The following is a 56,577-nucleotide window of genomic DNA, read 5'->3' as shown; positions in this document are numbered from 1 at the left end:
TATAGCAGCTTCCTCGACCCCAACAGCGGGCTCACCTGGGCGCTGACCATCATCACCCTGACCGTGCTGATGCGACTGCTCATCTTCCCTCTCTTCCTCAAGCAGATGCGCTCGTCGAAGAAGATGCAGGAGCTGGCACCCAAGGTCCAGGAACTGCGGAAGCGTTACAAGAACGACAAGCAGCGCATGAACCAGGAGGTCATGGCGCTGTACCAGGGGCAGGGGGCCAACCCGCTCGGCGGCTGCCTGCCGGTCGTGGCCCAGTTCCCGATCTTCATCTCGATGTTCACCGTGCTGAACGCGATGGCCCACGGTCAGCTCAAGTTCGGCATGTCGCAGCACCTCGTCGACAGCGCCCGGGCCGCGCACATTCTCGGTGCCCCTCTTCCGGCGACGTTCTGGGGCGCCGACGAGATCCAGACCAAGGTCGTCCTTGCGGTCTTCGTGGCGATCAGCTCGCTGACCACGTTCCTCACCGTCCGGCAGAGCGTGGGCCGTTCCATGGCTCAGATGCCGGACAACCCGATGGCGCAGCAGCAGAAGATCCTGATGTACGTCTCGCCGCTGTTTGCGATCTTCTCGCTGAACTTCCCCCTCGGTCTGATCCTCTACTGGGTCACCACCAACCTGTGGACCCTGAGCCAGCAGCACTGGTTCTACAGCCGTAACCCCTCCCCGGTGGCCGACGCCAAGGGCAACATGGTGACCCCCGAGCCCAAGCCGAGCCTGCTGAGCAAGGTGAGGAAATCCGCTGCCGAGCCCGAGGCGCCCCCCGCGGCGCCGGAGCCCAAGCCGGTCCGCCAGCAGCCGACCCGTCAGCCCCGCAGCAAGCGGACGGGTAGCAAGAAGTCCTGACGACATCCCCGACAGCACGAAGGAGTGGCTGGACGTGACCGAGGCCGAGGCCGAAAAGGAGACCGTGAAAGCGGCTCCGGATCTCGCTGCGCTGGAGCAGGAAGGCGAGATCGCGGCGGACTACGTTGAGGGTCTGCTCGACATCGCCGACATCGACGGTGACATCGACATGGACGTCGAGGGTGATCGTGCCGTGGTGTCGGTTGTGGACATCAAGGGCGGTGACCTCGTCGGCCCCAACGGTGAGGTGCTGGAGGCGATCCAGGAACTGACCCGGCTCGCGGTCCACCGTCAGACGGGGGAGCGTTCGCGGCTCATGCTCGACATCGGCGGATACCGTGAGCGTCGCCGGGCGGAGCTGCGTGAGCTCGGCACCAAGATCGCTGCGGACGTCAAGCGCAACGGCGAGCCCACGTCGTTGCAGCCGATGACCCCGTTCGAGCGCAAGATCGTGCACGATGCGGTCGCGGCTGCGGGTCTGCGGAGCGAGTCCGAGGGCGAGGAGCCCCGGCGTTTCGTGGTGGTCCTGCCCGCATAACGGCATGACGGACGGACAACGGCCGTCGTCTCCGGTCTTCCGGGGACGGCGGCTTTTTTAACGGCCTGCCCTTGTGCGCCGTACGGAAGCGGGCCGTTAGCCTTAGAAAACCCTGATACAGACAGTTCCGAGGAAGAGTGAGCGTCGAGTGAGCGAGCAGATTCCCGAGCCGCCCGAGGTTGCGCGCGAGGTGTTCACCGGCGAGGCCTGGTTCAGAGCGGAGGCGTTCGCAGAGCTGCTGGCCGGCCCGGGGGTGGTACGCGGGCTGCTCGGACCCCGGGAGGTGCCCCGTATCTGGGACCGCCACCTGCTCAACTGTGCCGTGGTGGCCGAGGCCGTTCCCGCCGATGTGCGGCTGGTGGACATCGGCTCGGGAGCCGGTCTTCCGGGTCTGGTCCTGGCGATCGTACGGCCGGACATCAAGGTCACGCTCCTGGAGCCGCTCCTCCGCCGGACAGTGTTCCTTCAGGAGTGCGTGGAGGCGTTGAAACTCGACAACGTCGAGGTGCTGCGTGGCCGGGCCGAGGAGTTCGTGGGAAAGCGTGAGTTCGACGTGGCCTCCGCACGCGCGGTGGCGCCGCTCGACCGGTTGCTGAAGTGGTCGCTGCCGCTGCTGCGCGAAGGGGGCGAACTTCTCGCGATGAAGGGTGAGCGGGCAGCGGAGGAGCTGGCGGAGGCCGAGGAGCAGTTGCGCTCCAGCGGGGTGCAGACCGCCGAGCTTGTATCGGTCGGGCACGGTAAGGTCGAGCCGCCTGCAACTCTCATCCGAGTGGTCGTCGGCCGGGCTCCCGAAGGAGTACGGCAGGTCTCTCGCCGGAGGGATCGTGAACCGCGTTCGAAGCGGCCACGACGCCAATGACAGACCGAGTAAAGCGAGTACGAGGCCAGTGAATGACCGTGAAGGTGCGATCGTCAGAGCAGCGGACGGTCTCGGCTGGCCAGAGAATCCTGTCGCCATATCCCACGGACGTTCCTCCGGCCTGGGTTGGCCGGCATCGGCTCCCGCTCCCGTAGCCCGGCCGGTTGAAAGGACGACGATCGTGACCCAGACCCCCCTTAATCCCGGCGACTCGCCGCTGGTACGAGAGGCACTCAGTTCAGTGGTTTCACGTGAAACACCGGCCCAGACGACTACAGCCGCTCCCGGAGGTATCGGGGGGACCCGGGAAGGGGGTTGGCCTCGCCCTCCGAAGACCCGCATCTTCACGGTCGCCAACCAGAAGGGGGGCGTGGGCAAGACCACGACCTCCGTGAACCTGGCGGCCGCGCTCTCCATGCATGGCCAGCGGGTGCTCGTGGTCGACCTCGACCCGCAGGGCAATGCCTCGACGGCGCTGTCCATCGAGCACCGTGGCGACGTGCCGGACATGTACAAGGTCCTGGTGGAGGACCTGCCTCTTGAGGAGGTCGTGAAGGAAGTTCCGGAGATGCCCGGACTCTACTGTGCCCCCGCCACGATCGACCTTGCCGGCGCCGAGATCGAACTGGTCTCCATGGTCGCGCGCGAGGCTCGGTTGCAGCGCGCGCTGACCGCGTACAAGGCGATCGATCTTGACTACGTTTTCATCGACTGCCCCCCGTCGCTCGGCCTGCTGACCGTCAACGCGCTGATGGCCGCGAACGAGCTGCTGGTCCCCATCCAGTGCGAGTACTACGCGCTGGAAGGTCTCGGCCAGTTGCTCCGGAACGTGGACCTCGTCCGTGCCCATCTGAATCCGGCGCTTGATATGTCCACGATCCTGCTGACGATGTACGACGGGCGGACCCGGCTGGCCTCCCAGGTCGCCGAGGAGGTCCGGTCCCACTTCGGTGACACGGTGCTGACCACCCTGATCCCCCGTAGCGTGCGCGTCTCCGAGGCCCCGAGTTACGGTCAGTCGGTGATGACCTACGACCCGGGCTCCAGCGGTGCGATGGCCTACATGGACGCCGCTCGTGAGATGGCTTATCGTGGCGCGGCCGTGTGAACGCCGAAAGATCCGTGGCCGTCATCGTCGCGGGAACCGCCGAGGGTGGAAACTTGAGCCGCAGGAGGGGCAGTGAGTAAGCAGCCGAGAGGGATGGGCGGCAGGGGACTGGCGGCGCTCATCCCAACGGGTCCGCCCGTGGCGCAGAGTCCCGCACCGGCGGCAACCGCGACCCTGGTCGCGCCGGAGTCCGTGGTGGAGCAGCGCCAGCCGGCTCTGAAGCCGGTGGCGGGTGCGTATTTCCTTGAGATCCCGATCGAGAAGATCGAGCCCAATCCGCGTCAGCCCAGAGACATCTTCGACGATGAGACCCTGCAGGAACTCGCCACCTCGATCACTGAGGTCGGCCTGCTCCAACCCATCGTCGTCCGTGCTGTGGGCAAGGACGGCTATGAGCTCATCATGGGAGAGCGCCGCTGGCGCGCCTCCAAGCTCGCGGGACTCTCGGAGATTCCCGCGATCGTACGGAGCACCCAGGAGGACAAGCTCCTCCTGGACGCTCTCATCGAGAACCTCCAGCGCGAACAGCTCAACGCCCTGGAGGAGGCCGCGGCCTACCGGCAGCTGCTCGACGACTTCGGTGCGACCCACGAGCAGCTCGCCGCCCGCGTCGGCCGTTCCCGCTCCCATGTGACGAACACCCTGCGTCTCCTCAATCTGCCGCCCAAGGTCCAGCGTCGCGTCTCGGCGGGATTGATCAGTGCCGGACACGCCCGGGCCCTGCTGACGCTGGACGACCCCGGCGCGCAGGAGCGCCTCGCCGACCGGATCGTGGCCGAGTTGCTGTCGGTCCGCGCGGTCGAGGAGATCGTGGCAGCGGGAGACGTCAAAGCCGCCCCTGCACCCACCTCGAAGGCACCGAAGGCGAAGGCTGCCGAGGAGCCCGTCCTGCGTCAGCTGGCCGACCGTCTCTCCGACCACTTCGAGACCCGGGTGAAGGTGGACTTCGGCCGCCGTAAGGGCCGCATCGTGGTGGAGTTCGCGACCATTGACGATCTGGAGCGCATCATCGGAACGATGGCTCCGGGGTCCATGCAGATAGCGGAGGAGTAGCCTCCGCGCCCGCGGGCCGACTTCGCGACGGTCCCCCTGTTTCACGTGAAACAGGGGGACCGTCGCCGTCTGTGCCCGGTGTGTTCCGCCCGGCCGGGGGTGACGGGCCTACGCCTCGGGAGAGGGCGGGTGGCGGGGGAGCGGCGACTGTTTCACGTGAAACGCGCCATGCCGGGCTCTCCCGTGGAGGAGCTAGTACTCCAGCCGTAGTTCGTGATCTTCATGCCTGAGTGGCTTGTCGTCGGTAGTGGCTGGTCTGGGATCGGGCCTGGTGGCGGCGTCGCCAGTCGGACCAGCCGAGCCGGTGGATGGCGTCGTGGACGGGTTGGACGACGAGCGTGATGAACAGTCGTTGGATCTCGTTGCAGGTGAGCGGTATGAGGGCGTCGGGTGCGGGGTGGCGGGCGTGTTCGTCGGCTCGGACGACGGCGAGGAAGGCGTGGGCGAGCATGGCGAGGGTGACCCAGCGGGACCAGGACGGGTAGCGGCGGACCTGGTGTTCGTCCAGGGCGGCCAGGCCCTTGCCGGATTGAAAGAACTCCTCAACCCGCCACCTTGATCCAGCAATTCGCACCAGGGTGGTCAGCGGCACCGGTGCGGGCGAGTAGCAGCGGTAGTAGGCGAGTTCGCCGGTGCTGTGGTTGTGGCGGATGAGCAACTGGCGACTCCCGGGCCGGGGATCAACGAGGTCGATGGCGGCCCAGTCGTAGAAGCGGTGGCCCTTGGCTCCATCCCCTGCGGACAGCTTCTGCCATGCCCGCTTGGGCACCTTCTTGGCCAAGGCATCCGCGCGGAACCGCCCAGCGCCGGTGGTGACTTCGTGTGAGCAGGCCACCGCGAGGACGTAGCCGGTGCCGCGTTCCTCCAGCGCGGTTCGCAGCGTCGGGTTGCCTCCGTAGACCTCGTCACCCGCAACCCATGCCGCCCGGTGGCCGGCGTCCAGGAACCGGGCGACCATGCGAGCGGCCAACTCCGGCTTGGTCGCGAACCCTGTCTCCTCGCCGAGCCCGGCGGCCCGGCAGCGGTCGGAGTCGGAAGTCCAGGAGCGCGGAACGTACAGTTCCCGGTCCACTGCAGCGTGCCCGCGCCGCCCCGCGTAGACCAGGTAGACGGCAACCTGGGCGTTCTCGATCCTGCCCGCGGTGCCGGTGTACTGGCGCTGCACGCCGACTGTGCCGGTGCCCTTCTTCACGTCGCCGGTCTCGTCGACTACCAGAACCGCCTGGTCGTCGTGCAGGTGCTCCACCACGTAGCCACGCACGTCGTCGCGGACCTGGCCGGCGTCCCACTTGGCCCGCCCGAGCAGGTGCTGCATGCCGTCTGGGGTTCTCTCTCCGGCCCACTCGGCGATGGTCCAGCAGTTCTTGCGCGGCAGGTCCGACAGCAGGCCGAGTACCAACTGCCGGACCCGACGCCGGGGTTCGACCCGCGCGAACCGGCCTGCGATCCGGCCCATCAGGCCCTCGAACGCCTCCTGCCAGCGGGCAGGGTCTACGCTGTGACCTGCGGCCACCGCGTGATCGTTTGTCTTCACACACCGATGATCAACGGTGGCCGCACCCGTCTCCACAGCGTGTCAGGGTCGCGCAGCGTTCGCCTGCCGTCCTGTGTCAGGAGGACATGTGCAACGCGGCGAAGTCTGGTGGGTCGAGTTCGACGAGCGGCGTCTGGTCGTACTGCTGTCGATAGACGACGCGTCCGGGATCCGAGCGATGCAGGTCGTCGCTCCGGCGGGCGTCGACATCAGCGGTCTGGGTGTCGAAGTGCGAGTTGGCGCCATGGAAGGACTGCCCTTTGAAGGCGTGCTGCGGTTCGCGTTTCCGCGTCCAGGCTTTACCCCTTGCACGTGGCTGACCACCGTGTCCCGGGACGACCTGATTGAGCGGGCGGGCGTCCTGTCCTCCGCGAAGCTCAGCGAGATTGAGGATGCCCTCCGTCTCGGCGGCCTCGGGTAGGCGGAGAAGGAACCGACGCCCCCGATGGCGTGGCCGATCTCGTCCAGACGATCGACGCTGGCCACCTGTCTCCTCGGCACCCCTCACCATCGAGATCACGAACTACGGCTGGAGTACTAGGCGTCGATCGCTCCGCAGACGGCGAGACGGATGTCGGAGACGAATGTGTCGACGTGCTCGACGGTGGTGTCGAACGATGTCACCCACCGGGCCACGTTCTCGTCCGCGTCCCAGATGTGGAAAAGGTAGCGCTGCTGGAGCTCCGCGATCACCTTCTCGGGGAGGACCGGGAAGACGGCGTTGGACTGGACGGGATAGCGGAGCGAGACGCCTGGAAGGCCGGCGACACCGTCGGCCAGCCGGTGGGCCATCGCGTTGGCGTGAGCGGCGTTCTCGCGCCAGAGGCCACCGGTGAGGAGCGCCGTCAACTGGGCGGAGACGTAGCGCATCTTGGAGGCGAGTTGCATGCCCTGCTTGCGTAGGAACAGCGCCGGAGCGTCCAGCTCGGGATTGAGGATGACGAGTGCCTCCGCACCCATGGCGCCGTTCTTGGTGCCGCCGAAGCTGAACAGGTCCACCCCGGCGTCCGTGGTGAGGGCGCGCATCGAGCAGCCGAGTTCGGCTGCCGCGTTGGCCAGACGGGCGCCGTCCATGTGGAGGAAGAGGCCGCGGGCGTGAGCGAACTCCGCGAGCTCGGAGATCTCGTCGGCGGTGTAGCAGGTGCCGCACTCGGTCACTTGGGAGATGGAGATGACACGGGGCTGGGAGTGCTGCACGTTGCCGAGCGCGGAGAGCTGACCCTGGATCTCGCCCACCGTGAGTTTGCCGTCGTCCGTGGGGAGAGGGATCAGCTTGGTGCCGAGCACGCGTTCCGCGGCGCCGCATTCGCTGCCGTTGATGTGGGCGGTGGCCGGGCAGAGTACGGCGTCGTAGGCCCGCAGCGCGAGGCCCAGCCCCACGACGTTGGCGCCGGTCCCGTTGAACATGGGGTAGACGGTCGCCTGGGCGCCGAACTCGGCGCGGAAGGCGTTCTCCATCGTGTGGGTCCAGGCGTCTCCGCCGTAGGCGGGGGCGTCTCCGGTGTTGGCCTCGACGATGGCGGCCAGCACCGCGGGGTGGACGCCCGCGTGGTTGTCGCTGGCGAAGCTCTTGGGGAAGGGAGGTGGAGTCAGCACACGGCCAAGCCTAGGCGAGCGGCTCCGGGAGCCGGGCGAGTCCGACCTGGGTGCCGTGGAGCGGCCTGAAAGTCAGGGGGTGCCACGGATGACGGCTTGCTCCAGGAGGACCTGGCAGAGGGTGCCGAGGTCGTCGCCGGCCGCTTCGACGGCCATGGGGAAGAGTGAGGTCTCGGTCATGCCGGGGGCGACGTTGACTTCGAGGAAGTAAGGGAGGCCGTCGGTGTCGACGATGAGGTCGGTGCGGGAGATGTCACGGAGGCCGAGAGCGGTGTGGGCGGTCACGGCCATCTCGGCGCAGGCCGCGGCGGTCTCCGGGGACAGGCGAGCCGGAGCGAAGAACTCGGTGTGGCCGGCGGTGTAACGGGCTGCGTAGTCGTAGACGCCATTGTCGGGAACGATCTCCACGGCGGGCAGGGCCACCGGTCCCTCGCCGAGATCGACCACGGAGACGGCGATCTCGACGCCCTCGATGCAGCGCTCGATCAGTGCGGTGTCGCCGTAGGCGAAGCAGCCGACCATGGCGGCAGGGAGGTCCTCGGCGGTACGGACGATCGACGCACCGAGCGCGGAGCCCCCACGAGAGGGCTTGACGAACAGGGGGAGACCAAGCCGTTCCACGATGCGGCTCAGCACCGTCGCGGCACCGAGATCGTGGAAGGTCTCCTTGGGAAGCGTCACCGATTCGGGGGTGCGCAGGCCGACGGAGCGGATGACGGTCTTGGCGGTGGGCTTGTCGAAGGCCACCCGGCAGGCGTCGGGGCCGGCACCGACATAGGGGACCGAGAGAAGCTCAAGGACCGAGCGGATGGCGCCGTCCTCACCGGCCCCGCCGTGGAGGGTGACGAAGACCGCGTCCGGTGGATCGGCGAGGATGGAGGGCACCAGCGAGGCGTCGGTGTCACGGGTCTCCACCGAGATTCCGGCCGCGCGCAGCACCTCGCTCACCCGGCGCCCCGAGCGGAGGGACACCTCCCGCTCGTAGGACAGGCCTCCTGCCAGGACGAGCACGTAGCCCAGATCACTCACCCGAAATACCTCTCTTCGCGGCCCGCGCAGAGCCAGTGGGGCGGTTCTCACCATGACCGGGGTGATCACCGCACGGCGGCGCCGGGAAACACCGTGGCGCCGGAAATCACCGTACGGCAACTCGCCGCGTCGGCGTGCACCCGAGAGGCCCCATGTCGGCGGGCGCCTGCCGGAAGGCCGGGAGGCGCCCGCCGACGGAGATCAGGCGAGATCGGGTCCCGGGGTGTCCACTCCGATGTGGTCGGGAGACGCGCCGGTGCCGAACGTGTCGCGCAGCCGGAGCTCCTGCTCGATCACCCCGGCCAGGCGGCGGACGCCCTCGCGGATGCGGTCGGGCTCCGGATAGCAGTAGGACAGCCGCATGTGCCGGGCGCCGCCGCCGTCGGCGTAGAAGCCCGTGCCGGGGACGAAGGCCACCCGATCGGAGACCGCCCGTGGCAGGAGTGCCTTGGAGTCGAGCCCTTCGGGGAGGGTGGCCCAGACGAAGAAGCCGCCACTGGGGCGGGTCCAGGTCATGCCGGCGGGCATCAGGGCCTCAAGCGAGCTGAGCATGGTGTCCCGGCGCTCGCGGTAGAGCTCCCGGAAGGTCTTGATCTGCTCACGCCACGGCTGGGTGGCGAGATACTGCCCGACGGCGAGCTGGGTGAAGGAGGAGTGGGACAGGACCGCGGACTCCATCGCCAGCACCAGCTTGTCGCGGATGGCGTGCGGGGCGAGGGCCCAGCCGACCCGGAAGCCGGGGGCCAGGGTCTTGGAGAACGAGCCGAGATAGACGACGCCGTCGGCGTTGTCGGCGCGCAGCGCCCGCATGGGCTCGCCGTCGAAGCCGAGCAGGCCGTACGGGTTGTCCTCGACGATCAGCACGTCCGCCCGCTGGCAGATGTCCAGCACCTGTTGTCTGCGCGCCGCGTTGAGCGTCACCCCGGCGGGGTTCTGGAAGGTGGGGATCGTGTACAGGAACTTGATCGGGCTGCCCGCGGTCTTCAGCGCGTAGATGGTCTGGGCGAGCGACTCGGGGATGATCCCCTCGTCGTCCATGGCGATGTGGATCACCTTGGCCTGGTAGGCGGAGAAGGTGCCCAGCGCGCCCACGTAGGAGGGGCCCTCGGCGAGGATGACGTCGCCGGGATCGATGAAGATGCGGGTGATCAGGTCGAGGGCCTGCTGTGAGCCGACGGTCACGACGACGTCGTTGGAGTTGGCCTCGATCCCCTCCAGGCGCATGACGTCGCAGATCTGCTCGCGCAGGTGCGGGTCCCCCTGGCCGGAGCCGTACTGGAGCGCGACCGGGCCGCGGCGGGCCACCAGGTCGGCGACGAGCTCTCCCACGATGTCGAGGGGGAGCGCGGTGACATACGGCATGCCGCCGGCCAGCGAGACCACTTCGGGCCGCGACGCGACGGCGAAAAGGGCGCGAACCTCGGAGGCGACCATCCCGGTAGCTCGTGCGGCGTACCGATCGATGTAGGCGTCGATCCGCGAGCCCTGGGCCGCGACGGTCTGACCGTGATCTGACTCTTGGGGCACGGTCCACCTCCTCGATTATGCGGAGCACGTGTGCTCATGCTAGAGAAACCAGGGTACGTCAGTGGTGGTTGTCGTCTGCGTGGGGGGACGGGACACCCTGAAACCAGAGCCCTCACTGAGCTACGATGCCAGCTGGAGACGCCGTTTTCGCGCGTTTTTCGCCATGGCTTGCACTCGTCTCGCCAGGATTGGGGCCAACAGGTGTCGCGTCGGCTGGCAAACGTCACACTCGACAATCTCGACGACCTGCCGCGCCGTTGCCGCCGGTGCGTCTTCTGGGAGCTCGATCCCGTGAGCGGGAACCGGGCGGTCGAGGTGGGTGACCCGGGGCTGGAGAAGGAGGCCTGGATCTCCTCCACCCTGCTGGAGTGGGGGAGCTGCGGCAAGATCGCCTACGTGGACGGTGTGGCGGCCGGCTTCGTGCTCTACGCGCCGCCGCACTACGTGCCCCGTTCGGTGGCCTTCCCGACCTCACCGGTCAGCGCCGACGCGGTGCTGCTGATGACCGCGCACATCATTCCCGAGTTCTCCGGTGGCGGCCTGGGCCGGATGCTGGTCCAGGGCGTCGCCAAGGACCTGACCCGGCGCGGGGTGCGGGCGATCGAGGCGTTCGGCGATCTGAAGTGGGAGCAGCCGGGGGCGTGCCTGATGCCCGCCGACTACCTGCTCTCGGTGGGATTCAAGACGGTCCGGCCGCATCTGCGCTTCCCCCGGCTCCGCCTTGAGCTCAAGACCGCCGTGTCGTGGCGTGAGGACGTCGAGGTGGCGTTGGAGAGGCTGCTGGGCTCCATGAGCCCTGAGCGGGCGCTACGGCCCGTCTGAGGGCCTTGCCCGACCCGTGGGTGCCCTTCCGGCGCCACGGATGCTTCTGACGGTCCTCACGCACCCGGGAGGGGCCGGACCGTTCCCCGGCGTGTGAAAGGCACCCCGCCTGGCAGGCGGGGTGCCTTTCACCGGGTGGGCCGCTCGGAAGCGGGTGGTACGGCATGCGCTGTGGGGTGCGACCAGCCGCAGGGGGCACCAGGGCCGGCCCCGCGGATCCTACCTAAGCCGCGGGACAGGGCCTAGATGATGCCCTCGAGCTCGCGGAGCAGCATGGCCTTCGGCTTGGCGCCGATGATCTGCTTCACGACCTCTCCGTTCTTGTAGACGTTCAGGGTCGGAATCTGGAGTACGCCGTAGTTGCCGGCGGTCGACGGGTTCTCGTCGACGTTCAGCTTGACGATGGTCAGCTTCTCGGCCTGCTCGTTCGCGATCTCTTCCAGGATCGGCGCGACCTGGCGGCAGGGGCCGCACCACTCCGCCCAGAAGTCGACGATGACGGGCTTGTCACTCTTGAGGACGTCCGCGTCGAAGCTGGCGTCGGTCACGTTCTTGATGGCGCCCAAGGTTCCTGCTCTCCCTATCCGATGTGCCGGTTGGTATCAGTTCTCGTCGTGGTCGCTCAGCCAGCGCTCGGCGTCCAGCGAGGCCGCAGTGCCGGTGCCGGCGGCGGTGATCGCCTGGCGGTAGGTGTGGTCGACGACGTCGCCGGCGGCGAAGACACCGTCCAGGTTGGTCCGGGTGGAGGGGGAGGCGACCTTGATGTAGCCCTCGTCGTCGAGCTCCACCTGGCCCTTGACGAGTTCGGTGCGGGGGTCGTGGCCGATCGCGACGAACAGGCCGGTGGCCGGGAGCTCGCTCTCCTCACCGGTCTTGAGGTTGCGCAGACGCACCCCGCTGACCTTGGGCTCACCGAGGACGTCGACGACCTCGCTGTCCCACACGAAACGGATCTTCTCGTTCGCGAACGCGCGGTCCTGCATGATCTTGCTGGCGCGCAGCTCGTCGCGGCGGTGCACCACGGTTACCGAGCTGGCGAACCGGGTGAGGAAGGTGGCCTCCTCCATGGCCGTGTCGCCGCCGCCGACGACCACGATGTCCTGCCCGCGGAAGAAGAAGCCGTCACACGTGGCGCACCAGGAGACTCCGTGCCCGGACAGGCGCTTCTCGTTGGGCACACCCAGCTCGCGGTAGCCGGAGCCCATGGCCAGGATGACGGCCTTGGCGTAGTAGGTGTCGGTGGCGGTCTTGACGACCTTGGGGCTGGAGGTGAGGTCGACCTCGACCACGTCGTCGGTGACCAGCTCGGCGCCGAACCGCTCGGCCTGCTTGCGCAGGTTGTCCATGAGGTCGGGGCCCATGATGCCGTCGGGGAAGCCGGGGAAGTTCTCCACCTCGGTGGTGTTCATCAGCGCGCCGCCGGCGGTGACCGAGCCCTCGAAGACCAGTGGCTTGAGGTCGGCACGTGCGGAGTACACAGCCGAGGTGTAACCGGCGGGACCCGATCCGATGATGATCACATTCCGGACGTCCATCACTGCTGCGCCTCTCCTTTGTCATTGCCAGTGGCGTCAACAGATCCTAGGCGTCGCTGATTCCCCGTTGAGACGAGAAGGCCCGGCATGGACGAAACCATGCCGGGCCTCTTCTTGGATGGGGTAATACCAGCGGGCTAATTCCAGCTCGCGAGAGCCGGCTTGCGCAGGTCCTCGCACTGCAGGCCCACGACGTGGACGCGCACCGAGTTCTTGGCCTGGTTCTGCCAGAAGACCATGATGTTGGCCTCCTGACCGTTGTAGAAGCCCTGGTCCACGGCGAACGGAGACTTCCCGACCTTGCCGGAGACCTGCTGGACGCACTGCCGGAGCCTGGAGCCCCCGCTCATGTCCTGGGCGTCCACGATCTGCGCCGGGCCGATGTAGGCCAGCAGCGAGCCCTTGAGCTCCTGCTCGCTGTAGTTCCAGTTGCTGTCGGTCAGCTGGTAACCCCTTCCTGCGGAAGGCGCAGGAAGGGCGATCGGAGAACTCTGGCTCGGGCCGGGTGCGGAGAGCACGTCGCTCGTCACCACGGCCCCGCCGATCACCGCCGCGACCACTCCCGCCGCCGCGACGGGCATGGCCCATCGGCGTGGCCGGGTGGCCCTGCGCCGCCTGACCGGAGTGATGGTGCCGTCGTCGCCGACGACCCCGAGCCGTGTCACCGGCTCCGGCTCCGGCTCGGGGAGAGGCGTCGTCTCCCATGGCGCGTCGCGCATTATGTCGTCCCAGGCCGGTGCTTCCACCAGGCCCACTCCACCTCCACGGAAGCTTTCGGCCTCAGCAGCCAGCGCGCGGTCGATCCTGAGCGCGACTCCCATCGGCATCGCCGGGGTGGGCGTCGCCGAAAGCACCTCACGGACCGCTGCCAGGTCGGCAAGGTTCTCGCCACAGGGATCGCAGACCGCGAGATGTTCGCGTACCTGCAGGGCCGTGGCGGCGTCGAGAAGACCTTCGGCCAGTTCGGCCAAGATCTCCAGGTCGTAGTGCGTATCACCCGTCACGAAGTTCTGCTCCCTTCGCGGATGAGACGCGAGACAGATCGGATCGGTTCCGTAGATGGGAAAGAATCGGGGCCAGTTTCGCGCGTCCACGCGCGCACCTGCTCTTGACGGTGCCGCTCGGCACCTCCAGGACCTGGGCGGCGTCTTCGACGGAGTAACCCATCATGTCCACAAGGACCAGCGCGGCACGCTGGTCTGCGGGCAGCAGCTTGAGCGCGGCCGAGACCTCCATGGAGACCTCGCGCTCGGCCGTCTGGTCGAGCACGGGGGCGTCGCGTTCGGCGGCCTCGACGAGCTCGTCGTCGGCGACCGGGCGGATGGCCTTCCTGCGCATGCGGTCCAGGCAGGCGTTGACCACGATGCGGTGCAGCCACGTGGTGACGGCTGCCTCGCCACGGAAGCTGTCGGCCTTGCGATAGGCGGACACAAAGGCGTCCTGTACGGCGTCGGCCGCCTCGTCGGGATCGCCCAGCGTGCGCAGGGCGACCGCCCACATGCGGTCTCGATGTCGCTTGACTATTTCACTGAAGGCGTGCGGATCCCCGGCGATGTGCCGGGTCAGCAGATCGGCGTCGGACACTGCGGCCCGCGCCATCTGCTGTTCCGCCGCTGGCGGGGTCTCGGGTGGGGAATTCACAAGGAGAGTCCTGCTGCCGGTCCGGGGAGAACACCACTACGTGATAGATGGTGCCACGAAATCTCCCATGATCGTCAACAGGACGGGTAAAACCGATCAAATCGCCCCAATATCACTTCGTGGCGAAGATCTTGACGTCGACCACGGTTCCACGGAACTTGCCCTGGTAGGTCGGCATTTTGGTGAACCAGATCAGGACGTAGCGGCCCTTCTGCGGAGAATCGGTGGTGAAGGTCTTCTTGCCCGCCGCGTCGGTGAACTTCTGGACCACCGCCATACTGCCCAGATCCTGCGAGTCGCCGACCCGCAGCTCCGCGGCGCCGCCGGAGGCGGCGCCGAAGTCGACCGAGACCTGTTTCACCGGCACGCTCTGCCCCATGTCGAGTATGAGGCCGACGCCGTCCTTCAGCCGGCCGAAGTCCTCCGAGTCGTACGACTCGGAGTGCCAGTCGGTGGAGGGCTTGCCGTCCACCGCGTAGAGGGCGAGCTCGCCCCGCTCCTCGTGGTCGCCCAGCGGGTCGAAACCGGTGACGGAGGCGGGCTTCACCTCGCGGGTGGCGGTGGAGGTGGTCACGGTGGGTGTGACGGTCTGCTCCGCGGTCGGGGTCCCGGCATTGCCGATGCTGCGGCCGAGCGTCCAGGCCCCCAGGCCGACGGCCACCATCACCAGCAGCACGACCAGGGTCATGGCCACCTTGCCGAGCATCCCGCCGCCCGCCGGGCGCGGCTGGTGGTGGTACTGCATGGGGGGCGGCGTGCTGGGGCGCTGGGGTGCCGCGGTGTTCAGGCCATCCGAGCGCGAGGCCGTCACAGGGGGCAGGGGCGACGACGCCGCGGGCATGGGCGTGGGCGTCGGCATGGGCCGGGGCACCGAGGCGAGGGCTTCGGCGACCTCCACCGGTGTCGTCAGCGGTTCGAGCCCGCGCCTGCTCTCCGGCAGCAGCGCCCGGCAGGTGATGGTGTCGAGGTAGCCGGGAACGCCCGCGGTGACCTGGCGCGGCGTACAGAAGTGACCGTCGTCCATGGGGGCGGCGGGCAGGCCGCCCTCCTGCTCATCGCCCGGCCAGTGGCCCGTCAGCCCGGCGTACAGCAGGCGGCCGAGACCCTCGGCGTCGGCCCGGGCCGCGTCCTCGCTCGTCACGTCGGCCAGGACGGCGTCGACTCCCACGCCGAGCAGCTTGACCGTGCCGCCCGCCGTCCACACCAGGTGCTCGGGGGTCAGGCACAGGTGGGCCTGGTCCGCCTCGTGCGCGTGGGCGAGCGCCTCGGCGGCCTCCGCGACCAGTGCGGCGGCCCGCTCGGGATCCAGCGGCCCAGAGGTGATCATGTCGGTGAGGGTCTCCCCGCTGACCCATTCGCTGACGACGTAGGAGTGACCGTCGTCCTCGGTGGCGTCGAAGACCTGGGTCAGCCGCGGGTCGGTCAGCCTGCTGGCCGCGCGGGCGGCTGTGACGACCTCGTTGAGGCGGGGGAAGTCGGGGTCGAAGGTGTGCACGGCGACCGGCCGGGCGAGCACCTCGTCGATGGCCTTCCACAGAGTGGCCCCGCCGGACTCGTGGACACGATCCTCAAGCCGGAAACGCTCTGCCAGCTTCGTGCCTGGCTCGACGGCCGGGGAACTCATGAACTCTCCGCAACTGAGAACACGACAGCGCCATGCCGGGTTGACACATCAGGACACATCACGTGATGCCGGGTCGATCCGCCCACGCCCTCCTGCTTCCATTAGCCGCATGTCGTCACACGCGTCGCACCATGGTAGTCCCGCGCCGGTTCTGCCCGTGTTCTGCTTGTCAGACGCTTGGGACAAGTCTTTGGGTTACCGGCCTACCCGGCCCGCGACCATTCCAACGACCGAACTCACTTCCGGGATACGCATCCGGTGTGCGATGACCAAGTAGAGCACCATACCGAGGCCGCCGCCCCCGACGAGCATGATGGCCGCGCTGAGCGCGTTCAGGTCGGTCGTCTCCCGAGTGATCCACAATACGGCCAGCGCGGCCAGCGCGGCCGGCAGGGCGGCGATGTACATCCGTGACAGCCCGGCGGCCACCTCCCGCCCGTTCAGCCCTTGTACGCGGCGGCTGGCCAGAGCCCAGGCGACCCCGGTGCCCACCACATAGGTGATCGTGAACGCGAAGGCCAGGCCCATCACCACGTATTTCGCCGGGAGGGCGTAGGCGGCGAGAACGCTGAGCGCGATACTCGCCGCCGTGTTGCCCGCCCCGATGAAGACCGGGGTGCGGGTGTCGCCGAAGGAGTAGAAGACCCGCAGCAGGAGCTGGAAGAGCGAGAACGGCACCAGCGCCAGGCCGAAGATCTGGAGCACGTTGCCCATGTAGATCGCGGCGTCCAGGGTGTTGTTGCCCCACGAGTAGATCAGCACGGTGACGGCCGGCCCCAGCACCAGCAGCAGCAGTCCGGCCGGAACCAGCAGCGCCGACACCAGCCGTACACCCGAGGAGAACTCCTCCCTGACCGAGTCGAGCCGCCCCTCGGCGACCGACCGGCTCATCCGGGGCAGCATCGCGGTGATCACCGAGACCGCGATGATCCCGTAGGGGAGCTGGAAGAGCTGGAAGGGCTGGGCGTAGGCCGTGTTGCCCGCGCCCGGGACCGCGTTGCCCGCCCCGGAGGCGATGTTGGTGGTGACCAGGAAGCCGATCTGGGTGATGCTCACGTAGGCGAGGGTCCAGGAGGCGGTCCGGCCCATCTCGCCCAGCCCGGCGCCGCGCAGGTCGAACCGGGGGCGGAGACGGAAGCCGACCCGGTGCAGCGAGACCATCAGCACCACACACTGGGCCACGATCCCGGCGGTGGTGCCCAGCCCGAGCAGGGTGAGGTCGGCGTCGCTCACGTTGTTCACGTCGGCGCCCGCCTGGCCGGCCGTCAGGTAGTAGATCGCCAGAACGCCGATCATCACGACGTTGTTCAGCACCGGCGCCCACATCGGGGCGGCGAACCGGTCGCGGGTGTTGAGGATCGCCCCGGCGAGCGCTCCGATCCCGAAGAAGGCGATCTGCGGCAGGACGAACCGGGCCAGCATGACCGCGACCTCGATCCGCCGGGGGCTCCAGCCGTCGGTGTAGAGGAGGATCAGCGGCCGGGCGAGCAGCACGGCCACCACGGTGAGCAGCGTCAGCGCGATCGTCCCGACCGTCACCAGCTGCTGTTCGTAGGCCCGTCCGCCGTCGGGGTCGCTCTTCTGCCGCCGGACGACCATCGGCACCACGACGCTGCTCAGGACCCCGCCGATGAGGAAGTCGAACAGGATGAACGGGATCGCGTTGGCGACGGTGTAGGCGTCGCCCATCTGCGCGCTGCCGAGCGCGGCCACGAGCACCGCCGCCTTGACGAAACCCGTGACGCGGGAGGCCATCGTCCCCGCAGCCATGATCGCGCTCGCACGCAGAACCCTGCTCATGCGCTTCCTCCGCTGGGTCGATGGGGGTTCAGGACTCGGTGCTCGCCGACGCGCTCTGGCGCACCGGCGGTACGGGGGCCACCGCGGTCCGGCGGGTTCCCCGGCGGCGCAGGACGCGCATGATGACGGCCGCGAGCATCACCAGGAGGGCACCCCCGACGATTACCAGCGCGATCCCGGTGTATCCGGTGGTCCGCACGGTCAGCTCGACGGGCTTGCCGTACTTCCGGCCGTCCTCGGTGGTGAGCTGGACCGCCACGGTGGTCTGGCCGCCGGACGTCGTCGTCGCGGTCATCGGGACCCGGATGGTCCGGTTCTGGCCGCCCCTGATCGTGATCGACTCGTTCTGGGCCTCGTAGTCCTCGATCCTCAGCATGCCGGGCTGGTCGGAGGTCACCTTGAGCCGGACCGTGACCTGGTTGGCGTCGACGTCCTGGCCCAGCCCGTTGTGGACGGTGATCGGCACCTCTCCGTTCTTGCCGGCCAGCGTGCGGATCTGGGACTGCTCGGTGCCGGTGATGGAGATCTTCCCGATCCGCTCGTCGACCGCGCTCCCGACCCGTTTGACGTACGGCTTCGCGGTGTCGTCCCTGCCCCGCCAGGCGGACGAGGTGAGCCGGAGCAGTGCCAGGTCGAACACGTCGATGTCCTGGTCCGTGGTCACCGCGGCGGTCAGGTCGGCGCGGGCGCCGACCCGCTTGACGCTGGTCACGTACGGCTTGCTGAGCTCCTTGCGCCAGTCCTGGTCGGTGTAGGTGATGTCGGCCCGGGGGGTGGGGACGCCCCTGCCCGGCTTGATGGCGCCGAGCGTGGTCGGGCTGAGCCACGGCAGGGACGCGGCCGTCTTCACCAGGCCGGTCACATAGGCCGGATCCGGGTCCCAGCGCCGCGGTGGGGCGGCGATCACGGTCCGTGCGGTGGTGACGGGCTCGGAACTGATCATCGCGGTCTCCGCGATGAACCGCTGACGGTTCAGCAGGGCCGCGCCGGGTACCGAGGTCTCCGCACCGAGGATCTCGCTCAGCACCGTGTCGGTGACCAGCGCGGTGACCGGGCCGTTCACGCTCTCCACGGTCGCCGAGGCGTCCGGGGTGGTGGCTGTCGGGCCCGCCGGTGGCAGGTTCAGGGTGTCCAGCAACACGGTACGGACGCCGCCGGTGGCCAGCAGGTCCAGCCCGTCGTAGTCGATCAGCCCGTTCACCGGCCAGTTCACGTCGGTGGGGACGTCGCGGCCGAGGGTCTCCATCGTGACGATCCTGGCCGCCGCGATGCCGGTGCCCACGATGTCGTCGACGCCGTTGTGGGCGAGGGCGGTCACGTCGGGGTCGCCGTACGGGGTGGCCACGACCGGGGGTTTGGCCAGAGCCGTACTGAGGTTGCCGAGCCACGTGGTGGCCACCGCGTTCGCCGGGCGGTTCTCGCTCTTCTCCTTGGTCTCGATCATGTGCGCCTTGCCCAGCGCCTGGACGTCGTCGAGCAGAGCCGGGTCGACCACCCAGGTGAGGCCCCTGGAAGAGGTGGTGTCCTGGGCGATCTTCAGCAGGTTGCCGAGCCGCTTCCCGGTGGCCAGGGACGCGGGCAGGCTGTCGCTGAGGAAGGTGCGGTCGTCGGCCCGGCGGGGCTGGTCGATGATCGGCAGGACCATGGCGAGCCTGGTGCGCGGCACCCTGACGTCCCTGGGCATGTAGGACACGAAGGTGCGCTGGACGGCGAGCGGCTGGCCCGCCGGGTCGCGCGGGTCGCGCACCTCGATCGCCACCGGGTAGACGCCGAACCGGGATATCCCGAGCTCCTGCGGGGTGAAGGTGAACTTCCACGGCGCCTTCCCCGAGGGCGCGATGACCGGCGGCTGGAGGTAGCTCTGGTCGCGCCAGGCCGTGGGCTGCGGCGCCTCGCCGTTCTGGTAGGTCTGCATGTCGGCGCGCTGAGTGAACGGCTGGGACGAGTAGCGCATCCGGATCTGCAGGTTGGCGAGGGCCTCGGTGCCGGTGTTGGTGAAGGAGCCGGAGAGGGTGATCTCGGAGGTCGGCTCACGGGGCACGTCCGGACTGATCGCCTCCACCACGAGCTGGGGACCCTGGCGGCTCCCCGTGATCGTCCGGGCGTTCACCGTCGCCGGAAGGACCACGGCCGCGAGAAGGAGCAGCATGGTGGTGAGCAGGGCGAGTGGGGCGGCCTTGTTGATCACGTGCCGGCCATGGGTGGAGTACGGCGCACGCCCGTAATGCTATGGCCTATCCAGCGAGGGGAAAGGTCGTCGGCTCCCTCCGTGACCGGGAATGGACTAGGTCAATGGGCTTCCCTGAGACAAGTGTGAGCAGGTGGGCGGCACGTATCCGCAGTGCCGTGTGACGTTCTCCGGTGGGGGTGTGAACAAGTTCGGTGAGTCCGGTGAGGCGCTCGTCGACCAGCACGGTCAGCCCGTCGGGCAGCAGTAGCGGGCAGATCAGCCCTGCGGCGTAGTCGGTGACGGAATTCACAGTGAAGGCCGAGGCGAGACGGACTCGGCGGGCGCCCAGGGTGCCGCCGATCACGCCGGGCTGGGGAGGGGCGCCGACGGAACCGACGACGGCGACGGGTTCCCGGCCGATCCGGGTCGTGACCTCGAATACGGTGACCTCCACACAGGTCGCCGGTCTCGCGCACAGCAACTCCGGCAGCTCGCCGACGCACGTCATCGCGCGCGGAAGGCGTACGATCTCATGGTGGACCTGGTGTGCGAGGAGCCAGCGGTGGATCGCGAGGGCGTCCTTCATGTATGTGCTCCTTGCCTCGACGCACGGCCCCCGATGGTCTCTTGACTGACCGTAACCTGGTGATCGCTTCAGGTGTATCCCCCGAGGGGAACATGTTCCGTAACCGAAGGACCTACCCGGCTTGTCCCTTTCAAATCTGTCTGAGAGTCAGCGGCACGGCATGAGCGAGCTGTTCCGAAAGATCGCTCCTGTGGCCGACGAACTCGGTGAACTGTTCGCCGCACGGGGCTACCAGATCGCCCTCGTGGGCGGTTCCGTCCGAGACGTCTTCCTTGGCAGGATCGGCAATGATCTTGACCTGACCACGGACGCCCGTCCGGAGACGGTCCTGGAGCTCATCCGCGACTGGGCCGACTCCGTCTGGACGATCGGCATCGACTTCGGCACGGTCGGCGTGCGCAAGGACAACTGGCTGCTGGAGATCACCACCTACCGCAGTGAGGCCTACGACGTCAGGTCGCGCAAGCCCGACGTGGTCTACGGCGACACGCTGGAGGGCGACCTCGCCCGGCGTGACTTCGCGGTCAACGCGATGGCGCTGCGCCTGCCGTCCCGCGAGTTCGTCGACCCACACGGCGGCCTCGACGACCTGCACGCCAAGGTGCTGCGCACCCCCGGCCCCGCCGAGCGGTCCTTCGACGACGACCCGTTGCGGATGCTCCGCGCCGCCAGGTTCGCCAGCCAGCTCGGTTTCACCGTGGACCCGGCGGCACTCGCCGCGATGAGCGCGATGGCCGAGCGGATCGAGATCGTCTCCGCCGAGCGGATCCGCGAGGAACTGGACAAGCTGATCTGCGGCGAGAACCCCCGCGAGGGGCTCAGGCTCCTCGTCGGATCCGGGCTCGCCGCCCACGTCCTTCCCGAACTGCCCAGGCTCCGCCTTGAGATCGATGAGCACCACCGGCACAAGGACGTCTACGAGCACACGCTGATCGTGCTGGAGCAGGCGATCGACCTGGAGGAGAACGGTCCCGACCGCATTCTGCGCTGGGCCGCGCTCCTGCATGACGTGGGCAAGCCCAAGACCCGCCGCCACGAGCCCGGCGGGCGCGTCTCCTTCCACCACCACGAGGTGGTCGGCGCACAGCTCGCCAAGAAGCGCATGTCGGAGCTGAAGTTCCCCAAGGACGTCGTGGCCGACGTGTCCCGCCTGGTGGAGCTGCACCTGCGCTTCCACGGGTACGGCGACGGCGAGTGGACCGACTCGGCCGTCCGCCGCTACGTCCGTGACGGTGCACACCTGCTCGAACGCCTGCACAAGCTGACCCGTGCCGACTGCACCACGCGTAACAGGCGCAAGGCCCAGCTCCTGTCCCGGACCTACGACCAGCTTGAGGAGCGCATCGCGCGGCTGGCCGACGAGGAGGAGCTCGGCAAGATCCGTCCTGAGCTCGACGGCAATGAGATCCAGGAGCTTCTCGGCGTCTCCCCGGGCCCCGTTGTCGGCCGCGCCTACAAGTTCCTCCTGGACATGCGCCTGGACAAGGGCGTCCTCGGCAAGGAGGTCGCCGCCGAAGCCCTGCGCGGGTGGGCTCACGAGAACGGGCTGCTCCCTGGATAGGGTCGCGGACCTGGACCGCGAGCACGTCTGGCACCCGTACGCGCCGATGCCGCCGCGGGGGCCGGTGCACGTGGTCTCCAGGGCCGAGGGAGTGCGGCTGACGCTCACGGACGGGCGGGAGCTGGTCGACGGCATGTCGTCCTGGTGGGCGGCGATCCACGGCTACCGTCACCCCCGGCTCGACCGGGCGATCAGGGACCAGGTCGAGGACATGGCGCACGTCATGTTCGGCGGCCTCACCCACGAGCCCGCCGTACGGCTGGCGCACACGCTGGCGACCATGACCGGGCTGCCGAAGGTGTTCTTCGCCGACTCGGGCTCGGTGGCCGTCGAGGTCGCGATCAAGATGGCGTTCCAGTTCACCGGGAAGAGCCGCCTGCTGACGGTGAGGGGCGGCTACCACGGCGACACCTTCGGGGCGATGGCCGTCTGCGATCCGGTCAACGGCATGCACCACCTTTTCTCCGGCGCGCTGCCCGGACACGTGTTCGCCGAGCGGCCGCCGGCCGGGTTCGACCGGGACTACGTGACCCGGCTGGACGAGCTGGTCGCCGGGCATGCCCACGAGCTGGCTGCGATCATCGTGGAACCGGTCGTCCAGGGGGCGGGCGGCATGCACTTCTACCATCCGGCCTACCTGCGCAGGCTCCGTGAGCTGGCCGACGAGCACGGTGTCCTGCTGATCGCCGACGAGATCGCCACCGGGTTCGGCCGGACCGGGGAGCTGTTCGGGTGCGACCACGCCGGCGTGCGGCCGGACATCATGTGCCTGGGCAAGGCGCTGACCGGGGGTTACCTGTCGCTGGCCGCGACGTTGTGCACCGAGCGGGTGGCGGAGGGCATCGGGGTGCTGATGCACGGGCCGACCTTCATGGGCAATCCGCTGGCCACCGCCGTCGCGGGCGCCTCCCTGGAGCTGCTGCGGGAGCGCCCGTGGCGCGAGGAGGTCGGGCGGATCGAGGCCGGGCTCGTGCGGGGCCTGGTGGAGGCCGTGGACGCTCCCGGGGTGAAGGACGTGCGGGTGCTCGGCGCGATCGGGGTCATCGAGACCCACCGGCCCGTCGATGTAATAAAAATTCAGGACATCGTGATGCGGCATGGCGTCTGGCTCCGCCCGTTCAACCGGCTGATCTACACGATGCCGCCCTACTCGATCGGCGACGACCTGGAGAAGATCACGACGGCGATGACGGCAGCGGCTCGGTCGCTCGGGCCGGCGTGATCACCCGGTAGAGCACCGCGCCGCCCAGGTAACCGGCGGTGACGAGGCCCAGGACCGCCATCGACCTGCCGTCCGCCGGGAGCAGCGCCGCGGCCAGGGCCGCGGCCAGCACGTAGGTGCCGTTGAAGAGCATGTCGTAGATCGAGAAGGCCCGGCCGAGGTAGGCGTCCTCGACGTCCCGCTGGACACTCGTGTCCGCGCAGATCTTGATGCTCTGCCCGGCGACGCCGAGGATGAAGCCGGCGGCGGCGAAGCCCCACTGCTGGAACGGGGCGCAGAGCGCGAACGTCAGCACTCCGGAGGCGGCGAGCATGGCCGCCACCCACCTCTCGAGGCCGAAGCGCTCGGTGGCCCACGGCGTGACCAGGATGGCCAGGAAGTAGCCGACCCCGGAGGTGGCGACCACGATGGAGACCGCGTTCAACGCGTCCTCGGCGCTGTCGGCGAAGTAGTAGCGCGAGAGCATCACCAGCATCGCCGTGCACATGCCGTACATGAACCGGTGGGTGGCCATCGCCCCGATCGCGGCGGCGGCGCTCCGGCGGTGGACGATGTGCCGGGCGCCGTCGGCGAGGCCGCCCAGCACGTGGCGTACGGCCTCGCGGGCCTGCGGCCGGTCCGGGTCGTAGGCCGGCCCCAGCAGCTGCGCGCCCATGGTCCTGGCGATGAGCGCGCTGAGCCCGAAGACGAGGCCGGAGGCGACCAGCAGCACCGCCGTACCCCGGTGGTCCGCTCCGAAGATCGTTCGGAGCAGGTAGCCCGCGCCCGCACCCACGAAGGTGAGCACGGTGCCGGAAGTGGGGGTGACCGCGTTGGCCACCATCAGCCGGTCGGCCGGGACGACGTGCGGGAGCGCGGCTCCCAGCGCGGTGAGGAAGAAGCGGTTCACCCCGAGGACGGCGAGCGCGGCGGCGTAGAAGATCGCATCGGGGGCGTCGGTGACGATGAGCGCGGCGGTCACCAGCAGCAGCGTCCCGCGGACCAGCGGTGCGATCACCAGGATCTGCCGCCGGGACCAGCGGTCGATGAACACGCCCGCGAAGGGCCCCAGGATCGAGTACGGCAGGAGCAGCACGGCCAGCCCGGCCGCGATCTCGACGGCGCTGGTGCTCTTCTCCGGACTGAAGAAGGCGAATCCGGCTACGGCGAACTGGAAGATCCCGTCGGAGAACTGTGAGACCAGGCGGGTGCTGTACAGCCGCCGGAAGTCGCGTCCCTCAAGGACCACGCGTAGATCGGATACGAATGACACGCGCTCAGCCTACGCTCGACGGCCCCGGAGAATACATCGGGAACATCCCGGAAACACGTGGGCGGACATTTGCTTGCCTTTCATGATCTAGCGCCGATCGGGTGTGACGGACCGGCATGATCACGTACCCTCGGTCGGGTGACGCCTCATGAACACGTTGTGCTTGTCGACCCCGAGGGAAACCCGATCGGCACGGCCTCCAAGGCCGTCGTGCACGGTCCGGACACCCCCCTGCATCTCGCCTTCTCCAGCTACGTGTTCGACGACCAGGGACGGGTGCTCCTCACCCGCAGGGCGTCACACAAGCTCACCTGGCCCGGTGTGTGGACCAACAGCTGCTGCGGCCACCCCCTGCCCGGCGAGTCCATGCCGGCGGCGGTGACCCGGCGCCTCGCCCACGAGCTGGGGCTGGAGGCCGGCAAGGTCGACCTGCTGCTGCCGCGCTTCTCCTACCGGGCGGTCATGGACAACGGGATCGTCGAGCACGAGCTCTGCCCGGTCTACCGGGTGGTCGCCGGATCCGACGCCGTGCCCAACCCCGACGAGGTCGAGGACGTGCGCTGGATGCCGTGGAAGGAGTTCACCGAGGGGGTGCTCGGCGGCAGTCTGGAGATCTCCCCGTGGTGCCGCGAACAGGTTCCCCAGCTGGTCGAGCTCGGTGCCGACCCCTTCGGCTGGCCGGTCGCCGACCCCGCGGAGCTCCCTCCCGCCGTCCGCTGAACCCGGGCCGCCACACGGAGAAGCCCCCGCCTGGGCGGGGGCTTTTCTCATGGCTCAGAGGTCTCGCGGCTCACCGGCGAGGGATCAGCGCTCGACCTCGCCGCGGATGTACTTCTCCACATACTCGCGGGCCTCGTCGTCGGAGTACTGCTCCGGCGGGGACTTCATGAAGTAGGCGGAGGCCGACAGGATCGGTCCGGCGATGCCCCGGTCCAGGGCGATCTTCGCGGCGCGGACCGCGTCGATGATGATGCCGGCGGAGTTGGGGGAGTCCCAGACCTCCAGCTTGTACTCCAGGTTCAGCGGGGTGTCGCCGAAGGACCTGCCCTCCAGGCGGACGTAGGCCCACTTGCGGTCGTCGAGCCACGGCACGTGGTCCGACGGGCCGATGTGCACGTCGGCCTTGCCCATCTCGTGGGGGATCTGGGAGGTGACCGACTGGGTCTTGGAGATCTTCTTGGACTGCAGGCGCTTGCGCTCCAGCATGTTCATGAAGTCCATGTTGCCGCCGAAGTTGAGCTGGTAGGTGCGGAGCAGCTCAACACCGCGATCCTCGAACAGCTTGGCCATCACCCGGTGCGTGATGGTCGCGCCGACCTGGGACTTGATGTCGTCACCGATGATCGGGACACCGGCGTCGGTGAACTTCTGGGCCCACTCCGGGTCGGAGGCGATGAACACCGGCAGCGCGTTGACGAAGGCGACCTTGGCGTCGATGGCGCACTGGGCGTAGAAGCGGTCGGCCTCCTCCGACCCCACGGGCAGGTAGGAGACGAGCACGTCGACCTTGTTGTCCTTGAGGACCTGGACGACGTCCACCGGAGTCTCGTCGGACTCCTCGATCATGTCACGGTAGAACTCGCCAAGGCCGTCGAAGGTGTGGCCACGCTGCACGGTCACGCCCAGCGGCGGCACGTCGCAGATCTTGATGGTGTTGTTCTCCGAGGCCACGATCGCCTCGGACAGGTCACGTCCGACCTTCTTGGCGTCGACGTCGAACGCCGCGACGAACTCGACGTCGCCGACGTGGTAGTCGCCGAACTTGACGTGCATCAGGCCCGGCACCCGGGTGCCGGGGTCGGCGTCCCTGTAGTAGTGCACGCCCTGCACGAGCGACGTGGCACAGTTGCCTACACCGACAATGGCTACGCGCACCGAACCCATGGCACTCGCTCCCCTTGTTCTGAAGTGATCAGTTATTGTCTTGCGGGCCGGTATGCCGGCCCGAGTTCTCTGCTCCAGGCGCGGGCGCCCGGGATATTCCTTCATGTGTGGAATGTCGATCTTCGTCGGCCGAGGAGCCGCGCCGCTCGGTGGCGATCAGCTCATTCAACCAGCGCACTTCGCGTTCAACCGACTCCAGACCGTGACGCTGCAACTCGAGGGTGTAGCTGTCCAGCCGTTCCCTGGTGCGGGCGAGAGCCGTACGCACGCCGTCGAGTCGCTCTTCCAACCGGCTGCGGCGTCCTTCGAGGATGCGCAGGCGCACCTCGGCCTCGGTATGCCTGAAGAAGGCGAAGTGGACTCCGAAGCTCTCGTCCTCCCAGGCGGACGGACCCGCCTGGGTGAGCAGCTCGTGAAGCCGCTCCTTGCCCTCCGCGGTCAGCTTGTAAACGATCTTTGACCGACGGCCGGTGAGCGTTATAGGGCTCTCGGTGAGGGCAGGGTCCGTGGTGGACGCGCCGTCCTCCACGATGAGCCCGTCGGTCAGCAGCTGGCGGAGGCAGGGATAGAGGGAACCGTAGGAGAACGCCCGGAACATGCCGAGGAGAGCGTTGAGCCGTTTGCGCAGCTCATAGCCGTGTAACGGGGTCTCGTGCAGCGACCCGAGCACGGCGAGCTCCAGCACGCCGCCACGTCCGCTGGCCACCGGAAACCACCACCTCTCGTGCCGATGTATCGAGCCGATACATCTTGAGGATACGTCGAACCAACATATCCCTGCAATTAACGAATTTCCCAAGAGGTTGGGAGCAAACGGTAAAAAGCCGTAGTGTGACGCCCATGTGGTCACAGCGAACGGTGGTGGGTCATCGCCCCCGCACGGTCGGGACCGCCTTCCAATACGGGGAATCCCACGCTCTGGTGGGAGAGGTCTGCCAAGGTTGTTCTCGAAACCACACGCCGGTCTCGTCCGTCCTCGGAAATGGAGATCCACCCGAAGAAGTCGGCTACCAGTCAGCCAAGGCGACGAGATCTTCCGCGGGCCGGGGGTAATCTCACCCGCCAGCACGCCGTCGTAGACCCCGATGACCGAACGAGGACGCGTGAGTTACAGCCACAGCCATGACCCGGAGCCGGACGGACGCCCGCAGGGCCCGGACGCGTCGGCCCGCCAGGGACGGCGCCGTCACTCGGACCCAGGTGCCGATCCCCGCGCGGTGCCCCCGCCCCAGCCCTCCCGGACCGGCGACATGAGCTGGGGATCGCCCCAGGCGCACCCGCAGGGACGGTCGCAGGGCATGGGGCCCGATCCTCGGGACTTCGGACGTGCGCCGCAGGGTGCCGGGCGTCCCCCCCAGGGCGCCGGACCCGATCCCCGTAACGGAGGGCGTCCCCCTCATGGCGCCGGGCGTGATCCCCGGGAGGCCGGACGGCCGCCGCAGGGCATGGGGCCCGCCCCTGTGGACGGCGGGCGACCGCCGCAGGGTGCCGGGCGTCCTCCCCAGGGCGGGGGGCGTGACCCTCGGGAGACCGGGATCCGCCGGCACGACACCGACCCGACCGGAGGCAGGCGCCCCGAGGCCGCCTTCGAGGACACCCAGGCCATGCTCGCCGCCCAGGCGAGGGCCGACCGCTCCCCGGGCTCCGGTCCGGGCGGACGTAGGCGGGCTCGGGTCGGGCGTGGCGCGGGTGGTCCCGGCTCCGAAGGACACGCGGGCTCCGGCGGGCCGGGAGGCCCCGGCGGGCGCGGACCCGGCGACGACGACGAGGACGGGCCGGACAGCCGGGGATGGAAGCGGTACGTGCCGAGCTGGAAGATCGTGGTGGCGAGCTTCACGGTGCTCACCGCGGGCGTCTTCGGCATGATCGCGGTCGCCTACGCCAACACGCCCGTCCCCTTGACCACCCAGGCGAGCGTGGACGACCGGGGCAGCGTCATCTACTACGCCGACGGCAAGACGCCGATCGCGCGCCTCGGCGTCAAGCGCACTCCGGTGACGATCAAGCAGATCCCCGCCCACGTCCAGGACGCGGTGATCGCGCTGGAGAACAGGTCCTTCCGCGAGGACAGCGGGATCGACTTCGCGGGCATCGCGCGGTCGATCTGGAGCACCGCGAGCGGCGCGCAGCTTCAGGGCGCCTCGACCATCACCCAGCAGATGGCCCGTGGCTACTACGAGGGCCTCAGCCAGGAGGTGTCGATCAAGCGGAAGATCAAGGAGATCTTCGTCGCGATCAAGATCAGCAAGACGCTGCCCAAGGACGAGATCCTCGAGCGCTACCTGAACACCATCTACTTCGGCCGCGGCGCGTACGGCATCCAGGCCGCCGCGAAGGCGTTCTTCGGTAAGAACGTCATGCAGCTCACCCCGCCCGAGGCCGCCTATCTCGCGGGCCGGATCCAGAACCCGAGCAACTTCGACGTCCTTGAGTCGAACGGCAAGTACGCCGCCACCAAGGAGCGCTACGACGCCGCGCTGCGGTACATGGCGGAGATGAACCCCGGCGCGTACGGCAAGTACGCCGACACCCCCTTCGAGAAGCTCAAGTTCACGAAGATCAAGACCGTTCAGACCTACGCGGGCCTCCGGGGCTACATGCTCAACATCGTGTTCAAGGAGCTCGAGAAGCGCGGCATCGACAAGGCGGCGCTGGAGACCAAGGGCCTGAAGGTCTACACGACCTTCGACAAGAAGAAGATGGAGGACGCCCAGAAGGTGGTGAAGGCCCGCACCGCCAACCTGGAGTCCACCATCCACGCCAGCATCGCCTCGGTGAACCCCAAGAACGGCCGGGTGGTCGCCTTCTACAGCGGTGACGACTTCCTGCACGGTTTCAACAACCGCGCGTTCGAGTCGCCCAAGCAGGCCGCGTCCGCGTTCAAGCCCTACGTGCTCGCCGCCTGGCTGGAGGCGGGCTACTCGCTGAACAGCTATATCGACGGCGTCTCGAAGATCAAGCTGGAGGGCACCACCGAGATCGGGAACTCCCATGCCGCGCCGTACGGGCCGATCGACATGGTGAAGGCCATGGCCGACTCGGTGAACACCGTCTTCGCCAAGATGGGAGAGCATGTCGGTCTCGACGCCGTGGCCAAGATCGCAAAGGACGCGGGCGTCGGCGAGGAGGCCAAGAAGAACCCCTACTACCACGGCCTGAACGCGGTGGACTACGCGGTCCAGGAGCAGAAGTACCTGACCACCATCGGTGTCGCCTCGGTCACCGCGGTCGAGCAGGCCGCCGGTTACTCGATCTTCGCCAACGAGGGCAAGCACGTCGACTGGCACACCGTCATCAAGGTGGTCGACACCAACGGGCTGGTCCTGCTGAAGGAGCAGGCCGTCGAGCGTCAGGTCATCACCCCCGAGTCGGCGGCAGACGCGATCGTCGCGCTCCAGGCCGTGGTCAAGTCCGGCACCGGCACCGCCGCCAACCTCGGTGCGCGCCCGGTGGCCGGTAAGACCGGCACGAACAACTCCTACAAGGACGCCTGGTTCGTCGGCTTCACCCCGCAGCTCGTCACCGCGGTCGGCATGTCCAAGGACGTGCCCTACAACAAGCCGGTCGGCCAACCGGGAAGGCGTCCGCTCAAGGTCGACAAGTACGGCCAGCCGAGCTCGAAGGTCAAGCAGGTGTCCTGGGCCGAGGAGCCGATGCCCTCCTTCATCGGCGGTGGCGGCACCCCGACCCAGATCTGGCACGACTACATGGCCCTGGCGACCGCCAACGACCCGATCGAGCAGTTCCCGCCGAGGGCGAACAGCGGCACCCAGGAGAACCTGGCCACGCCCAAGCCGACGCCCAGCCCGACGATGGCGGACGACCAGTCCAACCCCGACGACAACGGCTGGTCTCCCGACGACCAGGCGGCCCCGCACGACGACCAGGGCTGCCTGCCGGGGGACATCACCTGTGACTCCTCGGGAGACGGCGGTTTCCCCGACACCGGCGACGGTAGCGGAGTCGACATCGGTGGTACCGGCGGCGCTCCCGCGGGGTTCGTGCCGGATCCCCGACCCCGGCCCCGGCCGTCCGGACAGCGCCCCTGATGAAGGACCTCCAGCCGACGCCGAACACGCTGCCGGACCTCGGCGCGCGGGCGATCCCGTACATCCCCCTGGCCCTGTTCGCGGGGCTGGGGGCGGTGCTCGCCTACCTGTGGAAGTGGCCCTGCCGCTTCGGCGGGGCTTGGAACAGCGGAACCCTGCAGTTCACGAACTTCTGCTACACCGACATCTATCCGCTGTGGTGGGGCGAGAAGCTGAGCGATGGCAAGGTCCCCTACCTCGACCATCCGGTGGAGTACCCCGTCGGCATCGGCGGGATCATGGAGTTCTTCCGCCGCGTCGTCGCGCCGACGCAGGAACCCGCGACGGCGTTCTACGACCTGACCGTGATCCTGATGGCCGTCTGCCTGATCGTCGGCGTCCTGCTGATGGCCGCGCTGGCCGGTCCCGCCCGGCGCTGGGACGCGCTCTGGTACGCCCTGGCCCCCGCGCTGATCCTCACCGCCTACATCAACTGGGACCTGGCCGCCAACGCCCTGGCGCTGGGCGCGCTGCTCGCCTGGTCCAGGCAGCGGCAGTGGCTGGCGGGCATCCTGCTGGGCCTGGCGATCGCCACCAAGTTCTACCCGCTGATGTTCCTGGGCCCGCTGTTCCTGCTGACGCTGCGCACCGGCAGGTGGGTGCCGTTCCTCAGGACCGTCGGCGGCGCGGCAGGGAGCTGGCTTCTCGTCAATGCGCCGGTCATGGTTTTCGCCTTCGACGGATGGAAGCGGTTCTACGTCTTCAGCCAGGAGCGCCGGGCTGACTGGGGCTCGATCTGGTATTTCTTCGGCCAGAAGCAGTGGCCGTTCCTCGGTGACGCCGACCGGCTCGATCTGCTGGGCGTCCTGTCGCTGGGCGCGCTCTGCCTGGCGATCGCCGTGCTCACGCTGACCGCCCGGACCCGGCCCCGGCTGATGCAGCTCTGCTTCCTCGCCCTGGCCGCGTTCATGCTGACCAACAAGGTGTGGTCGCCGCAGTACGTGCTCTGGCTTGTCCCCTTCGCGGTGCTGGCCCGGCCCAACTGGCGGGCGATCGCGCTCTGGCAGGTCGCCGAGTGCTGGTACTTCTTCGCGATCTGGCTCTACCTGGTCGGACTCCAGCCCGGCAACGAGGCCCTGGGCATCACCGGTGACACCTACTTCACCGCCGTGTGGGGCCGCGCGATCACCATCATGATCATGATGGGCCTCGTCGTGCGGGACATCCTCAGGCCGGACAGGGACGTGATCCGGCGGGACGGGAGCGACGACCAGGCCGGTGGTGTCTTCGACGGAGCCCCCGACCGGTTCCTCCTCACGCCCTCCTGGATCCGGCCCCGGCTCCGGCGGCTCCGTTCCGGCGTGCTTACCGGCGCCGGGCAGGACCATGGTCACGCGGAGGCAGTGGTCTACCGGTAACCGTCAAGGTGATGGCATTCCCGGCTGGCCGGAACGCGGGCTGATCCGCCACAATTTCACCGTATGATCACCCCCCTCGGACCTTCCCGCGGCACCGCGACGGAGGCGTTGACGCTCTGGCTGAGTTCCCGGCTGGGAATCGTCGTCCTCGCGGTCGTGGGGGCCGGAGTCATGACCGACGGAGGGGCCGTCGCGCCGTTCCTGGAGCGCTGGAAGCACTGGGACGCCAGTCTCCTCATCACCATCGCCGAGTACGGCTACGGGGGCGATCCCACCGCGGAGCCGGACAGAGGACTGCCTGCGTTCTTTCCTGGGATGCCGTTGACGCTCCGCGCGGTGCACCTGCTCGTGGACGACTGGACGCTCGCCGGGCTGCTGATCTCCTTCGTGGCGGGCGCTGTGGCGATGGTGGCGCTGGCCAGGCTCGCCGAGTTCGAGGGCCCGCGGGGAACCGGAGGGCGCGCGGTGCTGGCGTTGCTGCTCTGGCCGATGTCGGTGTTCCTGTTCGCCGGGTACAGCGAGGCACTGTTCCTGGCCTTCGCGATCCCCGCCTGGCTGGCGGCACGTCAGGGGCGGTGGTCACTGGCCGCCGGCCTGGCGGCGGGCGCCTCCTGCATGCGGATCACCGGTCTGTTCCTGGCGCTCGCGCTGATCGTGGAGTTCTTCACCAGGCGGCAGCCCGTACGGCAGGCCGGGTGGCTGGCCCTGCCGCCCGTGCCGCTGGTGCTCTACTCCGCCTACCACTACAGCCTCAGCGGTGACTGGCTGGCGTGGAAGCACGCGCAGGAGGCCGGGTGGGGGCGGCACCTGGTGTGGCCGTGGGAGTCGCTGATCACGACGTGGAACTCGGCCATGGGAGAGGGACAGTTCGCCTGGGCGTTCCGGCTGGAGATCGCCGGGGCGGTCGTCGGTATCGGGCTCGTGCTGGTCCTGCTCTACCTGCGGCGGTGGAGCGAGTCCGTCTACGTGGGGCTCCAGGTGGGCGCCCTGGTCTGTTCCGCCTACTACCTGTCGATCCCGCGCTCGGCGCTGCTGTGGTGGCCCCTCTTCCTGTTCATCGCGCGGGCGAGCACCCCGGGTGCGCGCTGGAGGCAGTGGGTGATCCTCGCCTATGCGCTGGTGGTCGGTCCGCTGATGGTGCTCAACACGCTGATTTTCATGAATGGTGCCTGGGTGGGCTGAATATCCTTACCCACCCGCGGCGCGGAGTAATCCAGGGAAGTTATCCACAGGCTGTGGATCAAAGGTTCTTTCTGAGGAAGGCGATGTCCTCGGCCTGACCGGCGGACGGTGTCTCCACCACGATCGGCGCGTCCGCGCTCCGGCACACCGCGAGAATGAGCTCGGTGCCGATCTGGCCCGCGCCGAGATTGGCGTGCCGGTCCGCGCCGGATCCCGCGGCGTCGCGCGAGTCGTTGCAGTGGATCAGGTCGATCCGGCCGGTGACGGCCATGATCCGCTCGACCACGTCGGCCAGCTCCTCGCCGGCCGCGTGCGCGTGGCAGGTGTCCAGGCAGAAGCCCACGTCGAAGCCGTCAAGGGCGTCCCACAGCCGGGCGATGCGCTCCAGCCTGCGGGCCATCGCGTTGCCGCCGCCCGCGGTGTTCTCGATGAGCACCGGGACGCCGTGCTCCTCCAGGCGCTCGAACACCTTGCGCCAGTTGTCGAAGCCCTTCTGCGGGTCGTCACCCGCGCTCACATGTCCGCCGTGGACGATCAGGCCCTTGGCGCCCAGCTCGGCCGCCGCCGCGAGGTTCGCGCCCAGCAACTTGCGGCTGGGGATGCGGATCCGGTTGTTGGCCGTGGCAACGTTGATCACGTAGGGCGCGTGGACGTAGACGTCCACCCCGGAATCCCTGATCTCCCGTGCCTTCTCGCTGATGACCGGGCCCTTCCAGCCCTGGGGGTCGCCGAGGAAGAACTGCGCGACCTCGGCGTCACGCGCCCTGGCGTGGGCCAGCGGGTCGTCCTGGTCGACATGGGCTCCGATACGCGGCATGTGTTCGAGCCTAGCCGTTTCGGACCACTTTTCCTGGGCAGTCGCACGGCGCGCCCCCCACGCCCGCTTCCCCGCGGGCTGACCGCAAGGAGTCCTGGGCTTCCCGGCGTGGTCTTCCGGCCGCTGGGTTCACGGGAAGAAACCACCGTGATAGATGCCGAGGGCCACGCCCACGAACGAGGCCACGATGCCCACGATGTTCAGTGAGCGCTCCGCCGTCGTGGCCGAGACGTACTGTGAGTAGAAACCTCCGACGAACCCCACCACCCCGAGCCAGGCGGCGAGCGCGTGCGCACCCGGGATGACCGCGCATACGAGGGCCACCAGCCCGCAGGCGAGCGTGACGATGCTCAGGACGTTCTCAACGGGATGCCTCCGCCCGTCGCTGTTCAGCCTCAGCCGGAACGGCCGGCCCCCGGTGGAACGGGACGCGCGCGTCATGCCCCACCACCCCCCTCTTCCTTGGTAGGGAGGTGCCCGGCGAGGTGACGGCCCAACCCTTGACAGGCTGGTAGGATGGCCCGGCTACGTTACATGGGCGTGTTATTGCCCGCCCTCCGCCACGGTCGCCGAAATGGGCGTCCAGGGTGAAAACGTCAGCGTCCTCCTGTCACGGCACGGTGTCGTGACCGCAAGAGTCCAGAGGAGGTTGGAAGCCAGCATGCGTCGTTACGAAATGATGGTCATTCTCGACCCTTCGCTCGATGAGCGCACGGTGGCCCCTTCCCTCGACCAGTTCCTCACGGTGGTCCGCAATGACGGCGGCACCGTGGAGAAGGTCGACGTGTGGGGTCGTCGCCGGCTGTCCTATGACATCGCCAAGAAGCCCGAGGGCATCTACGCCGTCATCGACCTGACCGCCGAGCCCGCCACGGTCAAGGAGCTGGACCGGCAGATGAACCTCAACGAGGGCATCCTGCGGACCAAGGTCCTCCGTCCGGACGTGCACTAAGTCCCGGCTTTTGTCGGACGTCAGCCGTACTCTGAGCTGATAACCAGCTAAGGCCGCAGGAAGGGCAGCGCTAGCCATGGCAGCAGGCGACACCACGATCACCATCGTCGGCAACCTCGTCGACGACCCGGAGCTGCGGTTCACCCCTACGGGGCAAGCTGTGGCCCGGTTCCGCATCGCGTCCACTCCGCGGTTTCTGGACAAGACGACCAACGAGTGGAAGGACGGCGAAGGCCTGTTCCTGACCTGCAACGTGTGGCGGCAGGCGGCGGAGAACGTCGCGGAGAGCCTCCAGCGCGGCATGCGGGTCATCGTTCAGGGACGGCTGCGCCAGCGGTCTTACGAGACCAAGGAAGGCGAGAAGCGCACGGTTTACGAGGTTGAGGTCGACGAGGTCGGCCCCTCCCTGAGGAACGCGACCGCCAAGGTCAACAAGACCACCCGTCAGGGTGGTGGCGGTGGCGGCTTCGGTGGCGGCCCTGCCAACGACCCGTGGGCCTCCGCAGCGCCTGCCGCCCCCCAGGGTGGCGGATACGGCGGCGGTGGCAACAACTACGGTGGCGGCGGCAACTTCAGCGGCGGCCAGCCGCAGGGTGGCGGCAACTTCGGCGGCGGCGACTTCAGCGACGAACCGCCCTTCTAGGTCCGGGCGGTCGCCCTCCGGGACGGCCGTGGACCGCATCTTCACACCCAGTCCATATCCGCAGCGACCATTCCCGCCTCGCGGCGGGGCTCTGAAAGGAGCACCACGATGGCCAAGCCGGCACTGCGCAAGCCTAAGAAGAAGGTTTGCCTGTTCTGCCATGACAAGATCTCCTACGTCGACTACAAGGACACGGCGCTGCTTCGGAAGTTCATCTCCGACCGCGGCAAGATCCGTGCTCGCCGGGTGACGGGCAACTGCACCCAGCACCAGCGTGACGTGGCGACCGCTATCAAGAACGCTCGTGAGATGGCGCTCCTGCCGTACATGAGCACCGCGCGCTAAGGAGGTCCGGACAGATGAAGCTCATTCTCACCAGTGAGGTCACCGGCCTCGGCGCCCCCGGCGACATCGTCGAGGTCAAGAGCGGCTACGGCCGCAACTACCTGCTCCCCCGCGGCTTCGCGATCCTGTGGACGCGCGGCGGCGAGAAGCAGATCACCTCGATCAAGAAGGCCCGTGACGCCCGCGAGATCCGCGACCTCGGCACCGCCAAGGAAGTCGCCGGCCAGCTCAAGGCCCTCAAGGTGGTCCTGAAGACGAAGGCCGGCGAGTCCGGCCGTCTCTTCGGCTCCATCACCACGGGCGACGTCGCCGAGGCCGTCAAGGCCGCCGGTGGCCCCCTGCTCGACCGCCGTCGCATCGAGATCGCTCCCGCGATCAAGAGCCTCGGCTCCCACCAGGTCAGCGTCAAGCTGCACCCGGAGGTCTCCGCCGCCCTCGACGTCGAGGTCGTCGCGGTCTGACCGCTCACGCGTGACCAGGGCCCTTTCCCGCCTGCGGGAAGGGGCCCTATCCATAGGGCGAGACTGTGTCATCCAGAGTCACAACGAATGCGTAGAATTCGTGAGTCTTTGCTCATATAGGAGGTTTGCCATGGGTCGTCCTTCGGTTCTGCTGGCGCTCGGTGCCATCGCGGTGGCCGCCGTAGCATGTGCGCCGGCCTCGGAGACGACTCCTCAGGCTGCACCCTCCGCACCGGCCACCTGTGCCAAGGACCAGCTCACGCTGAAGACCGCGGGCAAGCTGACCATCGGCACCGACAAGCCCGCATACGAGCCGTGGTTCAAGGAAGACGACCCGGCCAACGGCAAGGGTTTCGAGAGCGCGGTGGCCTACGCCGTCGCCAAGCAGCTCGGCTTCGAAAGCAGCGAGGTGACCTGGGCCACGGTGAAGTTCGACTCCGCGTTCGCCCCGGGTGCCAAGCAGTTCGACTTCGACCTCAACCAGGTCTCCGTGACCCCTGACCGGGCCAAGGTCGTCGACTTCAGCAAGGGCTACTACACGGTCAAGCAGGCTGTGGTCGCGCTGGACGGCTCCAAGGCCGCCGCGGCGACGGACCTGGCCGCCCTCCAGGACGCCAAGATCGGCGTGCAGGTCGGTACCACCTCCCTGCAGGCGGTCAAGGACGTCATCAAGCCGACGGCCGAGCCGAACGTCTACAACGAGCAGATCGACGCGGTGAACGCGCTGAAGAACAAGCAGGTCGACGCCGTCGTGGTGGACCTGCCCACCGCGTTCTACGTGACCGCCGCCCAGGTCGAGAACTCCAAGATCGTCGGGCAGTTCGGTGCCCCCTCCGGCACGCCCGAGGTCTTCGGCGCCGTCTTCGAGAAGGGCAGCCCGCTGGTGGACTGCGTGAGCGGGGCGATCGACACGCTGACCTCCTCCGGCGAGCTCGCCAAGATCGAGACCGAGTGGCTCGGCTCGGCAGCGGGTGCTCCGGAGCTGAAGTGACCGGAGCGCAGGTATCCCGCCGATGCGGGGTCCGCGCCACGCGCGAGACGCCGTCACCCGACGGAGAGCGGTGACGGCGTGACAGCCCAGACCGGCTGGGTGAAGAGCGAACGGCAGGCGGAGCGGGAGCGACTCCGCAGGAACAGGTCGATCCGGTCGAGCTCGATCGCGACCGGCTCGACGGTCCTGGTGATCGTCCTGCTTGTCTGGGTCTTCACCAACTCGCCTGGCTGGCCCCGGGTCCAGGAGACGTTCTTCAGTCCCGAGCAGTTCGTCAAGGCGCTGCCCGACGTGCTGAGCGGGTTCCTGCTCAACGTCAAGATCTTCCTGATCGCCGAGCCGCTGATCCTGGTCGTGGGTCTGCTGGTCGCGCTGGCCCGCAACCTCCGGGCCCCGGTGTTCTTCCCGCTGCGCGCTCTCGCGGTGGCCTACACCGACCTCTTCCGAGGCGTGCCCACGATCCTGATCATCTACCTTGTCGGCTTCGGCCTGCCCGCGCTCGGCCTGCAGGGTATGCCGACGGATCTGGCGACGCTGGGCATCATCGCGCTCACCCTCTCCTACGGCGCCTACGTGGCGGAGGTGTTCCGGGCGGGCATCGACTCGGTGCACCCGAGTCAGTGGGCCGCGGCCAGGTCCCTCGGGCTGAGCCATGGCAGGACCATGCGCTACGTGGTGGTGCCACAGGCCGTGCGCCGGGTCGTTCCGCCACTGCTCAACGACTTCGTCTCGCTGCAGAAGGACACCGCGCTGGTCGCCACGATCGGTCCGCTGGAGGCCCTGCGCCAGGCGCAGATCCACGCCGCCAGCACCTTCAACTACACGCCCTACCTGGTGGCCGCGCTGCTGTTCATCCTGCTCACCATCCCCATGGCCCGCTTCACCGACTATCTGGCGGCCCGGTCGCAGCGGCGGCGAGGCCAGTGAGCGCTTACGGCGGGCGGCTCCGCGGGCGCGGCGGTCCCGGCTCATGGCCCGACGGGCAGCCAGGTGAGGAGAACCCATGAGCCTGCTGTCCATCGAGGGCGTCTGGAAGAACTATCACGGCAACAGCGTGCTGCGCGGAGTCGACCTGTCGGTCGAGGCGCACGAGGTGGTCTGCCTGATCGGTGCCTCCGGCTCGGGCAAGTCGACGTTGCTGCGCTGCGTGAACCTGCTGGAGACCGTCGACGACGGTGCGATCCACCTGGACGGCGAGGAGATCACCGATGCCCGGGCCGACGCCGATGGAGTGCGCAAGCGCATGGGCATCGTCTTCCAGGCCTTCAACCTCTTCCCGCACATGACCGTGCTGGACAACATCACGCTGGCCCCGCGCAAGGTGCACGGAGCCGGCCGGAGGCAGGCCGAGGAGCAGGCCCGCGAGCTGCTGGCCAGATTCGGCCTGGCGGACAAGGCGGACGCCTACCCCGACCGGCTCTCCGGTGGCCAGCAACAGCGCGTCGCCATCATCCGGGCCCTGGCCACCCGGCCCCGCCTGATGCTGCTGGACGAGGTCACCTCCGCGCTGGACCCGGCGCTGGTCACGGAGGTGCTCGGGATCATCCGGGAGCTGAAGGAGGGCGGGATGACCATGATCCTGACCACGCACGAGATGGGCTTCTGCCGGGAGATCGCGGACACCGTCTGCTTCCTGGACGGTGGAGTGCTCCTGGAACGCGGCACTCCCGAGCAGATCTTCACCGCTCCCCGGCAGCCCCGGACCCAGGAGTTCCTGCGGAGCGTGCTGGACGCCCGGCGGCTGTAGGGGGCTCAGCGGCGGTGCCGGCCGCGGACCTCGCCCTTGAGAGGGTCGGCCGACGACCGGACTCCGGCGAGCACGCTGTTGCGCCTGCCGTACACCAGGTAGATCAGCACGCCGAAGGCCATCCAGGCGGCGAAGTAGAGCCAGGTGATGACCTGGAGGTTCACCAGCAGCCAGAGGCAGGCGGCGATCGAGGCGATCGGCACGCCGGGGGAGAGCGGGACGCGGAAACCCCGAGGCAGGTCGGGCATGGTCTGCCGCATCCTGATCACCCCGGCGGCCACGGCGATGAACACGGTCAGGGCGCCGATCACGACCAGCGGTTCGAGGGTGAGCACCGGCACGGACTCGGCCAGCAGGATCGCCAGGACGCCGATGAGCAGGGTGACCCGGGTCGGGCTGTGATAGCTCCGGTTGAGCCTGGCCAGCGGGCGGGGGACCAGCCCGTCGCGGGCCATGGAGAACACCACACGGGTCAGGCCGACGAGCATCACCAGGATGACCGTGGTGAGGCCGAGAACCGCGCCGATGTTGATGATGTGCACCATGAAGCCCTCACCCGCCTGGCGGAAGGCGTTGGCGAGCGGGGCCTTGGGGTCGATCCTGTTGTAGGAGGTCATGCCGACCATCACCACCGCGACCGCGATGTAGATGACGGTGGTGATCACCAGGCTCCGGATGATGCCCCGCGGGATCGACCGGGGGGCGTCCTCGGCCTCCTCGGCCGCGGTGGCCACCACGTCGAACCCGATGTAGGCGAAGGCGATGACTGCCGAGGCGGCGAAGATGCCGAACCAGCCGAACGCGCCCGTCTGGCCGAAGAGGATGCCGAGCAGCGGCGAGTGCAGGGTGTCCGCGGCCTTCTCGGCGGGAGCCGCCGGGACCGGGATGGCCGAGAGGTTCCGCTGGTCGAAGTGGGTGGCGCCCACCACGATGACCGCGCCGATGGCCAGCAGCTTGGCGACCACGATGATCCACAGTGTGCGCAGGCCGACCCGGGCGCCCAGCGCCATCACGGCCGTCAGCACCACCAGGATGAACAGTGCGAACAGGTCGAACCCTTCGGCCTGACCGGTGACGCCGGCCAGCGGGCCGGGAAGACGGACGCCGAAGTCGGCCAGCATCTGGGCGGCGTAGAGGGACCAGGCTCGGGCCACCACCGCGGCGGCGAGCAGGAGTTCCAGCACCAGCGCCCAGCCGACGATCCAGGCCCACACCTCGCCGAAGATGACGTAGGTGAAGGTGTACGCGCTGCCCGAGGTCGGCATGGCCGACGACAGTTCGGCGAAGCAGAAGGCCACGAGCAGGCTGGTGATTCCGGCGATCATGAAGGAGAGGATCACTCCGGGGCCGGCCATGGTGGCCGCCTGACGGCCGGCGACGCTGAAAATGCCCGCACCGATCATGACGCCGATGCCCAGCACGATGAGGTCCGCGCGGCCGTAGGCCTTGGGCAGACCGTGGCGCGCACCGGTCCATCGCTCTGTGGCCTCACCCGGTGGCAGGCGGCGCACGATCGACAAAGATGTACCTTCGGGCACGGCGCGCCCCAATCATGGAGGGGGTGAACACCCTTGTTGTCGGACTTGTTCACAGTGACGCAGGGGGTTCCGTCGTACAAGAGGCAGCCGGTTACGTGGTGGACACCGCCAGATCACGCACCGATCACCAACCATGCCCCGCCGGACGCGCGCAGTCCCAAGGTGATCAGCCGGGCCGCCATCCACACCCCGAGCGCCAGCCACAACGCCACCAGTCCGCTCCCGGTGACGATCACCAGCAGTGCGACGGGCAGGTAGGCGAGCGTCGTCCACAGTCCCGCCCAGGCGAGATAGCGCTGGTCGCCGGCGCCGATCAGCACCCCGTCCAGCACGAACACCACCCCGGCGATCGGCTGCAGGACCGCTATCACCCAGAGCAGATCGAGCAGCCGCCCGGCCACCACCGGGCCGGCGTCGAACAGGGCAGGTACGAACGGTCTGGCCGCGACCACGGCGAGCCCGAGCACCACGCCTGAACCGATCCCCCACAGGACCATCCGCAGGGTCGCCGCCCGGGTCCCCGCCGCGTCCCCGGCGCCCAGGGTACGGCCGGTGATGGCCTGCCCGGCGATGGCGATCGCGTCCAGCGCGAAGGCCAGCAGGGTCCAGATCCTGAGGGCCACCGTGTGCGCCTCGATCTGGTCGCCACCCATCCGGGTGGCCACGGTCGCGGCGATGGTCAGCACCACCTGCAGGCATGCCGTACGGATGATCAGGGCGACCCCGGCCGAGCCCGCGGCCCGGATGCCCGCCGGATCGGGCCGGAACCGGGCTCCGTGCCGTCCGAACACCAGGGCGAGATATACCGCGGCGGCGAGCGACTGGGCCAGCACCGTGCCCCACGCGGAGCCCGCGACACCCCAGCCCAGGACCAGCACGAAAACGACGTTGAGCAGCGCGTTGAGTGCGAAGGACCCGACGGAGACCAGCAGCGGGGTCGTGGTGTCCTGCATGCCGCGCAGCACGCCGGTTCCGGCCAGGACGAGCAGCATGGCCGGGACGCCCAGCAGGCTGATTCTCAGGTAGGTCACCGCCTGCCGGGCGAGCTCGCCCTCGGCGCCGATCAGGTGGACGAGGGAGGGCGCGAGCGGCCACACCACGGCGATGACGGCCAAGCCGACCCCGACGGCCAGCCAGAGGCCGTCCACCCCCTGCTGGACCGCCTGCCGGGGGTTGCCCGCGCCGATCTGCCGGGCCACCGCCGCCGTCGTACCGTAGGCCAGGAACACGCACAGTCCCACCAGGACGCTCAGCACGGTGCTCGCCACCCCCAGCGCGCCGAGTGCGGGCGCCGGCAGACGGCTGACGATGACGGTGTCCGTCAACAGGAAGAGCGGCTCGGCGACCAGCGCTCCGAAGGCCGGTACGGCCAGCCGGAGGATCTGCCTGTCGTGGTCACGGCCCGCGCTGAGGGTAAGAGGCACGTGTCTATTGTGCCTCTTACCCTCAGCGCGGCTTCCAAGAGGATCAAGAGGACAGGACGCGCCATGTGAGGAGAGTCTCGGCGTGTCGTCCCAACTTTCTTTTCTCCACAGGCAGTGGGTGACGTTTTTGCTGGCCAGGGAGCCTTTTCGGATCGTGGAAAAGAGTTGTCCACAGGACTGTCCACAGGGTGTACCCGCATCTGGGGAAGAACTGCCCACGTTATCCACACCCCTGTCGACAGGTCACGTTGCCAGTGGTCCGGGGACCGGCGAAACTGTCAGACCGGGCGGCTAAAAATTGGGGATGGCGTAACTGTGTTCGAAAGAAGGGGCGGGCGGTGAGCATCGCGGAGCCACCGGTGTTCGAGCCGGGATTCGAGCGCACCCCGCCGAACAACATCGAGGCCGAGCAGTCCGTCCTGGGCGGCATGTTGCTGTCCAAGGACGCCATCGCCGACGTGGTCGAGATCGTGCGGTCCGACGACTTCTACCGCCCGGCCCACCAGATCATCTACGACATCGTCACCGACCTCTACGGCCGCGGTGACCCCGCCGACGCGGTCACCGTCTTCGACGAGCTGCAGAAGCGCGGTGAGGTCGCCCGGGTCGGCGGCGGCGCCTACCTCCACACGCTGACCGCCGTCGTGCCCACCGCGGCGAACGCCGGCTACTACGCGAGGATCGTTCGCGAACAGGCCATCCTCCGGCGGCTGATCGAGGCCGGCACCCGCATCGTCTCCTTCGGGTACGGCGGGCAGGACGAGGAGGTCGACGAGCTCGTCGACCGTGCCCAGGCCGAGATCTACAAGGTCACCGAGCGCCGCACCTCGGAGGACTACATCCCCCTGGCCGACATCATGCCGGGTGCCCTCGACGAGCTGGAGGCCATCGGTGGCCGGGGCGGCCAGATGGTCGGCGTCCCCACGGGTTTCAAGGACCTCGACGACCTCACCAACGGCCTCCACCCGGGCCAGATGATCGTTGTGGCCGCCCGCCCGGCCATCGGCAAGTCGACTTTGGGACTAGATTTCGCCAGATCTGCCGCTATCAAGCACGGTATGACGACTGTCGTGTTCTCGCTGGAAATGTCCAGAAATGAGATCACGATGCGTCTGCTGTCGGCCGAGGCGCGGGTGGCGCTGCACGCGATGCGTTCGGGCACGATGACCGACGAGGACTGGGCCAAGCTGGCCCGGCGGATGGGTGAGGTGGCCGAGGCGCCGCTGTTCATCGACGACTCGCCCAACATGTCGATGATGGAGATCCGGGCCAAGTGCCGCCGTCTCAAGCAGCGTAACGACCTGCGCTTCGTCATCATCGACTACCTGCAGCTGATGTCCTCGCCGAAGAAGACCGAGAGCCGCCAGAACGAGGTCTCCGAGATCTCCCGTGCCATCAAGCTGCTCGCCAAGGAGCTGGAGGTCCCGGTCATCGCGATCTCCCAGCTCAACCGTGGCCCCGAGCAGCGGACCGACAAGCGCCCCATGGTCAGCGACCTCCGCGAATCGGGCAGCATCGAGCAAGATGCGGACATGGTCATCCTCCTCCACCGGGAAGACGCGTATGAGCGCGAATCGCCCCGGGCGGGTGAGGCCGACCTGATCGTCGCCAAGCACCGTAACGGCCCCACCGCCACGGTCACCGTGGCCTTCCAGGGCCACTACAGCCGCTTCGTCGACATGGCCCCCCACTAGAGCCCGCTGCGCCCGTGGAGCACCAGAGCCCAGACGAGACAGCCGGACGCGGCCGTGGAGGTCACCGCGCGGGCGATGTTCCAGCGGTTCCACGCCGCCTCGAAGGCCGCGCGCACCGCCGCGAGATCGGCGACGCCGTCGGGTGATCCGGCCGCGGCGAGCCGGTCGTTGAGCGGCACGCTGACGGCGAAGGTGATGGCGAGTGTCATGCCGTACAGCACGAGGGCGGCCACGATCCACGGCAGCACGGACCGCCCGTCTCCGCGGAGATGGAGCGCACCGGCCAGGGCGATCAGGAGCAGCGCGCCCAGGAAGGGAAGGAGGAACCAGCCGTTGAGGATCCTCACGTTGATCCACTGCATCGCGCCGACGAAGGTCCGGTCGTCCGTACGGGCCAGGCCGAGCATGACCGAGCAGGCGTACGCGTAGAACAGGCCCGCCATGAGCCCGGTGGTCAGCGTGGACGCGACCAGTGTGGCGCTCCTGAACAATTCGAACATCACATCCTCCGTGAAGAGACCTGGGCGGACGCAGGGCCGTGCGCCTCCTCCGTGTTCTCCGTCATGGCATGAGTGAAGCCTCCTGCGGTGAGACGGACCATGGTTGAGAAGCGCAGTTCCATGTTCCTACGTCTAAAATCCGTCGTGTGGATGCACTCGCGGGGCTTCTGGACGGACCGAGAGCCCGGGGGGCCTTCCTGCTGCGGTCGCTCCTGACGCCGCCCTGGTCCCTGCGGATCCAGGATCAGGCACCGCTCACCCTGGTGGCCATGGTGCGAGGCCAGGCATGGGTGGTTCCCGACAGGGGTGAGGCGGTACGGCTCCGCCCCGGGGACGTCGCGATCATGCGCGGTCCCGATCCCTACACGGTGGCCGACGATCCGGCCACCCCGCCCCAGGTCGTGATCCAGCCCGGGCAGCACTGCACCACCCCGCGGGGCGAGCCACTGGCCCAGGCGATGGATCTGGGTGTCCGCACCTGGGGCAACAGCCCGGACGGCTCGACGATGATGATCACCGGCACCTACCAGATGCGCGGCGAGATCAGCCGGCGGCTGCTCGCGGCGCTGCCCGCCCTGCTGGTCCTCCCCGGCGACGCCTGGGACTGTCCCCTCATCCCGCTGCTCGGCGACGAGATCGTCAAGGACGAGCCGGGCCAGGAGGCCGTTCTCGACCGGCTGCTCGACCTGCTGCTCATCGCCGTGCTCCGGGCCTGGTTCTCCCGCCCGGAGGCGGAGGCCCCCGCCTGGTACCGCGCGCAGAGCGACCCCGTGGTGGGCCGGGCCCTGCGGATGCTCCACAACAACCCGGCCCACCCCTGGACCGTGGCCGCGCTGGCCGCAGGCAGCGGCGTCTCCCGGGCGTCGCTGGCGCGTCGCTTCACCGAGCTGGTCGGTGAGCCGCCCATGACGTTCCTCACCGGCTGGCGGCTGGCCATGGCCGCCGATCTGCTGCGCGAGACCGACGCCACCGTCGGCGCGGTGGCCCGGCAGGTCGGTTACGGCAGCCCCTTCGCGCTGAGCGCCGCCTTCAAACGTGTGTTCGGCGTCAGCCCGCAGGAGTACCGTGCCGGGTGAACCGCCGTCTCTCAGGACGTCGTACCGTGTGAGCCGCGGGAGCGTCGTGCCATGCGGGTCCGGGAGAGCCGCGGGAGCGCCCCGCCGTACGGGCTCAGATCACCGGGCGCATGTGGGTGGTGAGGCGGCCGTCCTCGAAGACGTGGACGGCGATCTGAGGTGGGAGGTCGAAGTTACGGGGATCCGGTGAGGCGAACTCCTGGGGGAGCAGCGCGGTGGAGATGACCCCTGGGGCGACGATCAGCGGCAGGCCCGCGAAAGTGGTGCTCGCCGGGGTGTGGGCGTGGCCGGCGAGCACGGCCATCACCTGGGGATGCCGCCGCAGCACCTCCTCCAGCCGTTCCGGGGCGCGCAGCCCGATCGTGTCCACGTACGGGATGCCCAGCGCCACCGCGGGGTGGTGCATGCCCACGATGGCCGGGGTGCCAGGCGATTCGGCGAGCACGGTCTCCAGCCAGGCGACCGTCTCGTCCTCCAGAACGCCCTCCGGCCGTCCGGGGATGCTGGAGTCGCACAGGGCCACGGTCAGGCCGTCGAGCCGCAGCACCTGGTTGACCGGGCCGTCGCCGTCCTGGCCGAGGAGGACCTTGCGGAAGGCCGGGCGGGCGTCGTGGTTGCCCGGGCACAGCACCGTCGGGTAACGCGAGGCCAGCAGCTCGCGCGCGATCTCGTACTCCTCGATCGAACCGTGGTCGGCGATGTCCCCGGTCACGATGACGGCGTCCAGCGGGCCGGGCAGGTTCTCCAGGTGTCGCATGACGGCCCGTGTCCGCTCGATGCTGCGGGGGGAGCCGTCGATGTGGATGTCACTCACATGCGCCAGTGTCAGCATGGTCCCAGAGTGGCACGGATCTTCCCTCCCCGACAGCACGCCTAGCGCCCCGGGGATCGAGCGGGCGTTCGAAGAACGTCTCCAGTACGACCACGGTCCGGTACGGCCCGCACCCTCGGGCGCGGGCCGTACCGGACCGATGGCCTACTCCCACCGGAACAGCCGCGCGGCCAGTACCCCGGTGACGAGCACGGTCACCGCCATGACCACCAGATGCAGCGGCTGGGGCGCGTGACCCGCCCATGTGTCGCGGAGCGCCTGGGCGAAGGGCGCCATCGGCAGGAAGTCGCCGATCTGCCGTGCCAGGTCCGGCAGGAGCTCCCGGGGGATCCACATGCCCGCCAGGAAGAGCAGCGGGAACATCAGGAGCGAGCCGATGCCGGGCGCGGCCTTGGCGTTGGGCGCCACGGCGGCGATCAGCAGGCCGAGGCCGAACATCGAGGCGCTGCCGAGCACGAACACGCCCACGAACGCCAGGAGGTTCCCGGGTACGGCGACGCCGAGGACGAGGTTGCCCAGTCCGACCAGCAGGGCGGTCGCGACGACCGCCACCGCGACGTTGTTCACGACCTGGGCGACCAGCAGCCGGACCGGGCCGACCGGGGTGGTGGACATCCGGCGCAGCACGCCGCTCTCCCGGTAGCCCACCAGGACGGCCGGCAGCCCGGTCAGCGCCATCGTGACCACGGACAGGATCACCATCATGCCGGGGAGCTGGGTGTCGATCACCCGCTGCCCGCCCAGTTCGGGGTTCGCCTCCTGGAAGCCGGGGATGCTGCCGAGCCCCAGCAGGAGGGCCAGGGGGAGCAGGATCGCGAAGATCGGGCCGCCCGGCTCCCGCAGGAAGAGCTTCGCCTCGGTCAGGATCATCTTGTTCATTTCAGTCCTTCCAGCGTTGAGGCCCCGGGCTTTGGCTCTGGGGAGGAGGTCAAGCGGAGATCTTCTTTCCGGTGAGGGCGAGGAAGGCGTCGTCGAGGGTGGCCTGCTCCACCCGGAGGTCGGCGGGGACGACCCCGGCCTCGGCCAGCGCGGTGGTGACCGCGAGCAGCAGGTTCCCGGTGCCGGTGACCTCGACCCGGCCGCCGTCACGGCTCACCCCTTCCACCTCGGGCAGGGCGCTGAGCGCGGCGTCGTCGAACGCGGCCGACGGCCGGAACCTGACGCGCTGCCGGTGGTCCACCTGGGAGATCAGGCCGGACGGGCTGTCGACGGCCACCACCCGGCCAGAGTCGATCACCGCGAGCCGGTCGCAGAGCCGCTCGGCCTCCTCCATGAAGTGGGTGACCAGCACGACCGTCACCCCGTCCGCGCGGACCTGTTCGATGAGCTCCCAGGTGTCGCGACGGGCCTGCGGGTCCAGGCCGGTGGTCAGCTCGTCCAGGATCGCCACCCGGGGGTTGCCGATCAGCGCCAGCGCGATGGACAGCCGCTGCTGCTGGCCGCCGGAGAGCTTGCCGTAGGGGGTGTCCCGCTTGCCGGCGAGTCCGACCCGTTCCAGCAGCGTTTCCCAGTCCGCGGGTGCCCGGTAGAAGGAGGCGTACAGGTCCAGCGCCTCCCAGACCCTGATCTTCGCGGGCATCGCGGAGCTCTGCAGCTGGACGCCGAGCTGCTCTCTGAGCTCGATGCCGCGCAGACCGCCGAGTACGCTCACGGTTCCGGAGTCGGGGGTGCGCAGGCCGGCGACGCACTCGACGGTGGTCGTCTTGCCCGCGCCGTTGGGGCCGAGAACGCCGAAGATCTCGCCCTCCTCGACGGTGAACGACACGTCGTCCACCGCGAGCTGGTCGCGGTATCGCTTGCGGAGGTTACTGACCTCGATGACCTTCATACCGACGACATTAGGAATGTCGCGGGCCGTACAGAATCCGTCTGGGCCCCCGGCAGGGGTGTGGTTACCTCCACCTCCGGATGGCGTCCAGCGCCACTGGGCGAGACGGAGACCGATCGCCGACACTGGTGGTCATGAGGCGACGTGTGGTGATGGTCGGCCGGGCCCTGGCTCTCGGGGCGCTGGCCCTGGCCGACGTTCTCCTGATCGGGCTGGGCCTGGTCACCGCCGTCCTGACCGGACTGGGGATGGTCTTCTTCTTTCCCCCCATGGTCAGGCTGGTCAGGCTCCGTGCGACGGCCGCCCGGAGGTTGAACGGCCGATGGCTGGGCATCGAGACGGCGCCGTCCTACCTGCCGCCTCCGCCTCCGCCCCGGCCGCAGCCGGACGGCTGGTACCGGCATGAGCGCCAGCTCTACAAGACGCCTCGGTGGCCCGCGTGGAACAACCGCTGGAAGTGGATGTACACCGATCCGGCCACCTGGCGGGACGTGTCCTGGCTGACGCTGAACCCTCTTGTCGGCGGGAGCCTGGTGCTGCTGCCCCTGACCATGGCCGGGTACGGCCTGGCCATGCCGTGGTACTGGGTCCCGCAGGCCGCGCCGCTGGGGGTGGCCGTCGCCGTCGCCGGAGTGGCCTCGACGCCCTGGCTGCTGCGGTTCTACGGGTGGTGGAACCACCTGTGGCTCTCGCCCACCGCCAGGTCCATACTGGCCGGCCGGGTCCAGCGGCTCGACCAGGTCAGGCTGGAGGCGGCCGACTCCCAGGCGGCCGAGCTGCGGCGGATCGAGCGCGACCTGCACGACGGCGCCCAGGCCCGGCTCGTCGCCATGGGTATGACGCTCGGCGCGGTCGAGGAGCTGATGGACTCCGACCCGGTCGCGGCCAAGGCTCTGCTGGCCAAGGTGCGCGAAGCCTCGTCCGCGGCGCTCACCGAGCTGCGCGACCTGGTCAGGGGCATCCACCCGCCGGTCCTGGCCGAACGCGGCCTGGGCGACGCCGTACGCGCGCTGGCGCTGGACAGCCCGCTGAAGGTCACGGTCACCGTCGACCTGAAGGACCGCCCGGATCCGCCCGTCGAGTCGGCGGCGTACTTCTCGATCAGCGAGCTGCTCACCAACGCGGTCCGCCACGGCGGCGCGGACCACGTGTGGATCGACATCAGCACCCAGGGCAGGGCGCTGCGCGTGACCGTCACCGACGACGGCTCGGGTGGCGCCGACCCCTCGCGGGGCAGTGGCCTGCGCGGCATCGAGCGGCGGCTGGCGGCCTTCGACGGGGTGCTCGCGCTCGACAGCCCGCCCGGCGGCCCGACCACGGCCACGATCGACCTGCCGCACGCGCCGGCCTGGGGTGCTCTCCCGGAGGATGACCCGCTGTCCAGGTGGGAGATCGCCGTCGTCGTACTCGGCTGGGGTCTGGGCTGGCTCCCCCTGTTCCCGCAGGGGTTGGTCGCGATGGTCCTCAAGATCGTCGGCTCCGGCGAGAAGAGCTGGTTCCTCGCCCTCCATCTGCCTGAGCCGTGGCAGTGGCCGATGATCGTCTTCAACATCGTCCTGGGCCTCGCCATGTACGGTGTGGCCCTGACGATCCCCATCGCACACTCACGCCGGCGGTTGATGGCGGAGGCCGGGCCGGCCTCTCTAGAGTTGGACCGATGAGCCAACGAGTCGTCATAGCCGAGGATCTCTACCTGCTGAGAGACGGTCTGGTCCACCTGCTCCAGGCGCACGGCTTCGAGGTCGTCGCGGCGGTGGAGTCCGGTCCCGAACTGCTGAGGGCGCTGATCGAGGAGCGGCCCGACGTCGCCGTGGTGGACGTACGGCTCCCGCCCACGTTCACCGACGAGGGGCTCCAGGCGGCGCTGGCCGCCCGCAGGGCCGTCCCCGGACTGCCGGTGCTCGTGCTCTCCCAGCACGTCGAGCAGCTCTACGCCCGCGAACTGCTGGCCGACGGCTCCGGGGCGATCGGCTACCTCCTCAAGGACCGGGTGTTCAACGCCGAGCAGTTCGTCGACGCGGTCCGCCGCGTCGCCGCCGGAGGCACCGCGATGGACCCCGAGGTGATCGCCAAGCTCCTGGCCAGCACCGCCCGGCACGAGCCGCTCGGCACGCTGACCCCGCGCGAGCGCGAGGTGCTGGAGCTGATGGCGGAGGGGCGTTCCAACGTCGCCATCTCCCAGCGTCTGTTCCTCAGCGAGAGCGCGGTCGGCAAGCACACGGCCGGTATCTTCGGCAAGCTCGGCCTCGGCCCTTCGGACGACGACAACCGCCGGGTCCTGGCCGTTCTCGCCTACCTCAACGCCGCCCGTGGAGGCTGAAGGTCCCACCCGTGCCCGCGATTCCCGGACGACGTCCGCGACGCGTCACATGAAGGGCGCCGGCGGGCGCCCCCCCGGCCGCCGGGAGGTTCTGTCGGTCGCACCGGATACCGTTCTGCTGGAGTACGGCCCCGCACATTGTGGTGCCGTTCAGGACGGAGGGATGATCAGGTGAAGTTCCGGGTTAACCGTGATGTCCTGGCCGACGCCGTGGCCTGGGCCGCCCGGCTGCTGCCCAACCGCCCGGCCATTCCCGTGCTCTCCGGCCTGCTTCTGGAGGCCGGAGACGACCTCGTGCTGTCGGCCTTCGACTACGACGTCTCCGCCCGCGCCTCGGTCGAGGCCGACGTGGCGGAGCCGGGCCGGGTGCTGATTCCTGGCAGGCTCCTCGCCGAGATCAGCCGGAGCCTGCCCGCCGAGCCGGTGGACATCGTCACCAGTGGCTCCGAGGCGGTGCTGACCTGCGGCAGCGCGGAGTTCGGGCTGCTCACCATGCCCGTGGAAGACTTCCCGACCCTCCCCGTCATGCCGCCGAAGATCGGTGCGATCGGCGGCGTGGTCTTCGCGAGCGCGGTCGGTCAGGTGGCGCCCGCGGCCAGCCGCGACGAGACTCTCCCCATGCTGACCGGTGTCCGGGTCGACATCTCCGGCGAGGCCGTGACCCTGGCCGCCACCGACCGTTACCGCATCGCCGCCAGGGAGTTCGGTTGGCGTCCCGAGCAGCCCGACGTCACGGCCGCGGCGATGGTGCCCGCCCGCGTGCTCGTGGAGGTGGCCAGGTCGCTGCGCGGCGGCGAGGTGTCGATGGCGCTGGGCGACGGTGTCGCGGGCTTCGAGAGCGTCGGCCGGAGCACCACGGTCCGCCTGCTCGACGAGCAGTTCATCGACTACCGCTCACGGCTGACCGACGACTGGCCGATCCGGGCCGACCTGAGGGTGGCGCCGTTCATCGAAGCGATCAAGCGGGTGGCGCTGGTCGCCGAGAGCAACACCGCGGTCCGGCTGTCGTTCAGCCAGGGCCAGGTGCTCATCCAGGCGGGGGGCGGCGACATCGGCCGCGGTGCCGAGTCGCTGGAAGCCGAGCTGTCCGGTGACGGCATCCAGATCGCCTTCCAGTACCAGTTCCTGCTGGACGGCCTTACCGGGATCGATACCGATTACGTCCGGCTCCACATGCAGTCTCCGAGCCGCCCGGCTCTCATCACCGAGGTCCCCGGCGACGCCGATCCCGCCTTCCGCTATCTCGTGATGTCCCTGCGACTCAGCTGAGAAGCCGCGCGGGAGAAGGGCTCCACCCCCTGCCGCAGGGAGTGGAGCCCTCCTCCCATGCGGAGAGAGCGGAGTCAGGAGGGGAGTTCCTGAGCCTCGGTCAAGGAGATCAGGATGTGCTCCATGCACGCGTGGCCGGCACGTTCGGCGGCGGACACGTCGCCGGCCGCGATGGCACGGGCGATGGCCTCGTGGGGAATGTAGGTGCTGTTGATCGAGGTGCCAGCGGCGGTGATGCTGGCCCGCAGGGCGACGGAGAAGTCCTCGTAGAGGTCGATCAGCACCATGTTGTGGGTGGCCTGGACGACCGCGATGTGGAAGGCGAGGTCGGCTTCGACGAACGCGTTGGGCTCGCCGATCTCCCAGGCCCGTTCCCGTTCGGCGAGGGCGGCCTCGATCCGGACGACGTCGGCGTCACTGCGCCTCGTCGCGGCCAGCCGGGCAGCCTCCACCTCCAGGGCGCGCCGTACTTCCAGGATCTCCAGCTGTTCGGCGGTGCGCAGCCGCCGCAGCATGGCTCCCGACAGCTCGCTGGTGGCACGGACGTAGGTGCCGTCACCTTGGCGGCACTCCAGGAGGCCGGCGTGGGTAAGCGCCCGTACCGCCTCACGTACGGTGTTACGTCCGACTCCGAGCTGTTCGGCCAGCACGGTCTCGGTGGGAATCTTCGCGTGCATCTGCCAGGAGTTCGAAGTGATCTGCTCTTTGAGCTGATCGATCACCTGGTCGACGAGGGACGCTCGCTGCGCCGTACGCAGACTCACAGTCCGCCTCCTCCGGGGAAACCAATCATCCTATGAGTCAATGACTGGTCGACCCTAATTATTCCGGAGGCAGAAAAACAAATCAGAAGCCGTGGAAGGGCAGGAGCTTTACCGAACCAATACTGAATCGACCGTCATACCCACCATCGCACCACGCACTCCGGCGGCCTCAAGCGCCTTACGGTATGCGCTCACCTGCTCCTTCCCGGCGCCGATCCGGCCGTACAGATCACCGAGCTCACGCCAGACCCGCGCGGACTCCCGGTCGAGGCCGGAGATCACGGGCATCGAGCTGTCGAGTAGCTCGCGGACACCCCGCAGGATGGCCATGACATCGCCTTCACCCAGGGCGAGCGTGACCCGGGCGAGGACCAGCCGTGCGGTGGCGGCCGTGACGCCGCTCCGGCCGTCCAGTGCTGCGAGGGCAGACCCGGCCAGGCCGGCCGCGCCATCGGGATTGCCGCTTCCGAGCTGGACGGAGGCGAGCACCACCAGGCTCTTGGCGTAGTCGTGCACCCTGTCGGGGAACGTTCCGAAGACCCTGCTCGCTGCGGTCGTAAGCTTGTTCGCCTCGTCGAGCGACTCTGTGCCGAGAGAGGCGGTGAGCCGTGACCAGTCCGTCGCGACGCGGGCGAGCCGGAGGGCCATCTGGGCTGGACGCCCGGCCGCGATCGCGTCGTCGGCCAGGTGGACGGCCAGTGCCGAATCCTCGCCCTCGGCGGCGGTGATGCTCGCCTCCCAGAGGGTGCGGATCTCGATGATGCGGTTGACCGCCGCCGGGACGCCATTGACCGACAGAACATGCCGGACGTAGGCCAGGCCGGGAGAGTCCGGTACCCGGGCAGTCTCGGACTCCATCAGGGAGGCGGCCAGGTCCACGGCGACCGTGCCCTCGTTCAGAGCCAGCCGGTTCACCTGGGTGAGGGCCTGGGTCGCCAGATCATGTGCCCGCAGGGCGTCTCCGGCATGCTGGTAGCAGCGGCTCAGGGCCACGGTCAGGGGCAGATCGGCGAGTCGCTCGGGGTGGGTGGCCGCCTCACGACGGAGCCGTTCGAACGCCTCCACCGCCGGGCCGATCCTGCCCTGGGACTCCAGGGCACGGGCCCGGCCAAGCCGCGCGTGCGCGGAGAGGATGGCGTTCTCCTCGCCGGCGATCTTGGCGATCTCGCTGAATCTCTCGCCGGCGGTGTACGGGTCACCGTGCTGCAGTTCAAGCTCCGCGTAGCGCAGGCCCAGCTCGGTGTCGATGCGCTGACGCGGCTCGATACCGTGCAGCAGAAACTCGGTGGTGCACCCCAGCCGTTCGGCGAGAAGGCGGGCGACCACGAGAGTCGGCGTGCGCTTACCCGACTCGATGAGGGAGACGTAACTGTCGGAGAGGTCAGGCCCAGCCAGCTGGGCCTGAGACATGCGCCTACTCAGCCGCAGTCCGCGGACGCGGTCACCAATGGTTCCCTGACTCGGCATCTGATCTCTCAGGGCGGGGGATGGTCAACGTTCCCGCCATGATTGCATGAAGCAGTCGAATCGGGTAACCCCACGTGAAAAATCCATAGACGGACTCTTCCTTACTGCTCCGCCATAAAGGACATAGCGGAACTAATCATCCGAGTCGTTTCCTCCAGGGAACAGCATCTGGCAGACCTCGAGGTAAAGGGTCTCCGGATAGGGGATGTAGTTGACCCTCGACAGAGCTTGATCTTGACCGGCCGACTCCAGGACGAATTCGCCATATCCAAGCATGCGGCCGAGCAGCGAGCGCTGGAAGCTCATGTCGGTCACTTTGCCGAGGGGCATCATGTCGACCTTGCGGGTGATCAGCCCCGTGGTGAGCAGCATCCGCTTCGAGGTGACGACGAAGTAGTCGACCGACCACTCCGCCACCTTCCACACGAAGCGGATCAGCAGCAGGAGCCATGCCCACCAGACGACGACGAGCGCGCCACTGCCGCCCTTTTCGCCGAACCACTTGCTGAGCAACCCGGCAAGGATCAGTCCGCCCAGCACTTCGGCGACCGGACGGAGCAGCACGGCTGGGTGGCGCCGCACCATGATGACCTGGTGTTCGTGGGGGAGTAGGTAGCGGTTGACCGACGAGGGAGCTGAGTCCCCGTGGGTCACCAGCCTCATGACAGATGGGAAACGAATGAGGCCAGGGAATTGGCCGCTGTGTACACCGTATCCATGGCACCCTTCACTGCGTTCGCGGCGTCACCTGGTCGTGTGAACAGGAAAAACGCTACGAAGGCGGCACCGCCATACGTGAGAACCTTCTTGACCTGCACTGCGGCCTCCTACTACCACTGACCCACTGCACCCGCCGTATACATTACCCACGCCATAGGCGAGGTAAAGCGCATCAACCGATTACGGTCTCGATCCGTGCCGAGGGCCTGCTCCGATTGATGTGATCTCCATCACCCTCGCTCGCTCGCGACCAGCGCGAGGACCTCAAGGTGTTTGCGGGCGATCCGCTCGACCAGCCCGGGATGGGCGTGGCCGGTGACCTCCAGCGCGCCGTAGTGCGCCGCCTCTATGCAGCGGGTCACCGTGGTAGCCGGGTGGACTTCGGAAAACTCGTTCCGTAACACGGTGCTGACGTCCTCGTAGGGATCGGGCTCCGCGTCCCGGATGATTCGCTCGCTCATTGTTCTCCCTGGTGTGCGCCCGCGGCCTCTGCGGGCCGGGGACACAGAAGAGATGCCTTCGCTACTATCAGTACCCAGGCAAGCACAATCTGTAACGAAGAAACGGCGAAACGCTTCTCCCTTTGGGAGGAAGTTTCCTCAGACGACGCCGTAAAGGCGGTCCCCGGCGTCGCCGAGTCCCGGAATGATGTAGCCCTGCTCGTTCAGCTGCTCGTCCAGAGCCGCCGTCACCAGGCGGATCGGCTTGCCGCTGCCCGCGAAGACCTTGTCCATGTGGGCGATGCCCTCGGGGGCGGCCAGCAGGCACAGCGCGGTCACATCGTCGGCGCCGCGCTCGAAGAGGAACTCGATCGCCGCGGCCAGGGTGCCGCCGGTGGCCAGCATCGGGTCCACCACATAGACCTGCCGGCCCGACAGGTCGTCGGGGAGCCGGGTGGCGTAGGTCTCGGCCTTCAGCGTGGACTCGTTGCGGATCATCCCGAGAAAACCGACCTCGGCCGTCGGCAGCAGCCGGGTCATGCCGTCCAGCATGCCCAGGCCGGCGCGGAGGATGGGCACGACCAGCGGGTACGGCTGGGCCAGTCGCACGCCCTGCGCGGCGGCGACAGGGGTCCGCACCGTCACCTCGGTCGTGCGGACATGGCGGGTTGCCTCGTAGGCGAGCAACGTCACCAACTCGTCGGCGAGGCGCCGGAAGGTGGGCGAATCCGTGTTCATATCCCGCAGCACGGTCAGCTTGTGGGCTACCAGCGGGTGGTCGACGACCAGGGTTTCCATGGATGCCAACGGTATCCGGTATGACTGCTCAGGAGATAACGGACAGCGCGCGGGGCGTCCGCACGCGGATTTAATCACAATTTGGTCGGGGAGACGTACGGTGGCGGGCCGGTTCTGAAAGTATTGGCATCCGTAGAGAACACATCGGTGGGGATGACCATGTCAGACGAAGACCCGTTGGACTTTGCCATCGTGGTCTACCGCGAGGACGACGGCTGGGAAGCGGAGATGCTTCCGGTGGCCCTTACCTCGGATCTCGACGGCCTGATTCACGCTCTGCGCCAGCAGCCGAGCATGAACGGCACGATTGGCCTGGTCGCCGTGGGGGATGAGTTCTTCGTGGCGCTACGGGTGTTCGGTGAGCGGGTGGAGGTCTTCCTCTCCGACATCGCCGCGTCCTGGGACTTCCCGCTCGCGCAGCAGGTGCTGGAATACCTCGACGTGCCGGTCCCGGACGAGGACGATCTGGAGGCGATCCTCCAGGACGAGGAGACGGTGCTCCCCGCGGGAGATCTGTCGATCTTCGCCGACCTGGGACTCGACGAGATGGAGCTCGGCATCCTCTCCGGCGACATCGACCTGCTCCCTGAGGACGTTCTGTCCAGCATCGCGGCGCGGCTGGGATTCTCCGAGCCGTTCGAACGCGCCATCGACTCGGTGTTCGGCTGACCTTGGGAGATCGGCCATGTTCTCCAAACCATCCGGCAACAGTGTGTTCTCGGCAGCCTTCGTCCGCACCCCGGGCGGATGGAACGGCACGGAGGTCGATCTCAGCGCCGCCGAGATAGCCGACGACCTGGATGAGGCCGTCCAGGAGCATCTCGCGCTCGACGGCGACGAACTGGCCCTGCTCTGCGTGGAGGTGGAGGACGAGTGGTTCGCGATCGTCCGCTACCAGGGTGACCAGGAACCCCGCACCTTCCTGTCCGATGCCCAGGCCGGGGTCTCCGACGGGCTCGGAAGGCTCTTCGCCGAGCTGGCCGGGGTCGCGCCGGACAGGGAGACACCCGATCTGGGCGTACGGCCGGCAGGTGACTTCGAGCTCCTGAGCGACCTCGGCGTGAGTCCCGACGAACTCATCGAACTCAGCATGGAGGAGGGCGTGCTTCCGGCGGACACCCTCTCGG

The 56,577-nt window shown here is 68.5% G+C and carries 55 protein-coding genes (2 of these 55 running past the window's edge); 27 read left to right on the top strand and 28 right to left on the bottom strand.

What is annotated here, in order from left to right:
* The 5 genes from yidC to ACIN94_RS00545 form a co-directional block, all read left to right on the top strand.
* Positions 1–855 carry the 3' portion of a membrane protein insertase YidC gene (gene yidC / locus ACIN94_RS00565; protein WP_400697615.1) on the top strand. It extends 69 nt beyond the left edge of the window, so 855 of the gene's 924 nt are visible here — the last part of the coding sequence; its start codon lies beyond the left edge, outside the window; its stop codon occupies positions 853–855.
* 34 nt (positions 856–889) lie between these two features.
* Positions 890–1,393 (top strand): protein jag, encoded by a 504-nt coding sequence (locus tag ACIN94_RS00560; protein WP_400697613.1) that lies wholly within the window; start codon positions 890–892, stop codon positions 1,391–1,393.
* A gap of 148 nt (positions 1,394–1,541) precedes the next feature.
* Entirely contained in the window at positions 1,542–2,252 is a 711-nt protein-coding gene (rsmG, locus tag ACIN94_RS00555) for a 16S rRNA (guanine(527)-N(7))-methyltransferase RsmG (RefSeq protein ID WP_400697610.1), read from the top strand.
* Positions 2,253–2,544: 292 nt separating this feature from the next.
* A complete protein-coding gene (locus tag ACIN94_RS00550; protein WP_400699909.1) occupies positions 2,545–3,360 on the top strand; it encodes a ParA family protein in 816 nt (271 codons plus the stop codon).
* A gap of 72 nt (positions 3,361–3,432) precedes the next feature.
* Complete coding sequence (locus ACIN94_RS00545; protein WP_400697608.1) at positions 3,433–4,413, top strand: ParB/RepB/Spo0J family partition protein; 981 nt, start codon at positions 3,433–3,435, stop codon at positions 4,411–4,413.
* Positions 4,414–4,633: 220 nt separating this feature from the next.
* On the opposite strand, the gene ACIN94_RS00540 is transcribed toward ACIN94_RS00545, so the two are convergent.
* A complete protein-coding gene (locus ACIN94_RS00540) occupies positions 4,634–5,869 on the bottom strand; it encodes an IS701 family transposase (protein ID WP_400699907.1) in 1,236 nt (411 codons plus the stop codon).
* 166 nt (positions 5,870–6,035) lie between these two features.
* On the opposite strand from ACIN94_RS00540, the gene ACIN94_RS00535 reads away from it, so the two are divergent.
* The gene (locus ACIN94_RS00535; protein WP_400697606.1) at positions 6,036–6,368 is read left to right on the top strand and encodes a type II toxin-antitoxin system PemK/MazF family toxin; all 333 of its coding nucleotides are present in this window, start codon (positions 6,036–6,038) and stop codon (positions 6,366–6,368) included.
* 116 nt (positions 6,369–6,484) lie between these two features.
* Here ACIN94_RS00535 and ACIN94_RS00530 read toward each other — a convergent pair whose 3' ends face one another.
* The 3 genes from ACIN94_RS00530 to ACIN94_RS00520 form a co-directional block, all read right to left on the bottom strand.
* Positions 6,485–7,543, bottom strand: a complete 1,059-nt coding sequence (locus tag ACIN94_RS00530; RefSeq protein ID WP_400697603.1) for a threonine aldolase family protein — start codon at positions 7,541–7,543, stop codon at positions 6,485–6,487.
* A gap of 72 nt (positions 7,544–7,615) precedes the next feature.
* Positions 7,616–8,572 carry a D-alanine--D-alanine ligase gene (locus ACIN94_RS00525; RefSeq protein ID WP_400697600.1) on the bottom strand — a complete coding sequence of 319 codons (957 nt, stop codon included), beginning with the start codon at positions 8,570–8,572 and terminating at the stop codon, positions 7,616–7,618.
* Between the two features lie 201 nt (positions 8,573–8,773).
* Entirely contained in the window at positions 8,774–10,006 is a 1,233-nt protein-coding gene (locus tag ACIN94_RS00520; protein WP_400699905.1) for a PLP-dependent aminotransferase family protein, read from the bottom strand.
* Positions 10,007–10,300: 294 nt separating this feature from the next.
* Here ACIN94_RS00520 and ACIN94_RS00515 point away from each other — a divergent pair, with 294 nt between their 5' ends.
* The gene (locus tag ACIN94_RS00515) at positions 10,301–10,921 is read left to right on the top strand and encodes a GNAT family N-acetyltransferase (RefSeq protein WP_400697597.1); all 621 of its coding nucleotides are present in this window, start codon (positions 10,301–10,303) and stop codon (positions 10,919–10,921) included.
* Positions 10,922–11,163: 242 nt separating this feature from the next.
* Here ACIN94_RS00515 and trxA read toward each other — a convergent pair whose 3' ends face one another.
* The 8 genes from trxA to ACIN94_RS00475 form a co-directional block, all read right to left on the bottom strand.
* Positions 11,164–11,487, bottom strand: coding sequence for a thioredoxin (trxA, locus tag ACIN94_RS00510; RefSeq protein WP_306861578.1), 324 nt, complete (start codon positions 11,485–11,487; stop codon positions 11,164–11,166).
* A 36-nt stretch (positions 11,488–11,523) separates the two neighbouring features.
* Positions 11,524–12,459, bottom strand: a complete 936-nt coding sequence (trxB, locus tag ACIN94_RS00505; protein WP_400697594.1) for a thioredoxin-disulfide reductase — start codon at positions 12,457–12,459, stop codon at positions 11,524–11,526.
* Between the two features lie 134 nt (positions 12,460–12,593).
* Entirely contained in the window at positions 12,594–13,460 is an 867-nt protein-coding gene (locus ACIN94_RS00500) for an anti-sigma factor family protein (RefSeq protein ID WP_400697591.1), read from the bottom strand.
* A complete protein-coding gene (gene sigM / locus ACIN94_RS00495; RefSeq protein WP_400697589.1) occupies positions 13,450–14,055 on the bottom strand; it encodes an RNA polymerase sigma factor SigM in 606 nt (201 codons plus the stop codon). Before sigM ends, ACIN94_RS00500 begins: the two co-directional genes overlap by 11 nt.
* A 154-nt stretch (positions 14,056–14,209) precedes the next feature.
* Entirely contained in the window at positions 14,210–15,721 is a 1,512-nt protein-coding gene (locus ACIN94_RS00490) for a protein kinase family protein (protein WP_400697587.1), read from the bottom strand.
* Between the two features lie 195 nt (positions 15,722–15,916).
* Positions 15,917–17,521: a murein biosynthesis integral membrane protein MurJ gene (murJ, locus tag ACIN94_RS00485; RefSeq protein WP_400697584.1), complete on the bottom strand. Its 1,605-nt coding sequence runs from the start codon at positions 17,519–17,521 to the stop codon at positions 15,917–15,919.
* Between the two features lie 28 nt (positions 17,522–17,549).
* Positions 17,550–19,709 carry a DUF6049 family protein gene (locus ACIN94_RS00480; protein WP_400697581.1) on the bottom strand — a complete coding sequence of 720 codons (2,160 nt, stop codon included), beginning with the start codon at positions 19,707–19,709 and terminating at the stop codon, positions 17,550–17,552.
* Positions 19,710–19,755: 46 nt separating this feature from the next.
* A complete protein-coding gene (locus ACIN94_RS00475) occupies positions 19,756–20,277 on the bottom strand; it encodes an aminoacyl-tRNA deacylase (protein ID WP_400697579.1) in 522 nt (173 codons plus the stop codon).
* A gap of 160 nt (positions 20,278–20,437) precedes the next feature.
* Between ACIN94_RS00475 and ACIN94_RS00470 the strand changes: the two genes are divergently transcribed.
* On the top strand, positions 20,438–21,838 hold the full coding sequence (locus tag ACIN94_RS00470) for a CCA tRNA nucleotidyltransferase (protein ID WP_400697577.1): 1,401 nt from the start codon (positions 20,438–20,440) through the stop codon (positions 21,836–21,838).
* A 46-nt stretch (positions 21,839–21,884) separates the two neighbouring features.
* Positions 21,885–23,060: an adenosylmethionine--8-amino-7-oxononanoate transaminase gene (locus ACIN94_RS00465; protein ID WP_400697575.1), complete on the top strand. Its 1,176-nt coding sequence runs from the start codon at positions 21,885–21,887 to the stop codon at positions 23,058–23,060.
* On the opposite strand, the gene ACIN94_RS00460 is transcribed toward ACIN94_RS00465, so the two are convergent.
* Positions 23,014–24,312, bottom strand: coding sequence for an MFS transporter (locus tag ACIN94_RS00460; protein ID WP_400697572.1), 1,299 nt, complete (start codon positions 24,310–24,312; stop codon positions 23,014–23,016). The genes ACIN94_RS00465 and ACIN94_RS00460 overlap by 47 nt on opposite strands.
* Positions 24,313–24,450: 138 nt before the next feature.
* Here ACIN94_RS00460 and idi point away from each other — a divergent pair, with 138 nt between their 5' ends.
* The gene (gene idi, locus ACIN94_RS00455) at positions 24,451–25,032 is read left to right on the top strand and encodes an isopentenyl-diphosphate Delta-isomerase (RefSeq protein ID WP_400697569.1); all 582 of its coding nucleotides are present in this window, start codon (positions 24,451–24,453) and stop codon (positions 25,030–25,032) included.
* 84 nt (positions 25,033–25,116) lie between these two features.
* Here the strand turns inward: idi and ACIN94_RS00450 are convergent, their stop codons facing one another.
* Positions 25,117–26,196 carry an inositol-3-phosphate synthase gene (locus tag ACIN94_RS00450; protein ID WP_400697566.1) on the bottom strand — a complete coding sequence of 360 codons (1,080 nt, stop codon included), beginning with the start codon at positions 26,194–26,196 and terminating at the stop codon, positions 25,117–25,119.
* A 28-nt stretch (positions 26,197–26,224) separates the two neighbouring features.
* Complete coding sequence (locus ACIN94_RS00445; RefSeq protein WP_400697564.1) at positions 26,225–26,902, bottom strand: helix-turn-helix transcriptional regulator; 678 nt, start codon at positions 26,900–26,902, stop codon at positions 26,225–26,227.
* Between the two features lie 754 nt (positions 26,903–27,656).
* Between ACIN94_RS00445 and ACIN94_RS00440 the strand changes: the two genes are divergently transcribed.
* The 3 genes from ACIN94_RS00440 (at position 27,657) to ACIN94_RS00430 (ending at position 32,824) form a co-directional block, all read left to right on the top strand.
* Positions 27,657–30,245 carry a transglycosylase domain-containing protein gene (locus ACIN94_RS00440; RefSeq protein WP_400697561.1) on the top strand — a complete coding sequence of 863 codons (2,589 nt, stop codon included), beginning with the start codon at positions 27,657–27,659 and terminating at the stop codon, positions 30,243–30,245.
* Positions 30,245–31,642, top strand: a complete 1,398-nt coding sequence (locus tag ACIN94_RS00435) for a glycosyltransferase family 87 protein (RefSeq protein WP_400697558.1) — start codon at positions 30,245–30,247, stop codon at positions 31,640–31,642. Before ACIN94_RS00440 ends, ACIN94_RS00435 begins: the two co-directional genes overlap by 1 nt.
* A 63-nt stretch (positions 31,643–31,705) precedes the next feature.
* Positions 31,706–32,824 carry a mannosyltransferase family protein gene (locus tag ACIN94_RS00430; protein WP_400697556.1) on the top strand — a complete coding sequence of 373 codons (1,119 nt, stop codon included), beginning with the start codon at positions 31,706–31,708 and terminating at the stop codon, positions 32,822–32,824.
* A gap of 58 nt (positions 32,825–32,882) precedes the next feature.
* Here the strand turns inward: ACIN94_RS00430 and ACIN94_RS00425 are convergent, their stop codons facing one another.
* Positions 32,883–33,641, bottom strand: coding sequence for a deoxyribonuclease IV (locus tag ACIN94_RS00425; protein WP_400697554.1), 759 nt, complete (start codon positions 33,639–33,641; stop codon positions 32,883–32,885).
* Positions 33,642–33,770: 129 nt separating this feature from the next.
* Positions 33,771–34,082: a hypothetical protein gene (locus ACIN94_RS00420; protein WP_400697551.1), complete on the bottom strand. Its 312-nt coding sequence runs from the start codon at positions 34,080–34,082 to the stop codon at positions 33,771–33,773.
* Between the two features lie 220 nt (positions 34,083–34,302).
* Between ACIN94_RS00420 and rpsF the strand changes: the two genes are divergently transcribed.
* The 7 genes from rpsF (at position 34,303) to ACIN94_RS00385 (ending at position 38,780) form a co-directional block, all read left to right on the top strand.
* Positions 34,303–34,593, top strand: a complete 291-nt coding sequence (rpsF, locus tag ACIN94_RS00415) for a 30S ribosomal protein S6 (protein WP_196439166.1) — start codon at positions 34,303–34,305, stop codon at positions 34,591–34,593.
* Between the two features lie 76 nt (positions 34,594–34,669).
* Positions 34,670–35,236: a single-stranded DNA-binding protein gene (locus ACIN94_RS00410; protein ID WP_400697546.1), complete on the top strand. Its 567-nt coding sequence runs from the start codon at positions 34,670–34,672 to the stop codon at positions 35,234–35,236.
* A 108-nt stretch (positions 35,237–35,344) separates the two neighbouring features.
* The gene (gene rpsR / locus ACIN94_RS00405; RefSeq protein WP_012895699.1) at positions 35,345–35,581 is read left to right on the top strand and encodes a 30S ribosomal protein S18; all 237 of its coding nucleotides are present in this window, start codon (positions 35,345–35,347) and stop codon (positions 35,579–35,581) included.
* Positions 35,582–35,595: 14 nt separating this feature from the next.
* Positions 35,596–36,042: a 50S ribosomal protein L9 gene (gene rplI, locus ACIN94_RS00400; protein WP_400697541.1), complete on the top strand. Its 447-nt coding sequence runs from the start codon at positions 35,596–35,598 to the stop codon at positions 36,040–36,042.
* A gap of 130 nt (positions 36,043–36,172) precedes the next feature.
* Positions 36,173–37,033, top strand: coding sequence for an ABC transporter substrate-binding protein (locus tag ACIN94_RS00395; RefSeq protein ID WP_400697538.1), 861 nt, complete (start codon positions 36,173–36,175; stop codon positions 37,031–37,033).
* Between the two features lie 78 nt (positions 37,034–37,111).
* Positions 37,112–37,960 carry an amino acid ABC transporter permease gene (locus ACIN94_RS00390; protein WP_400697535.1) on the top strand — a complete coding sequence of 283 codons (849 nt, stop codon included), beginning with the start codon at positions 37,112–37,114 and terminating at the stop codon, positions 37,958–37,960.
* A 76-nt stretch (positions 37,961–38,036) separates the two neighbouring features.
* Complete coding sequence (locus ACIN94_RS00385; protein WP_400697532.1) at positions 38,037–38,780, top strand: amino acid ABC transporter ATP-binding protein; 744 nt, start codon at positions 38,037–38,039, stop codon at positions 38,778–38,780.
* 5 nt (positions 38,781–38,785) lie between these two features.
* On the opposite strand, the gene ACIN94_RS00380 is transcribed toward ACIN94_RS00385, so the two are convergent.
* Both ACIN94_RS00380 and ACIN94_RS00375 read right to left on the bottom strand, forming a co-directional pair.
* Positions 38,786–40,291 (bottom strand): APC family permease, encoded by a 1,506-nt coding sequence (locus ACIN94_RS00380; protein WP_400699903.1) that lies wholly within the window; start codon positions 40,289–40,291, stop codon positions 38,786–38,788.
* Positions 40,292–40,431: 140 nt separating this feature from the next.
* Positions 40,432–41,742, bottom strand: a complete 1,311-nt coding sequence (locus ACIN94_RS00375; protein WP_400697530.1) for an MATE family efflux transporter — start codon at positions 41,740–41,742, stop codon at positions 40,432–40,434.
* Positions 41,743–42,080: 338 nt separating this feature from the next.
* Between ACIN94_RS00375 and dnaB the strand changes: the two genes are divergently transcribed.
* The gene (gene dnaB / locus ACIN94_RS00370; RefSeq protein WP_400697527.1) at positions 42,081–43,436 is read left to right on the top strand and encodes a replicative DNA helicase; all 1,356 of its coding nucleotides are present in this window, start codon (positions 42,081–42,083) and stop codon (positions 43,434–43,436) included.
* On the opposite strand, the gene ACIN94_RS00365 is transcribed toward dnaB, so the two are convergent.
* Positions 43,433–43,936: a DUF1772 domain-containing protein gene (locus tag ACIN94_RS00365; RefSeq protein WP_400697525.1), complete on the bottom strand. Its 504-nt coding sequence runs from the start codon at positions 43,934–43,936 to the stop codon at positions 43,433–43,435. The genes dnaB and ACIN94_RS00365 overlap by 4 nt on opposite strands.
* Positions 43,937–44,082: 146 nt before the next feature.
* Between ACIN94_RS00365 and ACIN94_RS00360 the strand changes: the two genes are divergently transcribed.
* Positions 44,083–45,012 carry an AraC family transcriptional regulator gene (locus ACIN94_RS00360; RefSeq protein WP_400697522.1) on the top strand — a complete coding sequence of 310 codons (930 nt, stop codon included), beginning with the start codon at positions 44,083–44,085 and terminating at the stop codon, positions 45,010–45,012.
* Positions 45,013–45,106: 94 nt separating this feature from the next.
* Here the strand turns inward: ACIN94_RS00360 and ACIN94_RS00355 are convergent, their stop codons facing one another.
* The 3 genes from ACIN94_RS00355 to ACIN94_RS00345 all read right to left on the bottom strand — a co-directional run bounded on the left by ACIN94_RS00355 (position 45,107) and on the right by ACIN94_RS00345 (position 47,672).
* Entirely contained in the window at positions 45,107–45,826 is a 720-nt protein-coding gene (locus tag ACIN94_RS00355; RefSeq protein ID WP_400697519.1) for a phosphodiesterase, read from the bottom strand.
* A gap of 162 nt (positions 45,827–45,988) precedes the next feature.
* Positions 45,989–46,723: an ABC transporter permease gene (locus ACIN94_RS00350; protein ID WP_400697516.1), complete on the bottom strand. Its 735-nt coding sequence runs from the start codon at positions 46,721–46,723 to the stop codon at positions 45,989–45,991.
* A 49-nt stretch (positions 46,724–46,772) separates the two neighbouring features.
* Positions 46,773–47,672, bottom strand: coding sequence for an ABC transporter ATP-binding protein (locus ACIN94_RS00345; protein ID WP_400697514.1), 900 nt, complete (start codon positions 47,670–47,672; stop codon positions 46,773–46,775).
* 134 nt (positions 47,673–47,806) lie between these two features.
* Here ACIN94_RS00345 and ACIN94_RS00340 point away from each other — a divergent pair, with 134 nt between their 5' ends.
* From ACIN94_RS00340 to dnaN, 3 genes are all read left to right on the top strand, one after another.
* Entirely contained in the window at positions 47,807–49,333 is a 1,527-nt protein-coding gene (locus ACIN94_RS00340; protein WP_400697511.1) for a sensor histidine kinase, read from the top strand.
* Positions 49,330–49,992, top strand: coding sequence for a response regulator (locus ACIN94_RS00335; RefSeq protein ID WP_400697508.1), 663 nt, complete (start codon positions 49,330–49,332; stop codon positions 49,990–49,992). Before ACIN94_RS00340 ends, ACIN94_RS00335 begins: the two co-directional genes overlap by 4 nt.
* 171 nt (positions 49,993–50,163) lie before the next feature.
* On the top strand, positions 50,164–51,261 hold the full coding sequence (gene dnaN / locus ACIN94_RS00330) for a DNA polymerase III subunit beta (protein WP_400697506.1): 1,098 nt from the start codon (positions 50,164–50,166) through the stop codon (positions 51,259–51,261).
* A 74-nt stretch (positions 51,262–51,335) separates the two neighbouring features.
* Here dnaN and ACIN94_RS00325 read toward each other — a convergent pair whose 3' ends face one another.
* From ACIN94_RS00325 to upp, 5 genes are all read right to left on the bottom strand, one after another.
* Complete coding sequence (locus ACIN94_RS00325) at positions 51,336–52,025, bottom strand: FadR/GntR family transcriptional regulator (protein ID WP_400697503.1); 690 nt, start codon at positions 52,023–52,025, stop codon at positions 51,336–51,338.
* Between the two features lie 108 nt (positions 52,026–52,133).
* A complete protein-coding gene (locus ACIN94_RS00320) occupies positions 52,134–53,492 on the bottom strand; it encodes a helix-turn-helix domain-containing protein (RefSeq protein WP_400697499.1) in 1,359 nt (452 codons plus the stop codon).
* A 132-nt stretch (positions 53,493–53,624) separates the two neighbouring features.
* Positions 53,625–54,155: a PH domain-containing protein gene (locus ACIN94_RS00315; RefSeq protein ID WP_400697496.1), complete on the bottom strand. Its 531-nt coding sequence runs from the start codon at positions 54,153–54,155 to the stop codon at positions 53,625–53,627.
* Positions 54,156–54,442: 287 nt separating this feature from the next.
* Positions 54,443–54,673: a hypothetical protein gene (locus ACIN94_RS00310; protein ID WP_400697493.1), complete on the bottom strand. Its 231-nt coding sequence runs from the start codon at positions 54,671–54,673 to the stop codon at positions 54,443–54,445.
* A gap of 138 nt (positions 54,674–54,811) precedes the next feature.
* Positions 54,812–55,450, bottom strand: coding sequence for a uracil phosphoribosyltransferase (upp, locus tag ACIN94_RS00305; protein WP_400697490.1), 639 nt, complete (start codon positions 55,448–55,450; stop codon positions 54,812–54,814).
* Between the two features lie 159 nt (positions 55,451–55,609).
* Between upp and ACIN94_RS00300 the strand changes: the two genes are divergently transcribed.
* Complete coding sequence (locus ACIN94_RS00300) at positions 55,610–56,119, top strand: tRNA adenosine deaminase-associated protein (RefSeq protein ID WP_400697487.1); 510 nt, start codon at positions 55,610–55,612, stop codon at positions 56,117–56,119.
* Positions 56,120–56,135: 16 nt separating this feature from the next.
* On the top strand, positions 56,136–56,577 hold the 5' portion of the coding sequence (locus ACIN94_RS00295) for a tRNA adenosine deaminase-associated protein (RefSeq protein WP_400697484.1). The gene runs 50 nt beyond the window's last position; only the first 442 of its 492 coding nucleotides appear in the window; it begins with the start codon at positions 56,136–56,138; its stop codon lies beyond the right edge, outside the window.

The organism is Streptosporangium sp. NPDC087985, from assembly GCF_044741965.1.
Taxonomy (GTDB): Bacteria; Actinomycetota; Actinomycetes; order Streptosporangiales; family Streptosporangiaceae; genus Streptosporangium.
Note: the sequence above shows the minus strand (reverse complement) of the source record. Positions and strands in the feature narration are given on the sequence as shown.

Excerpts from the sequence above, each read along its gene's own strand:
- ACIN94_RS00540 (WP_400699907.1), bottom strand. The coding sequence starts at position 5,869 with ATGGGCCGGATCGCAGGCCGGTTCGCGCGGGTCGAACCCCGGCGTCGG.
- ACIN94_RS00520 (WP_400699905.1), bottom strand. The coding sequence starts at position 10,006 with ATGGTCGCCTCCGAGGTTCGCGCCCTTTTCGCCGTCGCGTCGCGGCCC.
- sigM (WP_400697589.1), bottom strand. The coding sequence starts at position 14,055 with ATGGCGCGGGCCGCAGTGTCCGACGCCGATCTGCTGACCCGGCACATC.
- ACIN94_RS00490 (WP_400697587.1), bottom strand. The coding sequence starts at position 15,721 with ATGAGTTCCCCGGCCGTCGAGCCAGGCACGAAGCTGGCAGAGCGTTTC.
- murJ (WP_400697584.1), bottom strand. The coding sequence starts at position 17,521 with ATGAGCAGGGTTCTGCGTGCGAGCGCGATCATGGCTGCGGGGACGATG.
- ACIN94_RS00475 (WP_400697579.1), bottom strand. The coding sequence starts at position 20,277 with ATGAAGGACGCCCTCGCGATCCACCGCTGGCTCCTCGCACACCAGGTC.
- ACIN94_RS00470 (WP_400697577.1), top strand. The coding sequence starts at position 20,438 with ATGAGCGAGCTGTTCCGAAAGATCGCTCCTGTGGCCGACGAACTCGGT.
- ACIN94_RS00465 (WP_400697575.1), top strand. The coding sequence starts at position 21,885 with ATGCCGCCGCGGGGGCCGGTGCACGTGGTCTCCAGGGCCGAGGGAGTG.
- ACIN94_RS00450 (WP_400697566.1), bottom strand. The coding sequence starts at position 26,196 with ATGGGTTCGGTGCGCGTAGCCATTGTCGGTGTAGGCAACTGTGCCACG.
- ACIN94_RS00435 (WP_400697558.1), top strand. The coding sequence starts at position 30,245 with ATGAAGGACCTCCAGCCGACGCCGAACACGCTGCCGGACCTCGGCGCG.
- ACIN94_RS00430 (WP_400697556.1), top strand. The coding sequence starts at position 31,706 with ATGATCACCCCCCTCGGACCTTCCCGCGGCACCGCGACGGAGGCGTTG.
- ACIN94_RS00425 (WP_400697554.1), bottom strand. The coding sequence starts at position 33,641 with ATGCCGCGTATCGGAGCCCATGTCGACCAGGACGACCCGCTGGCCCAC.
- ACIN94_RS00420 (WP_400697551.1), bottom strand. The coding sequence starts at position 34,082 with ATGACGCGCGCGTCCCGTTCCACCGGGGGCCGGCCGTTCCGGCTGAGG.
- rpsF (WP_196439166.1), top strand. The coding sequence starts at position 34,303 with ATGCGTCGTTACGAAATGATGGTCATTCTCGACCCTTCGCTCGATGAG.
- ACIN94_RS00410 (WP_400697546.1), top strand. The coding sequence starts at position 34,670 with ATGGCAGCAGGCGACACCACGATCACCATCGTCGGCAACCTCGTCGAC.
- rpsR (WP_012895699.1), top strand. The coding sequence starts at position 35,345 with ATGGCCAAGCCGGCACTGCGCAAGCCTAAGAAGAAGGTTTGCCTGTTC.
- rplI (WP_400697541.1), top strand. The coding sequence starts at position 35,596 with ATGAAGCTCATTCTCACCAGTGAGGTCACCGGCCTCGGCGCCCCCGGC.
- ACIN94_RS00395 (WP_400697538.1), top strand. The coding sequence starts at position 36,173 with ATGGGTCGTCCTTCGGTTCTGCTGGCGCTCGGTGCCATCGCGGTGGCC.
- ACIN94_RS00385 (WP_400697532.1), top strand. The coding sequence starts at position 38,037 with ATGAGCCTGCTGTCCATCGAGGGCGTCTGGAAGAACTATCACGGCAAC.
- ACIN94_RS00365 (WP_400697525.1), bottom strand. The coding sequence starts at position 43,936 with ATGTTCGAATTGTTCAGGAGCGCCACACTGGTCGCGTCCACGCTGACC.
- ACIN94_RS00350 (WP_400697516.1), bottom strand. The coding sequence starts at position 46,723 with ATGAACAAGATGATCCTGACCGAGGCGAAGCTCTTCCTGCGGGAGCCG.
- ACIN94_RS00345 (WP_400697514.1), bottom strand. The coding sequence starts at position 47,672 with ATGAAGGTCATCGAGGTCAGTAACCTCCGCAAGCGATACCGCGACCAG.
- ACIN94_RS00340 (WP_400697511.1), top strand. The coding sequence starts at position 47,807 with ATGAGGCGACGTGTGGTGATGGTCGGCCGGGCCCTGGCTCTCGGGGCG.
- ACIN94_RS00335 (WP_400697508.1), top strand. The coding sequence starts at position 49,330 with ATGAGCCAACGAGTCGTCATAGCCGAGGATCTCTACCTGCTGAGAGAC.
- ACIN94_RS00320 (WP_400697499.1), bottom strand. The coding sequence starts at position 53,492 with ATGCCGAGTCAGGGAACCATTGGTGACCGCGTCCGCGGACTGCGGCTG.
- ACIN94_RS00315 (WP_400697496.1), bottom strand. The coding sequence starts at position 54,155 with ATGAGGCTGGTGACCCACGGGGACTCAGCTCCCTCGTCGGTCAACCGC.
- ACIN94_RS00310 (WP_400697493.1), bottom strand. The coding sequence starts at position 54,673 with ATGAGCGAGCGAATCATCCGGGACGCGGAGCCCGATCCCTACGAGGAC.
- upp (WP_400697490.1), bottom strand. The coding sequence starts at position 55,450 with ATGGAAACCCTGGTCGTCGACCACCCGCTGGTAGCCCACAAGCTGACC.
- ACIN94_RS00300 (WP_400697487.1), top strand. The coding sequence starts at position 55,610 with ATGTCAGACGAAGACCCGTTGGACTTTGCCATCGTGGTCTACCGCGAG.